The sequence below is a fragment of the Pseudomonas sp. R1-15 genome (genome assembly GCF_051132085.1).
Lineage (GTDB): Bacteria > Pseudomonadota > Gammaproteobacteria > Pseudomonadales > Pseudomonadaceae > Aquipseudomonas.
Genome location: NZ_CP071660.1, coordinates 2,533,742 through 2,591,412, shown reverse-complemented (window position 1 = coordinate 2,591,412; position 57,671 = coordinate 2,533,742). Strand labels below are relative to the sequence as shown.

The 57,671-nt window shown below is 63.1% G+C and carries 47 protein-coding genes and 1 pseudogene (2 of these 48 running past the window's edge); 14 read left to right on the top strand and 34 right to left on the bottom strand.

Annotation, left to right across the window (positions count from 1 at the left end):
* Positions 1-1,367, bottom strand: the start of a protein-coding gene (locus J3P97_RS11880) for an efflux RND transporter permease subunit (RefSeq protein WP_434674241.1). 1,696 nt of this gene lie to the left of the window's left edge; the window shows 1,367 of its 3,063 coding nt (coding positions 1-1,367); it begins with the start codon at positions 1,365-1,367; the stop codon falls past the left edge of the window.
* Positions 1,364-2,473: an efflux RND transporter periplasmic adaptor subunit gene (locus tag J3P97_RS11875; RefSeq protein WP_434674240.1), complete on the bottom strand. Its 1,110-nt coding sequence runs from the start codon at positions 2,471-2,473 to the stop codon at positions 1,364-1,366. The genes J3P97_RS11880 and J3P97_RS11875 overlap by 4 nt, the downstream gene beginning before the upstream one ends.
* Before the next feature lie 221 nt (positions 2,474-2,694).
* Here J3P97_RS11875 and J3P97_RS11870 point away from each other — a divergent pair, with 221 nt between their 5' ends.
* Positions 2,695-4,155, top strand: a complete 1,461-nt coding sequence (locus J3P97_RS11870) for an efflux transporter outer membrane subunit (RefSeq protein WP_434674239.1) — start codon at positions 2,695-2,697, stop codon at positions 4,153-4,155.
* Between the two features lie 129 nt (positions 4,156-4,284).
* On the opposite strand, the gene J3P97_RS11865 is transcribed toward J3P97_RS11870, so the two are convergent.
* Both J3P97_RS11865 and J3P97_RS11860 read right to left on the bottom strand, forming a co-directional pair.
* Complete coding sequence (locus J3P97_RS11865) at positions 4,285-4,905, bottom strand: TetR/AcrR family transcriptional regulator (RefSeq protein ID WP_434568707.1); 621 nt, start codon at positions 4,903-4,905, stop codon at positions 4,285-4,287.
* 304 nt (positions 4,906-5,209) lie between these two features.
* Positions 5,210-6,166 carry a threonine dehydratase gene (locus tag J3P97_RS11860; RefSeq protein WP_434674238.1) on the bottom strand — a complete coding sequence of 319 codons (957 nt, stop codon included), beginning with the start codon at positions 6,164-6,166 and terminating at the stop codon, positions 5,210-5,212.
* 106 nt (positions 6,167-6,272) lie between these two features.
* On the opposite strand from J3P97_RS11860, the gene J3P97_RS11855 reads away from it, so the two are divergent.
* The 6 genes from J3P97_RS11855 to J3P97_RS11830 all read left to right on the top strand — a co-directional run bounded on the left by J3P97_RS11855 (position 6,273) and on the right by J3P97_RS11830 (position 12,915).
* Positions 6,273-7,085 carry a helix-turn-helix transcriptional regulator gene (locus tag J3P97_RS11855; RefSeq protein ID WP_434674237.1) on the top strand — a complete coding sequence of 271 codons (813 nt, stop codon included), beginning with the start codon at positions 6,273-6,275 and terminating at the stop codon, positions 7,083-7,085.
* 185 nt (positions 7,086-7,270) lie between these two features.
* A complete protein-coding gene (locus J3P97_RS11850) occupies positions 7,271-8,230 on the top strand; it encodes a response regulator (RefSeq protein ID WP_434605119.1) in 960 nt (319 codons plus the stop codon).
* A 3-nt stretch (positions 8,231-8,233) separates the two neighbouring features.
* A complete protein-coding gene (locus J3P97_RS11845) occupies positions 8,234-9,190 on the top strand; it encodes a diguanylate cyclase (RefSeq protein ID WP_434604593.1) in 957 nt (318 codons plus the stop codon).
* Positions 9,191-9,561: 371 nt separating this feature from the next.
* Positions 9,562-10,572 (top strand): zinc-binding alcohol dehydrogenase family protein, encoded by a 1,011-nt coding sequence (locus J3P97_RS11840; protein WP_434674236.1) that lies wholly within the window; start codon positions 9,562-9,564, stop codon positions 10,570-10,572.
* Positions 10,573-10,589: 17 nt separating this feature from the next.
* Complete coding sequence (locus J3P97_RS11835) at positions 10,590-12,119, top strand: UxaA family hydrolase (RefSeq protein WP_434674235.1); 1,530 nt, start codon at positions 10,590-10,592, stop codon at positions 12,117-12,119.
* Between the two features lie 82 nt (positions 12,120-12,201).
* Complete coding sequence (locus J3P97_RS11830; protein WP_434674234.1) at positions 12,202-12,915, top strand: FadR/GntR family transcriptional regulator; 714 nt, start codon at positions 12,202-12,204, stop codon at positions 12,913-12,915.
* Between the two features lie 1,498 nt (positions 12,916-14,413).
* Here the strand turns inward: J3P97_RS11830 and uxuA are convergent.
* From uxuA to J3P97_RS11800, 6 genes are all read right to left on the bottom strand, one after another.
* Entirely contained in the window at positions 14,414-15,601 is a 1,188-nt protein-coding gene (uxuA, locus tag J3P97_RS11825; RefSeq protein WP_434674233.1) for a mannonate dehydratase, read from the bottom strand.
* A gap of 16 nt (positions 15,602-15,617) precedes the next feature.
* The gene (locus tag J3P97_RS11820) at positions 15,618-17,075 is read right to left on the bottom strand and encodes a mannitol dehydrogenase family protein (RefSeq protein ID WP_434674232.1); all 1,458 of its coding nucleotides are present in this window, start codon (positions 17,073-17,075) and stop codon (positions 15,618-15,620) included.
* 12 nt (positions 17,076-17,087) lie between these two features.
* Entirely contained in the window at positions 17,088-18,380 is a 1,293-nt protein-coding gene (locus J3P97_RS11815; protein WP_434568715.1) for an MFS transporter, read from the bottom strand.
* A gap of 78 nt (positions 18,381-18,458) precedes the next feature.
* Complete coding sequence (locus tag J3P97_RS11810) at positions 18,459-19,490, bottom strand: Zn-dependent oxidoreductase (protein ID WP_434674231.1); 1,032 nt, start codon at positions 19,488-19,490, stop codon at positions 18,459-18,461.
* A gap of 55 nt (positions 19,491-19,545) precedes the next feature.
* Positions 19,546-20,757: a D-mannonate dehydratase ManD gene (manD, locus tag J3P97_RS11805; RefSeq protein ID WP_434604579.1), complete on the bottom strand. Its 1,212-nt coding sequence runs from the start codon at positions 20,755-20,757 to the stop codon at positions 19,546-19,548.
* A gap of 3 nt (positions 20,758-20,760) precedes the next feature.
* Entirely contained in the window at positions 20,761-21,762 is a 1,002-nt protein-coding gene (locus tag J3P97_RS11800; protein ID WP_434674230.1) for a sugar kinase, read from the bottom strand.
* 152 nt (positions 21,763-21,914) lie between these two features.
* On the opposite strand from J3P97_RS11800, the gene kdgR reads away from it, so the two are divergent.
* Positions 21,915-22,697 carry a DNA-binding transcriptional regulator KdgR gene (gene kdgR, locus J3P97_RS11795; protein WP_434604575.1) on the top strand — a complete coding sequence of 261 codons (783 nt, stop codon included), beginning with the start codon at positions 21,915-21,917 and terminating at the stop codon, positions 22,695-22,697.
* A 329-nt stretch (positions 22,698-23,026) separates the two neighbouring features.
* Here the strand turns inward: kdgR and J3P97_RS11790 are convergent, their stop codons facing one another.
* The gene (locus tag J3P97_RS11790) at positions 23,027-23,452 is read right to left on the bottom strand and encodes a VOC family protein (RefSeq protein WP_434674229.1); all 426 of its coding nucleotides are present in this window, start codon (positions 23,450-23,452) and stop codon (positions 23,027-23,029) included.
* Between the two features lie 119 nt (positions 23,453-23,571).
* Between J3P97_RS11790 and J3P97_RS11785 the strand changes: the two genes are divergently transcribed.
* Positions 23,572-24,450 carry a LysR substrate-binding domain-containing protein gene (locus J3P97_RS11785; RefSeq protein WP_434674228.1) on the top strand — a complete coding sequence of 293 codons (879 nt, stop codon included), beginning with the start codon at positions 23,572-23,574 and terminating at the stop codon, positions 24,448-24,450.
* 15 nt (positions 24,451-24,465) lie between these two features.
* Here the strand turns inward: J3P97_RS11785 and J3P97_RS11780 are convergent, their stop codons facing one another.
* The 15 genes from J3P97_RS11780 to J3P97_RS11710 form a co-directional block, all read right to left on the bottom strand.
* Entirely contained in the window at positions 24,466-26,076 is a 1,611-nt protein-coding gene (locus J3P97_RS11780; RefSeq protein WP_434674227.1) for a gamma-glutamyltransferase family protein, read from the bottom strand.
* A 43-nt stretch (positions 26,077-26,119) separates the two neighbouring features.
* Positions 26,120-26,899 (bottom strand): amino acid ABC transporter ATP-binding protein, encoded by a 780-nt coding sequence (locus J3P97_RS11775; protein WP_434674226.1) that lies wholly within the window; start codon positions 26,897-26,899, stop codon positions 26,120-26,122.
* A gap of 2 nt (positions 26,900-26,901) precedes the next feature.
* Positions 26,902-27,678: an amino acid ABC transporter permease gene (locus J3P97_RS11770; protein ID WP_434674225.1), complete on the bottom strand. Its 777-nt coding sequence runs from the start codon at positions 27,676-27,678 to the stop codon at positions 26,902-26,904.
* Positions 27,679-27,690: 12 nt separating this feature from the next.
* Positions 27,691-28,497: an ABC transporter substrate-binding protein gene (locus tag J3P97_RS11765; protein ID WP_434674224.1), complete on the bottom strand. Its 807-nt coding sequence runs from the start codon at positions 28,495-28,497 to the stop codon at positions 27,691-27,693.
* A 76-nt stretch (positions 28,498-28,573) separates the two neighbouring features.
* A complete protein-coding gene (locus tag J3P97_RS11760; protein ID WP_434604566.1) occupies positions 28,574-29,242 on the bottom strand; it encodes a GntR family transcriptional regulator in 669 nt (222 codons plus the stop codon).
* A 220-nt stretch (positions 29,243-29,462) separates the two neighbouring features.
* The gene (locus J3P97_RS11755; RefSeq protein WP_434674223.1) at positions 29,463-30,404 is read right to left on the bottom strand and encodes a helix-turn-helix domain-containing protein; all 942 of its coding nucleotides are present in this window, start codon (positions 30,402-30,404) and stop codon (positions 29,463-29,465) included.
* 204 nt (positions 30,405-30,608) lie between these two features.
* Positions 30,609-31,373 carry a 2-keto-4-pentenoate hydratase gene (locus J3P97_RS11750; protein WP_434674222.1) on the bottom strand — a complete coding sequence of 255 codons (765 nt, stop codon included), beginning with the start codon at positions 31,371-31,373 and terminating at the stop codon, positions 30,609-30,611.
* Entirely contained in the window at positions 31,370-32,977 is a 1,608-nt protein-coding gene (locus tag J3P97_RS11745; RefSeq protein ID WP_434674221.1) for a bifunctional 3-(3-hydroxy-phenyl)propionate/3-hydroxycinnamic acid hydroxylase, read from the bottom strand. The genes J3P97_RS11750 and J3P97_RS11745 overlap by 4 nt, the downstream gene beginning before the upstream one ends.
* A gap of 14 nt (positions 32,978-32,991) precedes the next feature.
* Positions 32,992-33,843: an alpha/beta fold hydrolase gene (locus J3P97_RS11740; protein WP_434674220.1), complete on the bottom strand. Its 852-nt coding sequence runs from the start codon at positions 33,841-33,843 to the stop codon at positions 32,992-32,994.
* 26 nt (positions 33,844-33,869) lie between these two features.
* Positions 33,870-34,472 carry an amino acid synthesis family protein gene (locus tag J3P97_RS11735; protein ID WP_434674219.1) on the bottom strand — a complete coding sequence of 201 codons (603 nt, stop codon included), beginning with the start codon at positions 34,470-34,472 and terminating at the stop codon, positions 33,870-33,872.
* 14 nt (positions 34,473-34,486) lie between these two features.
* Positions 34,487-34,936 (bottom strand): VOC family protein, encoded by a 450-nt coding sequence (locus J3P97_RS11730; RefSeq protein WP_305495050.1) that lies wholly within the window; start codon positions 34,934-34,936, stop codon positions 34,487-34,489.
* Between the two features lie 11 nt (positions 34,937-34,947).
* Positions 34,948-35,988, bottom strand: coding sequence for a VPS10 domain-containing protein (locus J3P97_RS11725; RefSeq protein WP_434624136.1), 1,041 nt, complete (start codon positions 35,986-35,988; stop codon positions 34,948-34,950).
* 12 nt (positions 35,989-36,000) lie between these two features.
* Positions 36,001-36,795, bottom strand: a complete 795-nt coding sequence (locus J3P97_RS11720) for an SDR family NAD(P)-dependent oxidoreductase (RefSeq protein ID WP_434674218.1) — start codon at positions 36,793-36,795, stop codon at positions 36,001-36,003.
* A gap of 25 nt (positions 36,796-36,820) precedes the next feature.
* A complete protein-coding gene (locus tag J3P97_RS11715; RefSeq protein ID WP_434674217.1) occupies positions 36,821-38,311 on the bottom strand; it encodes an aldehyde dehydrogenase family protein in 1,491 nt (496 codons plus the stop codon).
* A 10-nt stretch (positions 38,312-38,321) separates the two neighbouring features.
* Positions 38,322-39,863, bottom strand: a complete 1,542-nt coding sequence (locus J3P97_RS11710) for an acetolactate synthase large subunit (RefSeq protein ID WP_434624142.1) — start codon at positions 39,861-39,863, stop codon at positions 38,322-38,324.
* A 274-nt stretch (positions 39,864-40,137) separates the two neighbouring features.
* On the opposite strand from J3P97_RS11710, the gene J3P97_RS11705 reads away from it, so the two are divergent.
* Positions 40,138-40,890, top strand: a complete 753-nt coding sequence (locus tag J3P97_RS11705) for an IclR family transcriptional regulator (RefSeq protein WP_434674216.1) — start codon at positions 40,138-40,140, stop codon at positions 40,888-40,890.
* 177 nt (positions 40,891-41,067) lie between these two features.
* Here J3P97_RS11705 and J3P97_RS11700 read toward each other — a convergent pair whose 3' ends face one another.
* The 4 genes from J3P97_RS11700 to J3P97_RS11685 form a co-directional block, all read right to left on the bottom strand.
* Positions 41,068-42,393 carry a hypothetical protein gene (locus J3P97_RS11700; RefSeq protein ID WP_434674215.1) on the bottom strand — a complete coding sequence of 442 codons (1,326 nt, stop codon included), beginning with the start codon at positions 42,391-42,393 and terminating at the stop codon, positions 41,068-41,070.
* Positions 42,394-42,475: 82 nt separating this feature from the next.
* A complete protein-coding gene (locus tag J3P97_RS11695; protein WP_434674214.1) occupies positions 42,476-43,825 on the bottom strand; it encodes an aminotransferase class III-fold pyridoxal phosphate-dependent enzyme in 1,350 nt (449 codons plus the stop codon).
* 11 nt (positions 43,826-43,836) lie between these two features.
* Positions 43,837-45,258: an aldehyde dehydrogenase family protein gene (locus J3P97_RS11690; RefSeq protein WP_434674213.1), complete on the bottom strand. Its 1,422-nt coding sequence runs from the start codon at positions 45,256-45,258 to the stop codon at positions 43,837-43,839.
* Between the two features lie 85 nt (positions 45,259-45,343).
* The gene (locus tag J3P97_RS11685) at positions 45,344-46,792 is read right to left on the bottom strand and encodes an APC family permease (protein WP_434674212.1); all 1,449 of its coding nucleotides are present in this window, start codon (positions 46,790-46,792) and stop codon (positions 45,344-45,346) included.
* 452 nt (positions 46,793-47,244) lie between these two features.
* Between J3P97_RS11685 and J3P97_RS11680 the strand changes: the two are divergent.
* The 4 genes and pseudogenes from J3P97_RS11680 to J3P97_RS11665 all read left to right on the top strand — a co-directional run.
* Positions 47,245-48,390 (top strand): annotated as a pseudogene (locus J3P97_RS11680) (PDC sensor domain-containing protein); the annotation flags it as partial.
* 150 nt (positions 48,391-48,540) lie between these two features.
* Positions 48,541-49,296 carry a methyl-accepting chemotaxis protein gene (locus J3P97_RS11675; RefSeq protein ID WP_434674544.1) on the top strand — a complete coding sequence of 252 codons (756 nt, stop codon included), beginning with the start codon at positions 48,541-48,543 and terminating at the stop codon, positions 49,294-49,296.
* A 94-nt stretch (positions 49,297-49,390) separates the two neighbouring features.
* Positions 49,391-50,557, top strand: a complete 1,167-nt coding sequence (locus J3P97_RS11670; RefSeq protein WP_434604539.1) for an efflux RND transporter periplasmic adaptor subunit — start codon at positions 49,391-49,393, stop codon at positions 50,555-50,557.
* 3 nt (positions 50,558-50,560) lie between these two features.
* Positions 50,561-53,656, top strand: coding sequence for a multidrug efflux RND transporter permease subunit (locus J3P97_RS11665; protein WP_434674211.1), 3,096 nt, complete (start codon positions 50,561-50,563; stop codon positions 53,654-53,656).
* 11 nt (positions 53,657-53,667) lie between these two features.
* On the opposite strand, the gene J3P97_RS11660 is transcribed toward J3P97_RS11665, so the two are convergent.
* The 4 genes from J3P97_RS11660 to J3P97_RS11645 all read right to left on the bottom strand — a co-directional run.
* Positions 53,668-54,570: a hypothetical protein gene (locus J3P97_RS11660; RefSeq protein ID WP_434568740.1), complete on the bottom strand. Its 903-nt coding sequence runs from the start codon at positions 54,568-54,570 to the stop codon at positions 53,668-53,670.
* A 186-nt stretch (positions 54,571-54,756) separates the two neighbouring features.
* Positions 54,757-55,605, bottom strand: a complete 849-nt coding sequence (locus tag J3P97_RS11655) for an ureidoglycolate lyase (protein ID WP_434674210.1) — start codon at positions 55,603-55,605, stop codon at positions 54,757-54,759.
* Positions 55,606-55,630: 25 nt separating this feature from the next.
* Positions 55,631-56,371 (bottom strand): SDR family oxidoreductase, encoded by a 741-nt coding sequence (locus J3P97_RS11650; protein ID WP_434674209.1) that lies wholly within the window; start codon positions 56,369-56,371, stop codon positions 55,631-55,633.
* Positions 56,368-57,671 carry the 3' portion of an MFS transporter gene (locus J3P97_RS11645; RefSeq protein WP_434674208.1) on the bottom strand. 79 nt of this gene lie beyond the right edge of the window, so 1,304 of the gene's 1,383 nt are visible here — the last part of the coding sequence; its start codon lies off the right edge, out of view — the gene reads right to left on this strand; the stop codon is at positions 56,368-56,370. Before J3P97_RS11645 ends, J3P97_RS11650 begins: the two co-directional genes overlap by 4 nt.

The following is a 57,671-nucleotide window of genomic DNA, read 5'->3' as shown; positions in this document are numbered from 1 at the left end:
GTCGATTGGGCGAAGCCATTGGGCATGAAGCCGATGGCGGTCACCAGGGTGCCGGAAAGCATCGGCGCGGCCGTGTGGCTCCAGGCATAGGCGGAGGCCTTGATCCGGTCGTAGCCCTCCTCCATCTTCACCACCATCATTTCAATGGCGATGATGGCGTCATCCACCAGCAGCCCGAGCGCCAGGATCAGCGACCCCAAGGTAATGCGGTCGAAGTTCTTGCCGGTGGCGGCCATGACCACGAACACCACCGCCAGGGTCAGCGGCACCGCTGCTGCGACCACCACCCCGACGCGCCAGCCCATGCTCAGGAAGCAGACAAGCATCACCACCAGCAGCGCGACGAAGAACTTGACCATGAACTCGCCGACGGCCGAGTCGATATTCACCGATTGGTCGGTGACCTTGGTCAGCGTCATGCCCAGTGGCATGCCCGCATTGATATTGCTGGTTTCCACATCCAGCGCTTTGCCCAGGTCGAGGCCGTTCCAGCCCTCGCGCATGATCACGCCCAGCAACAGCGCTTCTTCGCCGCCGTTGCGCACCAGGAATGTGGCCGGGTCTTCGTAGCCGCGCTCGACGGTCGCCACGTCCGACAGCTTCAGCGAGCGACCTTGTACCACCACCGGTGTATCGCGAATCTTCTGCAACTTGTCGAAGGCGCCGTCCAGGCGCAGGAAGACCTGCGGCCCGACGGTTTCGATCGACCCTGCTGGCGTGAGCATGTTCTGGCCGTTGAGGGCGGCAAAGATTTCCTGCGGCGAAACCCCCAGGGTCGCCAACCGATCATGGGAAAAGGACACGAAAATCCGTTCGGCCTGCTCGCCAATGATGTTGACCTTTTTTACACCCGGCACGTGCAGCAGCCGTTGGCGCAACGCCTCGGCGTCACGCACCAGCAATCGCTGCGGCTCGCCTTTGGCTTTCAGGGCGAACAGCGCAAAGGTCACGTCGGAAAACTCGTCGTTGACCATCGGCCCGATGACACCGGCCGGTAGCTTGATGGCTTCGTCGGCGAGCTTCTTGCGCGCCTGGTAGAACTCCTCCTGAACCTGGGAAGGCGGCGTGCGGTCGACCAGCGACACCATGGTGAACGCGAGCCCCGGGCGCGTATAGGTTTCCGTGCGGTCGTACCACTTCAATTCCTGCAGGCGTTTTTCCAGCGGCTCGGCGACCTGGTCCTGCATCTCCTGGGCCGTCGCCCCTGGCCAGGCGGTGATGACGGTAAGTTGCTTGACGGTGAACGGCGGATCTTCCGCGCGGCCCAGCTGGAAGAACGCCAGGACACCCGCGACAGCAATCAGGAACAACAGGAACACCGTGATCGAGCGCTCGCGAACGGCGAGCGCCGAGAGATTGAAGCTCATGGACGATTCTCCGCAACCTTCACATCGCCCGGTTGAGCCAGCCTCACCTCTTCACCCTCGCGTAGCAGATGCGCGCCCAGTGCGACGATCCGCTCGCCGACTTTCAGCTCGCCCGAGACTTGCGCAGTGTCGTCGCTCAGGCCCAGTAGCTGGAGCGGACGCCAGGAAACTTTTGCCGGTTCACCGGCGATCACCCAGACGCCGGCACCTTTGCCCGAGTCGTGCAGCGCGGCGATCGGCACTTGCAGCGCCTGCCCCGACCGGGTGCCCGGACTGATGCGCAGCATCACTGTCGAACCCAGCGGGGCATTGGCCAGCGCGCCCTCCAACACATAACGTGCCTCGAAGGTGCGTGTCACCCGATCGGCGGAATCCGACAGCCACCTGAGCTTGGCGTTAACCGTCGCGGCGGCGTTGCCATAAAGCCTCGCCTGCGCGGTTGCGCCGGGGCCGGGCCGCAGGGTCTCGGGCAACTGCACAGCGGCTTCGCGCTGGCCTGCACGCGCCAGTCGCACGACGATTTGGCCAGGGGTGACGACTTGTCCGGGCTCGGCCAGGGTCTCCATCACCACGCCATCGGCGTCGGCCAGCAGCACCGCATAACCGGAGGCATTGCGCGCTACGTCAGCCTGCGCCTGGGCGGCGCTGAGTTGCGCTTTCGCGGTGTCGGCGGCGGCCTTGATCTGGTCGTAGCCCGAGGCGGAAATAGCGCCCGCAGCGACCAGGTCGCGATACCGCGCCTCGTCATCCGCGGTCTGCCGGGCCCGGGCCCGGGCCGCGGCGACGGCCTCCTGCTGCGCGCGTGCCTGCAAGCCGAGATCGATGGGATCAAGGCGCATGAGTGGCTGGCCCCGCTTGACGGTCTGGCCAGTGTCGACCAGACGTTCGAGCACCTTGCCGGAAACCCGGAAACCCAAATCGCTCTGGACGCGGGCGGTCACCACGCCGGTGAAGGCGCGCGAGGTATCGGACGCCGCCGATACCTCGGACACCCGCACCAACGGCGCCAGCGTGCGCGGATCCTTGGTGGTGGAGGGCTCACCGCACGCCGTCAGAACGAGCGGCAACAAGCAAGCGGCAATGGTGACAGGTCGGCGCCGGAGCATAGGGTCCCTTACTTGAACGCTAGGATGGAAGGCGCATTCTCAATGCTTGTGACCATTTCTGTCAATCGTCACTACAACACCAATTGATCGGACGCCCTTCTTCTGAGCACTGTACGTTCTGGCCTAAACGACGAGATAAAAACCGCTGCGAACAAGATGATTTGACTTTAAGTGACCAATAATTAGTATGGTCACAAATAATCTCCACTCAAGGAAATACGATGCCTCCCCTGCGCCCCATTGCTCTTCTGGTGAGTGCCAGCCTCATGGCAGGTTGCGCGGTCGGCCCGGATTACCAACGTGCCGCCGCGCCGCTTTCGAGCCGGTACCTGGGCCAGCCTGCGGTCGAACAGCGCTCCACGGCCGCACCGACCCTGCTGGTCAACTGGTGGGAAGGCTTCGCTGATCCCACCCTCACCGCCTTCATCCAACAAGCCCTGGAACAGAACCTGGACCTGGCGCAGGCGTCGGCGCGCGTCACCCAGGCACGGGCCGGCCTGGGCGCGGCCAACGCCGCTTTGCTGCCCTCGGGCAACATCAGTGGCCAGGCCGCGCGTTCATACCAATCGGTCGAGACCCCGCTCGGCCAGGTGCTGGACTCGACGCCCGGCTACGACCGATACGGAAACTTCTACGAGCTCAACCTCGGTGCCGGCTGGGAGATAGATGCCTTCGGCGGCCTGCGCCGCGGGCGCGAGGCGGCGCTGGCCGAATACCAGGCGTCGGAGGCCGGTGCCGTCGCCACGCGCCTGGCCGTCGCAGCGCAGGTCGCTGACATCTACATCACCGTGCGGGGTCTACAGACCCGGCTCGACATCGCGAACCGCCAGGTCAGGACGCAGCAGGACCTGCTGGAAAAAGTCCAATTGCTCTACAGCAAAGGCCTGGCCGCCAGCTATCAGGTCCGCCAGACCGAGGGACAATTGTCAGAGGTGCAGGCCACCGTGCCGGTTTTGCAGGCCGGGTTGGACGCGGCCATGAATGCGCTGGATGTGATGCTCGGCACGCCGCCTGGCACCCATCGCCCGCAATTGGCTCAGGTGGGCGATATTCCTCTCGCCCCATCGATGGCGACGACAGGAACCCCTGCGGACCTGCTTCGACGTCGACCTGACCTCATCGTCGCCGAGCGCCGCCTGGCGGCCTCCAACGCACGCATCGGCGAGGCCGTCGCCGAGTATTATCCGAAGTTCTCCCTCAGCGCCTTGCTCGGCAGTGCCACGGCGGTGTCCGGCGGCAATCTTTTCAGCGGCGGGGCCAGCCAGTCGGCGGGTGTGCTGGGGCTGCGCTGGAGGCTCTTCGATTTCGCCCGCATCAACGCTCAGATCGAACAGGCCAAGGGCCAGGAAGCCGAAGCGCTGGCGGCTTATCGCCAGTCGGTGTTGCGCGCCACCGAGGAGGTTGAAAACGCCCTCAGCGCCCTGGTGAACCGCGAAGCCCAGGCGACGACCCTTGCTCAAGGGGAAACGTCGCTGACCCAGGCTCGCCAATCGACGTTTATCGCCTACCGGAAAGGTACCGCCAGCCTGATCGATGTGCTCAATGCCGACGAGACCCTGCTGCGCACGTCCGACACCCGAGCGCAGGCGCGAACGGAATCGGCACGGGCGGCAGTCGCGGCCTTTCGGGCGCTCGGCGGTGGCTGGCAGCCACCTGAGGAAACGCCCGTGGCAACCCGGTGACCACTCCTTGAACGGGTCACCCATTGGCAATATCAGGTAAGACTATTCATGAGGAGTTCACCACCCCCGTGGCGAGGGAGCTTGCTCCCGCTGGGCTGCGCACCAGCCCTTTTTCTGTGAACCTCTAGCTCAGGGCATAAGACTGCGCAGGATCAGGTTGGAAGTGAGCGTGGGCGCTTCCTCGACGAAATCGAGGTTGTACTGCAGCAGCAACGGATTGACGAACGGCCGCAGCGCCAGGTGAATGGCTTCGACGGTTTCGTCCAGTGGCGTCTTGCGCTCAAACTCGCCGAGCTCACGACCTTCCCGGACGATCTGCAGCACGAAGCTCTTGATCTGCTCGTTGTAGATTTGTGAACTGGGCCAGCGCTCCGAGGCCGAGAACGCAGCGATGTCGTAGAGCTTGCGCTCATTGAAGAACAGGTCCACGCCCGTCGCGATCACGGTCTTGACCAGCCGGCGAAAACGCTCCGTCGCCGACAGCCCTTCTTCCTGGATGGCTGCTTCGACGGCCGCAACGATTTTCGACAGGCAATTGGCGCAGATAGCCTCGCCGATCGCCTGCTTGGAATCGAAGAATTTATAGATGTACGCCTTGGAAAAACCGATGGCCTTGGCCAGGTCGGAAACCGTGGTCTTGCCATAACCGTACTGGCTGAAGTGTTCATTGGCGGCGGCGACAATCTGATCGCGAATATCGTGATCGACGGGGCCGCGGGCGCTGGGTGAGGTAATGGATGGCTGGTTCATGGGGGCAGCTTACGCACCCGAAAGGTCGCTGACAACTCATGACCTTTCCGGAATAGAGTCACAAAAGGCTCCCTTCGAGGCTAATGCTGTTCACTTAAGGCGATCGGGGAATCCGTGGCGAGGGAGCTTGCTCCCGCTGGGCCGCGAAGCGGCCCCAAAACCTGCCAAATACGTAGTATCAGACACACCGCATCCGCCGGTTTGCGACTGCTTCGCAGCCGAGCGGGAGCAAGCTCCCTCGCCACGGATAGATCATTTTGTTAAGTGAACAGCATTACCCTTCGAGCCGGCCATCCTTTGGCTGTCAGCCAATCACATCGGCATACACCGCCCTGTCGACATTGCCCCCGGACAGCACCACCCCGACCTTCTTCCCCTCCATCAACCCACGCTCCTGGATCAGCCCCGCCAGAGCCGCGGCGCCGGCACCTTCGGCGAGGTTATGGGTGTCGGTGTAATAGACGCGCATGGCCTCGGCAATCTCCTGGTCACTGACCGCCACGATCCGCGCCGCCGCGGCGCCGTAGATGGCCAAGGCTTCGGGAATCGGCCTGCGCACGGCAAGGCCGTCGGCGAAGGTGTTGGCCGAAGCGGTTTCGCAGATTTCTCCGGTTTCAAATGACATTTTTGCAGCCGTTGCCTCGGTAGACACCACGCCTACAACCTGGGTCTGCAAGCCCAGGGCATCGCGCGCGGCAATCACTGCGCAAATCCCCGAGCCACAGCCGATGGGTACGTAGACGGTGTCTAGGTCGGGCACAGCCTTGAACAGCTCAAGGGCATAGGTGGCGACGCCCTTGACCAGCTCGGTATGAAACGGCGGCACGAGAAACAGCTCCTGCGCTTGCGCCAGGCGTGCCGCCTCCTCCCGGGCCTCATCGAAATCGCGGCCGTATTCGATCACTTCGCCGCCGAAGCCGCGCATGGCATTGTTCTTTTCGATCGAGTTACCCTCCGGCACCACTATCAACGCCTTCAGCCCCGAGGCGCTGGCCGACAGCGCCAGGCTCTGGCCGTGGTTGCCACGGGTGGCGGTGACGATCCCCTTTGCTTGCGGGTGCTCACGCTTGAGCCAATGCATGAAGGTAATGCCGCCACGCACCTTGAAAGCCCCGGTGGGGGTATGGTTTTCGTGCTTGACCCACACCGTGCATCCCAGCCGCTGCGCCAACAAGGGCCAGGCGTACTGGGCGGTGGCGGGCATGACTTGATAGACCTGCCGAGCCGCTTGTTCAATCTCGTCGAGCGTCAGTGTGTACATGAGAATGGCCTCCTGGAATTTCGTCCAGTCTAGCCAGGGGCGCCGAGCCCCGGCTTTCAAAAAACCGACCTGACTTTTCCGGCGTCGCTTTACTACTATGAACACCATGAGCCATCGCAACCGCCCACAACCGCCGCGCAAGACTGAATCGACCCGTCGCATCGAAGCAGGGCCGTGGGCGATCGAATTGCTCCCCGGCTGCGCCTATGCAGCGCGCTACATCGCGAGCCAGTCGGCGATCGGTTTTGCGTTCGACAGCCAGCGCGGCTTGCATGCGATCGGCAGCGACCGGGTGCAGCCCTTCAATGCGCTGCCCAACGGGCTGGCGTTCGTCCCGGCCCAGTGCGACGTGTATTCACAGTCACCTCATGGCGGCGAATACCTGCGCCTGATACGCACCGATGGATTCGTGCTTGAGGGCGATCATCCCTTCAACAATCGCATCGACCCTTGGGCCATTGCGCTCGCGCAGCGCATGCGTCGCGCGCTCCTGCACGGCTCGATCGACGACGATTGGGAGGCTTGGGCCCTGGCACTGGCCGAATGCGCGGCAGCGGAAAACTCCAAGTCGGCAAGGCCCCAAGGTTCCCTCACCGACAGCCGGATGCGCTTGCTGGATGAATTCATCGACGCAGGCCTCGATCAGCCATTGGCCGTACCGGCGATGGCGCAGCTGCTGGGGCTGTCAGAGGGCTACTTCATGCGTGCGTTCAAGGCCGCGACAGGCAAGAGCCCCCATGGCTACCTCATCGACCGACGCCTCGCCAGGGCCCGGGCGCTGATACGCGATTGCTCGGCCACACTGCCGGAAATCGCCCTCGCCTGCGGTTTCAGCTCACAAGCGCACATGACAACGACGTTCAAGCAGCGCCTTGGTGTGAGTCCGGCGCAATTGCGTCAAATGACGAAGTGCATTTGACGTCCTTGACTTAATGGTCCAGTTTTCAAGGACAGCATCTCACCGGACGTTGTGCTGGATACACCCCATTCGTGAATCAGAGGACCGCTGCCGCCTATGATCGATGTACGAAGAATCTGCGCCGTTAAGTCTTGTTGGGTGCCCCTGTGTCGCTGATCCCGCTGGTTGTGTGCGACGACTCCACCATGGCGCGCAAGCAGGTGTTGCGTGCGCTGCCGCAAGATTGGCCGGTTTCAGTCACCGAGGCGGTCAACGGTCGCCAGGCGATGGATGCCATACGCCAGGGCCTTGGCCACGTGGTGCTGCTCGACCTGACCATGCCGGAGATGGATGGTTATCAAGTATTGAGTGCCTTGCGCGCCGAGGGCTTGAAAGCGCAGGTCATCGTGATTTCCGGCGACGTCCAGGACGAAGCGGTACGCCGGGTGCATGAACTGGGCGCGCTGGCGTTCCTGAAAAAACCTTTCGACGAAAACCAGTTGCGCCAGACGCTCACCGGGCTGGGTCTACTGACTCAACCCGGCCAGGCACCGCTGCAAAATCGACCGGCACCGAACGCGGCCATCAGTTTCCAGGATGCGTTCCGCGAGACGGTCAACGTTGCCATCGGCCAGGCCGCGGCGCTGATTGCCAAGGTCCTGGGCGTCTTCGTGCAATTGCCGGTGCCGAACGTGAACATCCTCGAAGTCGGGGAACTGCACATGGCGCTGAACGACGTCGGCAGCTCCCAGCAACTCACGGCCATCTGCCAAGGCTTTATCGGCAGCGGCATCGCCGGTGAAGCACTGCTGATATTCCATGACTCGGAGATCGCCGACATCGGGCAACTGATGCAGCGCGAGAGCGCCGACTATTCGGACCTGGAGATGCTGGTGGACCTTTCCAGCATCCTGATCGGTGCTTGCCTGAGCAGCATCGCCGAACAGATCGACGTGATTTTTTCCCAGGGGCATCCGCAGATCCTGGGTCAGCATGCAGCAATCGATGAATTGATCCGCGCCAACCGCGTCCACTGGAAAAAGACCCTGGCGGTGGAAATCAGCTATGGCCTGGAAGGCCAGGATATCCGCTTCGACCTGTTGCTGCTGTTCACGGAAGACTCTATCGAGCGGCTTACCCACAAACTCGCCTACCTGATGAACTGAGCCATGAGCGAATCCATCGATCTGAACGAATTCCACTGGTTGCTGGCCATCGTTCAGAGCATCGACGTCGGCGTGGTGGTACTTGATCGCGAGTACCGCGTACAGGTCTGGAACACCTTCATGGAGAACCGCTCCGGCGTGCAGCCCAAGGATGCCCAGAACCGCAACTTCTTCAGCCTGTTTCCTGAAATCGATCGCCCCTGGTTCAGCCGCAAGGTCGAGAGCGTCGCGACCCTCGGCACGCCGGCATTCACGGTCTGGGAGCAGCGCCCGTACCTGATGCGGTTCAAGAGCTACCAGCCGATCACCGGCCAGGAAGAGTTCATGTACCAGAACACCACGCTGCTGCCCCTGCGCTCGCCCGACAACCGGATCAATCACATCTGCCTGGTGATCTACGACGTCACCGACGTCGCCACCAACCGCCACCAGATCCAGGCCGCCAACGCACAACTGCAACTGCTGTCCAGCACCGATCGCCTGACCGGCTTGTACAACCGTGGTCATTGGGAAGCCAGCCTGAAAGCCGCCTACGCCCGCCATCAACGCTACGGCAATGCGCTGAGCCTGGTGATGCTCGACATCGATCACTTCAAGCGGGTCAACGACACCTACGGTCACCAGGCCGGCGACAAGGTCATCGAGCAAGTCGCCCGACTGTTGCACGAGCATGTGCGCGAATCCGACGTCGCCGGGCGTTACGGCGGCGAAGAGTTCGGCGTGGTGCTTTCGGACACCGACTCGGCCGGCGGGCAGATTTTCGCCGAGCGCCTGCGCAAGGCAGTTGAAGAGTCGCTGGTGCAGTACAACGGCCAGGACATAAGTTTCACCGTCAGCCTGGGCGTGGCCGACCTGAGCCAGCCCGCCAACGACCACGCCGAACTGATCGCCAGGGCCGACCAGGCGTTGTACACGTCGAAAAAGACCGGACGCAATCGCGTGACGGTTCACGGGCACTGAGCCACCGCCCCTTCCTCCACAGGAAATTCCTGCCCAATCAAATTGTGGGAGCGAGCCTGCTCGCGAAGGCGGCAGCACTTCAACATTATTCTGGCTGATAGATTGCTATCGCGAGCAGGCTCGCTCCCACAGGGGAATGGCGGTGGTTTCGAAGTTTGTGCCCGCCCATAACTGGTCTGTCCAATCTACTTTTTATCTGATTGGTCTTGCCAATATTTTTTCCGCCGTGTAGTTTCGAGCCAACATCAGCGGCGCAGCTCACTGCGCGCCTACAACAAGAAAGAGTGTCTCGGTTCCGGCAGCCGTGCGCTCACTCCCCTCCTACCGCGCGCAGCCATCCATCGCCTGCGCGCCAGCCAAGGAGCATCAACATGCTGACTGTCGTCTGTAACGAACCCGGTTCTCTAACCGCCATCGAACGTGAAATGCCCGTCAGGAAACCGCGAGAGGTCCTGATTCGAGTCAAGCGTGTCGGCGTCTGCGGCACCGATCTGCATATTTTCAGCGGCAACCAGCCCTTCCTCGAGTACCCGCGCGTCATGGGTCATGAGTTCTCCGGAATTGTCGAAGCCAGCGACGCCTCCAGCGACCTGGCTGTCGGTGATGTCGTCTACGTGATGCCCTATCTCTCCTGCGGCACTTGCGTTGCCTGCCGTCAAGGCAAGACCAACTGCTGCACCCGCATCCAGGTCCTGGGCGTCCATTGCGACGGCGCCTTCACTCAATACCTCAGCGTTCCCCAGGAGTTCGTGCACAAGGCCGTGGGGATTTCCCTGGACCAGGCGGCGATGATCGAATTTCTCTCCATCGGAGCCCACGCCGTACGTCGCTCGAACGTCCAGGCAGACAAACACGCCCTGGTGGTCGGCACCGGCCCGATCGGCATGGCGGCGGCGATTTTCGCGAGCCTGCGCGGGGCGAAAGTCACCGTACTGGATACCCGCCAGGATCGCCTGGCGTTCTGCAAGGAACATCTGGATATCCACGCGGCCGTGCATATCGGCGAAGGCGACAAGCAGGCCTTGGCCGAACTGACCGGGGACGATTTTTTCGACGTGGTATTCGATGCCACCGGCAACGCCCGGGCGATGGAGCGCGGATTCGAATTCATCGCCCACGGTGGCACCTACGTGATGATCTCGGTGGTGCGAGATTCGATTACTTTTTCCGATCCTGAATTCCACAAGCGCGAAGCCACGCTGATGGGCAGCCGCAACGCCACCCGGGAAGATTTCCAGTACGTCGAGCAATGTTTGCGCGAGGGCTTGATTCCCGATGCAGCCCTGAACACCCATCGGTTGCTGCTGAGCGACGTGGCCCGTTCCTTCTTCACATTGCTCGACCCCAACCAAGGAGTGGTCAAGGCAATCATCGAGTGCTAGGCAACGGAGGACACCGTATGAACCCGCCTGCTTCCACCTTGCTTGTCCTGGCGTCCGGTGACGATGTTGCCGTAGCCCGGGGCGACATTCCCGAAGGTCAAAGCCTCAACGCCGATGGCATCACGCTGACCGCCCGACAACCGATTCCATCCGGTCATAAAGTCGCCCTGCGCCCGGTGTCGGCCGGCCATCGGGTACTCAAATACGGGCAGACTATCGGCCAGGCAACCCGAGACATAGAGCCCGGCGATCACGTCCACGTGCACAACCTGGACATGTCTGCGACCAATGCCGAACACAGCGTGCAGAACGTCTATGTGCCCACATTGCCGAGCAGTCACCGCGCTACGTTCGAAGGTTATCTGCGTGACGATGGACGCGTCGGCACGCGCAACTACATTGGCGTGATTGCCAGCGTCAACTGCTCGGCGACCGTCTGCAAGCACATCGCCAAGGCCTTTTCATCCGAGCGGCTGAAAGGTTTCCCCAACGTCGACGGCGTCGTCGCAATCACCCATGGCAGTGGCTGTGGCATGGGGGCCAAGGGTGAAGGCATCGACATCCTCAAGCGCACCTTGCGTGGGTATGCCGATCACGCCAATTTCGCCGGGGTGCTGTTGATCGGCCTCGGTTGCGAGGTCAACCAACTCACCCCGCTCATGGATGAACTGGGTGATCGCCGCGCTGCACTCAGGGCCAGCCTGATCATTCAGGACGAAGGCGGCACCCGAGAAGCCGTGCAACGGGGTATTGCCGCTATTGAGACGATGCTGCCCATCGTCAACCAATGCCGGCGCACGACCGTAGCCGCCAGCCACCTGTGCGTCGGTCTGCAATGTGGCGGCTCGGATGGCTACTCAGGCATCACGGCCAACCCGGCGCTCGGCGCGGCCGTGGACCTGCTGGTGCAACAGGGCGGCACCGCGATCCTCTCGGAAACCCCGGAAATCTACGGCGCTGAACACCTGCTGACAGCCCGCGCCGCGTCCGCCGACATCGCGGCGAAACTGATGGAGCGCATCCATTGGTGGGAAACCTATGTGCAACACAACGACGGCGACATGAACAACAACCCATCACCGGGCAACAAGGCCGGAGGCATTACCACCATTCTGGAAAAATCGCTGGGCGCGGTGGCAAAAGCCGGCTCGACCGGGCTGATGGGGGTCTATCACTACGCTGAAAAAATCGATACCCGGGGCCTGGTTTTCATGGACACCCCCGGCTACGACCCGGTGTCCGCGACCGGCCAGGTGGCGGGCGGCGCCAATCTCATCTGCTTCACCACGGGTCGCGGCTCGACCTACGGCTGCAAGCCCACGCCCTCCCTGAAGATCGCCACCAACACCCGCCTGTTCCAGCACATGGAGCTGGACATGGACTTCAACGCCGGTGGCATTGTCGACGGTGTGGAGTCGGTGGCCGAGGCCGGTGAACGGTTGTTCCGGTTGATGCTGCAGACCGCCTCCGGAAGCCGCACCCGCAGCGAGGAAAACGGTCTGGGCGATAACGAATTCCTGCCCTGGCAGATCGGTGCGGTGATGTGAGTCGTTGCACTCTTTTCCACATCAATGAACACGATCAAGCGGCTATGGTAGCCTTTGCGGACCCTCAGATGGACGCCCACCCATGGTCTCACCGATCAACGCCACCGAACGCAAGCCGTACCAGAAAATCGCTGATCAACTGCGCAACTACATTGCCGAGGGGGAATTCAAGACGGGCGCAAGGCTTCCCCCCGAGCGCGATTTGACCCAGCTTCTCGGGGTTTCCAGGCCGTCCCTTCGCGAGGCGCTGATCGCCCTGGAAATCGACGGCGACATCGAGATCAAGATGGGCTCCGGCGTGTACGTACGGGCCAGGTCCGGCGATGCAAAAAAACCGAGCATGACCTTGGGCGAGAGTCCCTCGGAACTCATGCAGGCTCGTGCCTTGATCGAGGGCGAGTCGGTGATCCTGGCGTGTCTGCATGGCAAGAAAAGCGACTACCGCTACCTGCAGGAATGCATCGATGCCATGCGCGCGAGCATCGCCAGTGGTCTGCCGCCGTTGGAGGATGACCGCAGATTTCATCAGCGCCTGGCGAAAATGAGCGGCAACTCCGCCCTGGTGCGGATCATCACCGCCCTGTTCGATGAACGTCACAATCCGATTTCGGCGCACCTGAGCAAACACGCGGAGAACGCACTGACGTGGGAGGCGGCAGTCGTCGAACATGAAGCAATCCTGCACGCCGTGTCCACCAAGGACGTGCTCGGAGCACAAACCTCGATGCGCCAGCACCTGAGCCGCTCGGAAAACCGCTGGCTGCGGGCGCTCGAACCTGAAGCCCCCGCCGACTAGGCCACACATTCAATCTCTGAACAAAGAACTATTGGTCCGGGGACATGGTGGAACCTGTGGCGAGGGGATTTATCCCCGCTGGGGTGCGCAGCGCCCCCAATCCGATTGAACGCGATTTGCCTGATGCACCGAGGTGTCTGTTTCAGGGCTGCTGCGCAGCCCAGCGGGGATAAATCCCCTCGCCACAAAAGCCCCGGCGTCCTGACGCTTGCCTCGATTGATGCTGGTACCCGCTTTTGTGGCGAGGGAGCTTGCTCCCGCTGGGGTGCGCAGCGCCCCCAATCCGGTTGAACGCGATTTGCCTGATGCACCGAGGTGCCTGTTTCAGGGCTGCTGCGCAGCCCAAACCGGTTGAATGCGATTTGCCTGATGCACCGACGTGTCTGTTTCAGGGCTGCTGCGCAGCCCAGCGGGAGCAAGCTCCCTCGCCACGGGTTCGTGTAGGCAGTTGGGTATGGTATGCACCGACGCGTCTGCACTCCTGCCTCGTTTCCCTACCGGTACCCGCTTTTGTGGCGAGGGAGCTTGCTCCCGCTGGGGTGCGCAGCGCCCCCAAACCGGTCGAACGCGATTTTCCTGATGCACCGACGTGTCTGTTTCAGGGCTGCTGCGCAGCCCAGCGGGAGCAAGCTCCCTCGCCACGGGTTCGTGTAGGCAGTTGGGTATGGTATGCACCGACGCGTCTGCACTCCTGCCTCGTTTCCCTACCGGTACCCGCTTTTGTGGCGAGGGAGCTTGCTCCCGCTGGGGTGCGCAGCGCCCCCCAAACCGGTTGAATGCGATTTGCCTGATGCACCGACGTGTCTGTTTCAGGGCTGCTGCGCAGCCCAGCGGGAGCAAGCTCCCTCGCCACGGGTTCGTGTGGGCAGTTGGGTATGATATGCACCGACGCGTCTGCACTCCTGCCTCGTTTCCCTACCGGTACCGCTTTTGTGGCGAGGGAGCTTGCTCCCGCTGGGGTGCGCAGCGCCCCCAATCCGGTTGAATACGATTTGCCTGATGCACCGAGGCGCCTGGTTTCAGGGCTGCTGCGCAGCCCAGCGGGAGCAAGCTCCCTCGCCACGGGTTCGTGTGGGCAGTTGGGTATGATATGCACCGACGCGTCTGCACTCCTGCCTCGTTTCCCTACCGGTACCGCTTTTGTGGCGAGGGAGCTTGCTCCCGCTGGGGTGCGCAGCGCCCCCCAAACCGGTTGAATGCGATTTGCCTGATGCACCGACGTGTCTGTTTCAGGGCTGCTGCGCAGCCCAGCGGGAGCAAGCTCCCTCGCCACGGGTTCGTGTAGGCAGTTGGGTATGGTATGCACCGACGCGTCTGCACTCCTGCCTCGTTTCCCTACCGGTACCGCTTTTGTGGCGAGGGAGCTTGCTCCCGCTGGGGTGCGCAGCGACCCCAAACCGGTCGAACGCGATTTGCCTGATGCACCGAGGTGTCTGTTTCAGGGCTGCTGCGCAGCCCAGCGGGAGCAAGCTCCCTCGCCACGGGGTGTTGCTTGGGTTTAGTGTGCTGTTTGGTCCAGTTGTCGGCGCACGGCCAGTTCCACGCCGCGGATTTCTGCCAGGCCCTTGAGGCGGCCGATCAGGGAGTAGCCGGGATTGCTCTTGCGATGCTGGTCGTCGAGCAACTGATGCCCATGATCTGGACGCAGCGGCAAGCGCGGGCCGCCTTCGCGCTCGCGCCGGCGCTCTTCGGCCACCAGGGCGCTGATGACCCCGACCATATCGACGTCTCCAGCCAGGTGATGGGCTTCATGAAAGCTGCGTGGATCGGCTTCCCGACGGGTCGAACGCAGGTGAGTGAAGTAGATGAACGGCGCAAAGTGCCTGGCCATCGCCACCAGGTCGTTGTCCTCGCGCACGCCGTAGGAGCCGGTACAGAATGTCAGGCCATTGGCCGGGCTTGGCGCGGCGTCCAGCAACCATTGAGCGTCTTCGGCGGTAGAAAGGATGCGCGGCAGCCCAAGCAATGCCCGGGGCGGGTCGTCCGGGTGGATCGCCATGCGCACGCCCACCTCCTCCGCAACCGGAATGACCGCGCGCAAAAAATACCCCAGGTGCTCACGCAACCTGGCCTCGTCGATGTCGGCGTAGGTACGCAGCAACTCGCGGAATTTGTCCAGGCTGTAGTGTTCTTCGGCGCCGGGCAATCCCGCGATCAGGGTATCGACCAAAGCTTCGCGCCCGGCCGGCGACAGTTGTTCGAAATAGCCCTTGGCCTGCTGGATATCCTCGGCGCTGTACTCGTCCTGCGCTCCCGGCCGCTGGAGGATGAACAGGTCGAAGGCGGCGAACGCAGTCTGGTCGAAGCGCAAGGCCCAACCGCCATCCGCCAGTTCATACGTCAGGTCGGTGCGGGTCCAGTCCAGCACCGGCATGAAGTTGTAGCAGACGATATCGATGCCGCAGCTCGCCAGGTTACGCACGCTTTGCTGGTAGTTGGCGATGTACTCGTCACGACGTCCGCAGCCGCGCTTGATGTCTTCGTGCACCGGAATGCTTTCCACCACAGACCAGGTCAAGCCGGCGGCTTCGATCAGCGCCTTGCGCGCCGCGATGGCGTCCACCGGCCAGACCTGGCCATTGGGAATCTCGTGCAACGCGGTGACGATGCCGGTCGCACCGGTCTGGCGAACGTCCGCCAGGGAAATCGGATCTTTGGGGCCAAACCAACGCCATGTCTGTTCCATGTTCTTCTCCTTGTTATCAGTTGGGTACGGCAAAGGTGTGCAACAGGCTGTCGACGCCATCGCGGCTCAAGGCGGCGTAAGCACGGTGCACGGCGTCGCGAAACGCGGCGCGAGCCGACAGCGCCGGCGGGAAGACTTCTCCAAGGTCGAGAAAAGCATCGACCCGCGATGCGCCGTCGAAGCGTCCCGCAACGTCGGCAAAGGTTGCGCTCAGCGGGTCGTCGACCACATGCGCCGGTCGACCGGGCAACGGCTGCGTGCAGTAATGAATCCAGGCGGCAATTCCCAGCGCGGTGCAGTCGATGCCGCGCCCTTGGTCGAGCAATTGCTCTGCGCCGAGCAACCAGCGCTGCGGCAATTTTTGCGAACCGTCCATGGCAATCTGGCGCAAGCGGTGTTGCAGGCTGTCGTTGGCGAAGCGCGCCAGCAGGTCGCGACCGTAAACCAACAGGTCGATCCCTGCCGGCATGTCCAGCGTGGGCGCGGCTTCCTCGGTCATGTAGCGCTCGATGAAATGCGCCAGCCTTACATCGCTGACGGCCTCGAAGACTGACTCATGCCCGGCCAGCAGCCCCACATAGGCCAGCAACGAATGGCTGCCGTTGAGCATGCGCAATTTCATGGTTTCGAACGGGCGCACATCGTCGACCATCTGCACGCCTTCGGCTTCCCAGTCCGGTCGGCCAAGGGGAAAGTGGTCCTCGATCACCCACTGGCTGAAGCTTTCACAGACCACGGCGGCGCGGTCGTGGCAGTCCAATTGTTGCGCCAGCCGGGCGAAGGACTCCTCGTCCATCGCCGGCACGATGCGGTCGACCATGGAGCTGGGAAAGGCCACCTGTTGCTCGATCCACTGCGCCAGCGCCTGATCCTGCAACGCGGCCAATGCGCTTACCGCCTGGCGGGTGCGCTGGCCGTTGTCGGGCATGTTGTCACAGCACAATACGGTAAACGCCGGGACGCCCGCGGCGCGACGACGACGCAGGGCTTCCAGGACCATGCCGGGCGCCGAACGCGGCGCCTGCGGATGAGCGATGTCATGAGCAATTATCGGATCCTCACGGCGCAACTGCCCTGAAGAAGGGCTCAGGCAGTAGCCTTTTTCAGTGACGGTGAGCGTGACGATCCGCGTCTGCGGCGCGGCCATGCGTTGCAACAACTGCTCCAGTTCCTGACCGCCCTCGCCCGCATACAAGGCCTCGCGCAACACCCCGATTTCCCGCAGCGTCACCTGCTCGCGGTCACGATACTCCGCCACATGGTAACGACCGTCCTGCTCGCGCAATTGCTCGACCAAGGCTTGATTGGAGCGCAGGTTGGCGCTGCACAAGCCCCAGTCGCTGTCGCCGTGGCGATTGAGATTGCGTTGCAGGTACACCGCCTGATGCGCCCGGTGAAAGGCCCCCAGGCCCAGGTGCACGATGCCGATCTCGCGGGCCTGGCCGGTGGCGGGAACGCGTTGGTTGAGCGACATGGCTATCCTCCTTCAGGGATGGTCGAGGGCTGGACGCGGCTGGACGCCTGCATCGGCCTGCGGCGCGACACCTGCTACCGCCAGCGGCTTGACGTAACGCGCCACGCACAGCGCACCGATGATAGTCAGCAGGCCCGCCAGCAGGAACGCGCTGGTGAACGAGCCGGTGAACTGGACGATGAACCCGGTCAGGGTCGGCCCGATGATGCCCGAGGTGTTGGCCAGGAAATGCATGAAGCCACTGACGCCGCCGACACGCGCCGCAGGCACCGTATCCTGGATGATCGCCCAATAGATCGCGCCGGTGAGGTAGAGGAAAAACACCGCCAGCGCCACCAGGATCACGGCCGGATATAGCGTCTTCACCACCCCGGCGACGCCGATGCAACCGGCGCAGGCCAATAGGCAAGTCACCAGCACGACTTTGCGCGAGAACATGATCCGCCCGGTCTTCTTGAACACGAAGTCGGAAATGAACCCACCCAATGCCAGACCCAGGAACCCCAGCAGCCAGGGGATGACCGTGGCGATGCTCATGTCCTTGACGTTCAGGCCGTGGGCCATGGTGAGATAACTGGGGAACCAGGTCAGGAAGAAGAACAGCGTGTAGTTATAGGAAAAGAACGCCAGGGAGGTGAACAGCACCGTCGGCTGCTTGAGGTAGAACCGCAGCGGGAATACCGGTTGCGACGCCAGCTCGCTCTGCCCCTCCGCCCGCAGGATATCCTCGGCGCCCTCGCCCTCGGGCTTTTCCTTGACGAACTTGTACCAGATTGCCGCCCAGATCAGGCCGACCAGCATGATGATGATGAACGACACCTTCCAGCCGTAGGTGACCGCAATGAAGCCCACCACCGGACCGGAAATCGCCCCGCCCAGCGGCGTGCCGGACATCGAGGCGCCGAGGGCTCGCGCCCGGCGCTTGGGGGTGTACCAGTTGTTCACCATCTTGCTGGTAGTGACGCTCAGCGGACCTTCGCCCATGCCGAACAGGATCCGGATGAGCACCAGCGACGCGAAGCCCACCGTCAGCACCGTGAGGCCGCTGAATAACGACCACAGGACCATGGCCAGCAGCAACGTGGTCTTCGCGCCATAACGGTCGGCGGCCCAGCCACCGATGAAGTTGAAGGCGGCATAACCGACGAAAAAGCTGCTGAAGATCATGCCCATCTCACCCGTACTCAGACCGTAGTCCTTCTGGATGAACGGCGCCGCCACAGACAATGCCGACCGGTCGAGGTAATTGATCACCCCGGCCAGGAACAGCATGATGATGATTAAGCTACGTCCTTGACCAAACATGGTGGAACCTCCCGCTTGTTGTGTTTATTCGGTGAGGGTGCCCATGACAGGCACGATGGAACCGGTGATGCAGACGGCTCAGTGAAGGGCGCTCGTCAGCTCCACCAGGACTTTTCGGGTTTGCTCGGGGTGCTTCTCGATCAGGTCGATGGCGCCGGGCATTTCATCGAAGCTGACGCGATGGCTGATCAGGTCCTGGACCTGCAATTTGCCGCTGGCGATCAGTTCGATCACCTGGGGGAACTTGCGGTTGTTGAGCCTGGAACCGACCAGGGTCAATTCCTTCTTGATCATTTCCAACTGCACCAGATCGCTGGGCGTGGCATTGAAGCCGAGCAATCCGATGCGCCCGGCCGGCGAGGCCAGGCGCACCATCTGCGGCATCAGCGCCGGAATGCAGGCAGCATCGACGATCAACGGCACACCCTCGCCCTGGGTGTGCTCACGCATCAGCGCTTCGACATCGACTTGCTGGCCGTTGAGGGTCCGACTGGCGCCCAGCGCACGCGCTGTCTCCAGGCGGTTGTCAATGACATCGGTCACGGTGATGTCGGTCATTCCCAGCGCCCGGGCCATTTGCACCAGGGTCAGGCCGATCACGCCGGCGCCGTAGATCAACACGCTGTCACCCGGCTGCGGCTGCATCCGATCGAGCACGTTCAGGGCAATGGAATAAGGCTCCACCAGGGCGCCGTGGCTGAGGGACATCAAATCGGGCAAGCGGTGAGCGTTCTCGGCCGGGACGCAGACCTGCTCGCTGAAGCCGCCGTCACGGTGCACGCCGATCACTTGCAGCCGCGTGCAGACGTTCGGCCGCCCAATGCGGCAGGGATAACAGGTGCCGCAACTGATCACCGGATCGATGCAAACCCGGTCGCCTGTCTGGAGGTGCTCGACACCTTCACCGACCTGCCGGATCACGCCGGAGAATTCATGGCCGGTGACCCTGGGGAAACGCACGAATGCGTTCTGCCCGTGAATGATGTGCATGTCCGAGCCACAGATGCCGGCATACGCCACATCGACCAGCACCTCGCCACGAGCGACCTCGGGGCGGTCGACCTGGGCCAGGCCGAACTCGAAGGGTGCTCTTACCTGGAACGCTTTCATCGGAAGACTCCTGGCGGGACATTCGTCCCGTTTCCTTGAATGGGTTGAAACCGTTTCACCAATGCCACAGCGTGCCGTCTTCAAGACGGTTGACCGGCAAGCTGGCGCGTTTGTAGGGGTATTGGCGGGCAAGCTCTTCATCGATATCGACGCCATGCCCTGGCGTTTCGCCCGGGGTGAAATGGCCGTCCTCGAAGCGATACGCATGAGGGAAGACCTCATCGATGCGGTCTTCGTGAGGCATGTGTTCCTGAATGCCGAAGTTCGGCACCCACGTATCGAAATGCAGGGCCGCGCCCATGCACACCGGTGACAGGTCGGTGGCCCCGTGAAAACCGGTACGCACCTGGAACAGCGCGGCGAAATCGGCAATTCGCCGCACGTGGGTAATGCCGCCGGCATGCACCAGCGTCGTGCGGATGTAGTCGATCAACTGTTCCTGGATCAGCTCGCGGCAGTCATGGATCGAGTTGAACACCTCGCCCACCGCCAGCGGCGTGGTGGTGTGCTGGCGGATCAGGCGGAAGCTCTGCTGGTTTTCCGCCGGCGTGCAGTCTTCCAGCCAGAACAGGTTGTACGGTTCCACGGCCTTGCCCAGGCGCCCGGCCTCGATGGGCGTCAGGCGATGATGCACGTCGTGGAGAATGTGCAGGTCATCGCCAAAACGCTCGCGCACGGCGGCGAACAGCTTGGGTACATAGTTGAGGTATTTGGCGGTGTCCCAGACGTGTTCCGCGGGGAGGTCGCTGTCGGCCGGCTCATAACGCTCGCCACTGCGTTTGGCGACCCCGTACGTCGTGGCAATGCCCGGGACTCCGCATTGCACCCGCACGGCCTTGTAGCCCAGCTCGACGTGACGGGCGACTTCGTCCAGGCAGCCTTCGATGTCCTTGCCGGTGGCGTGCCCGTAGACCATCACCCGCTCACGGCTCTTACCGCCGAGCAATTGGTACAGCGGCATGTTCGCGGCCTTGGCCTTGATGTCCCAGAGCGCCACGTCGACGGCGGCGATGGCCGTCATGGTCACCGGCCCCCGACGCCAGTAAGCGCCGCGATAGAGGTACTGCCAGATGTCCTCGATGCGATGGGCATCACGGCCGATCAACGCGGGAAGAACGTGCTCTTCCAGGTAGGCGACGACGGCCAGTTCGCGGCCATTGAGCGTTGCGTCGCCAATGCCGTAGATGCCTTCCTCGGTGACAATCTTCAACGTGACCAGGTTGCGCCCCGGGCAGGTAACGATGACACGCGCTTCAACGATTTTCATAAGTCAGACCTGTTCGACAAAAGGAAATGAGGACGTGCCCATGCTCGGCATGGCCGCCTGCGGAATCAGCGCGCCCCGGTACTGGACGACCTCGGCAGCCAGGCGATGGCCCCAGCGGGCGGCCTGCTGCGGATCACCACCGCGCAGATGGCAGGCCAGGTACGCAGCGTTGAACGAATCACCGGCAGCGGTGGTGTCGACGACCTGCGCGACGGCCTGCGCGGGCACTTCGAAACGCCCCGCGGGACACTGGATCAGGCAACTGGCCGCGCCACGCTTGAGGGCGACTTCGCGGACTCCCGCCTCGGCGTAGGCACTGAACAAGGCATCAGGGTCGTGGTAGCCGAACAGGCTCGCGTCGTCTTCCCAAGTCACCAGCGCCAGGTCGCTCAGGTGCAGCAGATCGCGATAGGCCTGCCGAGCCGTTTCAGGGTCGGGCCAAAGGTGGGGACGGTAGTTGTTGTCGAAGACAATGCGCGTGCCCGCCCGGCGAACCCGATGCAAGGCATGGATCAGGCGCTCGCGCCCCTCCGGCAGGAGGATCGCCAGGGTGATGCCGCTCAGGTAGACATAGTCGTAATCGGCCAGCGCAGCGAGCATGGCCTCGGCCTCGGCGCCTTCGAACATGCGCCGCGCCGCGGCTTCCCCGCGCCAGTAGAGGAACCGCCGCTCGCCGTGTGGATCGGTCTGGATGAAGTACAACCCCGGCAGCGCATCCTCGATCACCCGGACATGCTCATCGCCAATGCCTTCGTCCAGCCAGGACTGGCGCATGGCCGCGCTGAATGCGTCGTTGCCCACCGCGGTCATGTAGTCCACGGCGACGGCGCCACGTGGATTCAATCGGGCCAGGTAGACCGCGGTGTTAAGCGTATCGCCACCGAAGGTCTGCGTGATCTCGGCATCCGGCCCGCCGCGCACCTCGATCATGCACTCACCCACCAGCGCGACCTTCAGCGGTCGGGGGAAGCGGGTGTCCGGGCCATGGTTGAGTGTCAAATCCATCACTACGCGCCTTTCTTGTTTTTAAAACGGCGTTTCATTTTTATCTCAAGGCCCGAGTCTAGTCAGATTTCCGGCCTCGTCAAGCAAAAATGAAACAGCGTTTTGTTCTGCTTGCGTATATCCTTGGGTTTTACTTTCACGTTGGAGCCTTCATGGACAACAGCGTCATTCCCAACAACGATCTGGTGTCGGCGGTTGGCCGGACCATGGCCGTGCTCGAAGCCCTGGCCGAGCATCCGGAAGAAAGCGGCGTGTCGGAAATCGCCACCAAACTGGACATGTCCAAAGCCACGGTTTATCGCTTCCTGCAGTCACTCAAGGCTCGCGGGTATGTGGTGCAGGATGCCGAAGACCGTTATCGCCTCAGCGTCCGGCTGTTCGAACTGGGCGCCCAGGCCCTGCCCCATCTGGACATCGTTCGCGAAGCGGAGCCGGGGATGCGCCGGATCAACGAGCTGACCGGCGAGACCGTGCACCTGGGGATCCTTGACGAAGGCAGCATCGTCTACGTGCACAAGATCGACTCCAAGTACAACCTGCGCATGTATTCGCGCATCGGCCGGCGGGCGCCGTTGTACTGCACCGGGATCGGCAAGGTGCTGATGGCGTGGCTGGAAGAGGAAGAGCTGCTCGCGCACCTCGCGCAGGAAAGCTTCGAGCGTCGTACGGCCAATACCTTGACCAGTGTCGAGGCGTATCTGCAGGAGTTGGAGATTGTTCGCCAGCAGGGCTATGCCGAGGATCACGAAGAATTCGAAGACAACATGCGCTGCCTGGCGGCACCGATCCGCGACCGGTTCGGCCATGTGATCGGCGGGATGAGCGTTTCATTCCCGTGCTTTCGCTTCCGGGAAGAGTTGAAGCAGGACTACGTCAAGCAACTGATGCAGGCGACGCAGCAGATTTCGAGCCAGTTGGGTTGGCATGGGCGCTGATCGCCGTCGAACCCGTGGCGAGGGAGCTTGCTCCCGCTCGGCTGCGAAGCAGTCGTGAACCGGCAGGTGCGGTGTGCCTGATGCTCCCCATGCGGCAGGTTTTGGGGCCGCTTCGCGACCCAGCGGGAGCAAGCTCCCTCGCCACAGATCCACCGTTGTTCTTAAGTGAACCGCATACCTGTGGGAGCGAGCCTGCTCGCGAAGGCGTCGGCACATCCGATATCACTGCAAACTGATCCACCGCTTTCGCGAGCAGGCTCGCTCCCACAGGGATAGTGAGTGTTCAGCCTTGCATTCAGCTTGCTTCCACAGTCTTTAACGCCCAGCCATTATTTCGCGAACAACTGGCTCATGTCCTTGAACGCCTTGAACTCCAGCGCATTGCCGCATGGATCGAACAGGAACATCGTCGCCTGCTCGCCGACCTGGCCCTTGAAGCGCACGTAGGGTTCGATCACGAATTCGGTACCAAACGACTTCAATCGCTCGGCCAGTGCTTCCCATTCCGCCCAGCCCAACACGACGCCGAAGTGCGGCACCGGCACATCGTGCCCATCCACGGCATTGCTGTGCGCGTTTTCCTGGGAAGCGGTCTTCGGATGCTCGTGGATCACCAACTGGTGCCCATAGAAGTTGAAATCGACCCACTGCTCGCTTGAACGACCCTCCTCCAACCCAAAGACTTGTCCATAAAAAGTGCGGGCTGCCGCCAGGTCATACACCGGAATCGCAAGGTGGAAAGGTGAGAGGCTCATCTGGACTCCAAGGACGTTATCTATCGGGATACGCAACGGCGCGTGCAGCCCATCCTAGGCGCGCACGCACAACAAAAAAATCAATATAAATTTCTTAGAAACACAACTAATGTTGATCAATGATCAAAGAACTCAAGACCCTCATCGCCGTGGCGCGCGAAGGCACCTTTGCCGCCGCCGGGCACAGGATCGGCCTCACCCAGGCGGCGATCAGCGCGCAGATCCAGCGTCTGGAAGCCGAACTGGGCTTCGAGCTGTTCGACCGCAAGGGACGCTCGGCCCACCTCAACAAGCGGGGCCAGCAGATACTCCTGCAAGCCCAGGAGCTGATTCGCCTTTACGAGAATCTCGGCTCCACGACGCCCGGGCTTCCTCCCAGCGTACTCGTGAACATCGGCGCGATCGCCTCCGTCCAGCGCTCCTACCTGCCGGACGCCCTCGCCAGGTTCCACCAGCAATGTCCGCAATGTCGCACGCGTGTGGTGCCGGGCCTGTCGGTCGAGCTGATCAACCTGGTGGACGCCGGCGAAATCGATCTGGCGGTGATGATCCGCCCGCCGTTCTCGCTGCAAAGCGACCTGCGCTGGACGACCCTGGCGCTTGAGCCCTACCGGTTGATCGTCCCCCGTGGAATGCTTGGCGAGGACTGGTCGACGCTGCTGTCCAGCCAACCTTTCATCCGCTATGACCGGTCGTCCTTCGGTGGCAGGCAGGTCGACCGTTTCCTGCGGCAGATGCACTTCACCTTGCGCGAAGTGTGCGAGCTGGATGAACTGGACTCGATCATCAAACTGGTGGAAAAAGGCGTCGGTGTCGCCCTGGTGCCGCAGACATCGGCCCATCAGCCATGGCCGAAAGGTGTGCGGGCGCTCGACTTGGGCCAGCACACCTTTCACCGCGATATCGGCCTCATCCATCGATCGCGACAGAGCCTTGCCGACCCCGTCGCGACGTTAGCCGAACTGATTCAAGAGCAGGCCGGCGGTGGGGTTGGATAACGCCCTCTGCAGCGGCTACCAGACCGCGATATGCGAATCCGCCCGCGGTTCGGTCCCGCCACACAAGACGCCAGTGACCGGATCGCGCAGGATGATCTGGCCGCGCCCGTAATCGGTCAGGTCGCTGGCGACCTGAACCTCGTGGCCGCGGCGTGCCAGGGCATTGATCAGGTCCCGTGAAGCGCCCTGCTCGATGCCGACCTTCATCTCGCCCAGCCACTGCCAGCGCGGCGCATCCAGGGCCGCTTGCGGGTTCAGGCCGAAATCCACCAGGTTCATGACCATTTGCACATGTCCCTGGGGTTGCATGTAGCCGCCCATTACGCCGAAGGGGCCGAGGGGCTGGCCATCGCGGGTGAGGAATCCGGGAATGATGGTGTGGAAGGTCTTCTTGCCGGGGGCCAGGCAGTTCGCGTGAGTCGGATCGAGGCTGAACTCCTGGCCGCGATTCTGCAGGGCGATTCCGCTGTCGGGCAGCACCACGCCGGAGCCGAACCCGTGGTAGTTGCTCTGGATGAACGAGACCATATTGCCCTCGCCGTCTGCGGTCGCCAGGTACACCGTGCCGCTGGCGTGGGGATCGCCGGGCTTCGGCGGTTGGGCCTGCTCGCCGATCTGTCCGCGACGGCGGGCGCTGTAGTCATCACTGAGCAAATCGGCCACCGCCACGCGCATGTGCAGGGGGTCGGTGATGTGATGCAGGCCGTCGCTGTAGGCGAGCTTCATCGCCTCTAACTGGCGATGCCAGGTCTGTTGGCTGTCACGGTGATCGAAGTCGAAGCCTTCAAGTATTTTCAACGCCATCAAGGCCACCAGGCCCTGCCCGCTCGGCGGGATCTCCCAGACATCGACGCCACGGTAATTGACATGGATGGGGTCGACCCACTGGGCGCGATAATCCCTCAGGTCCGAGGCACGCAGGTAGCCGCCGCTGGCTCGGGAATGGGCATCCAGGCGCTCGGCCAATGCGCCGCGATAGAGGCTTTCGCAGCACGTGTCGGCCAATTCCTGGAGCGTGTGGGCCTGGGCCGGGTTGCGGAAAATCTCCCCGGCCCGTGGCGCGCGACCTTCGATGAGAAAGGTATCGAACCAGGCCTCCAGGACCGGATCGCGATGAGGCGTGAGCTCGCTCACCGCGACCTGCCATTGATGGGCAACCACCGGCGACACTACAAAACCGTCCCGCGCCAGGCTGATCGCCGGTTGCAGCAACTCGGCGAAAGGCAGCTTGCCGAAGCGCCGAGACAGCTCGGCCCAAGCCGACGGGCAACCGGGAACGGTGACGGGAGTCCAGCCATACACCGGCATCTGTTCATGGCCGGCCGCCCTGACCGCCTCGATGCTCAAGGCCGCCGGTGCATGGCCGTTGCCGTTGAGCCCATGCAACTGACCTTTGCACCAGACCAACGCGAAGGCGTCACCGCCGATACCGCAGCCGGTGGGCTCCACCACCGTCAGCGCCGCCGCCGTGGCGATGGCGGCGTCGATGGCGTTGCCACCTTTTTGCATGACCTCGATGCCGGCCTGGGCCGCCAGGGGCTGGGACGCGGCGACCATGCCGCGACGGGCAAAAACGCTCTGGCGCTGCGACGGATAGGGGTATTCGTGGGCAGAAAATTTCAACATGGCAAAGGCTCTTCAATACGGGGAATTCATGGCCGGGGAAAGGTCACAGCACGCGACTGAGAAAGGCCCGGGTGCGCGGGTGGATGGGGTGACAGAAAATCTGCTCCGGCGGCCCTTGCTCGATGAGCTCGCCCTGATCGAGCACCACCACGCGGTCCGCCACTTCGCGGGCAAAGCCCATCTCGTGGGTCACCACGACCATGGTCATGCCCTCCTCGGCCAACTCCTTCATCACCTGCAGGACCTCGCCAACGGTTTCCGGGTCGAGGGCGCTGGTCGGTTCGTCGAACAGCATGGCCTGGGGTTTCATCGCCAGCGCGCGGGCAATCGCCACCCGCTGCTGCTGGCCGCCGGAAAGCATCGACGGGTAGTGATCAGCCTTGTCCGCCAGGCCGACCCGCTCCAGCAAGCCGCGAGCCTGTTCCAGCGCAGCGGCGCGAGGCACGCCGAGCACCTGGATCGGCGCCTCGATGATGTTTTCCATCGCGGTCATGTGGGGGAACAGGTTGAAGCGCTGGAACACCATGCCAATGTCCCGCCGCTGTCGGGCGATGTTGCGCTCCGACTCACGCACCAGGCTGCCGTCGGCCCGCTCGCGGTAACCCATGGCCTGGCCATTGACGCGAATGCGTCCGCCCTGGATGTCTTCCAGCAGATTGATGCAACGGATGAAGGTGGTCTTGCCGGAGCCTGACGCGCCGATCAGCACCACCACTTCACCGCGCCGCACCTGCAGCGAGATGCCCTTGAGAATCTGCAACTCACCGAAGGACTTGTGCACGTCCAGCGCCTCGATGATCAGCTCTTCACTCTTGTGCGCCATGGTCAACGTGCCCTCAGCAGGTTCAAGGTGCTGCGACCAAACATCCGCAGCGACGCCGGCGGCGGTGACGACGGCCGGTCCGACTGGCCGAAACGGCCCTCCAGCCAGCGCTGGAAAAAGCCCCACAGGGTGGTCAGCAGCAGGAAATAGATCGCCACCACCAGGTACAACTCGAACACCCGGAACGTCGCCGACGTGACCATCTGGGTACTGAGCAGCAGTTCCTGCACGCCGATCACGCTGACCAGCGTGGTGTTCTTGAGCATCACGTTGAACTCGTTGCCCAGCGGCGGAACGATGACCCGGAACGCCTGGGGCAAGACAATGCGACGCATCAGCTTGGCGAAGGTCATGCCTAGGGAACGTCCGGCCTCGTATTGGCCCTTGTCCACCGCACCGATGCCGGCGCGAATGATCTCGGCCATGTAGGCGCCCTCGTTGAGGCCCAGGGCGATGATCGCCGCCTGGATATTGCCGGGCACCACCAGGCCGAACAGTTCGATGTCTTCGAAGCGGAAAATCCCGCCGGCAGCCAGCGCGGTGTAGAGAAAGACGATCTGCACCAGCAGCGGCGTACCGCGCATCAGCCACACGTAGAAGCGCACCGGCAGGTGCAGCAACGGGTTCTTCGACAACCGCAGCAGCGCGGCCGCCAGCCCCAGGACACAGCCGAGCAGCATCGCCAGCACGCTGATCAGGCAGGTCAGCCACAGCCCGGTGAGGTACACCTCACTGGGCTGCAACAGGTACTGCCAGAACACATCCCAATTGAAATTCATCGACGGTTCACCTCAATCAAGCGTGTCACTGGCGACATGCCATTTGCCGAGCAGTTGGCTGTAGCTGCCGTCGCTGCGCATGTCGCTGACGACTTGCTGCACGGCGGCGGTCAGTTGCGGATCGTCCTTGCGAATACCCAGGCCGGTGAGAATCCGGCTGAAGGCCGGCACGCCTTCCTCGAACAGGTCGGGGGCCATGGTGGCGTAGTAACTGGCGGTTTCCACGGTGGTGCCGTAGGCGTCGACCTGGCTGATGCGCAGGGCCTGGAAGGCATCGGTGTCGGAGTTGTAGACCACCAGCTTCATCGGCGGCTTGCCGGCCTTGGCCAGGGTTTCGTTCTCGGCGTCGAGCAGGGTCTTGATGGTCGAACCGTTGAGTACCGCGACCTTGTGGCCGGAGAGACTCTGCAGCGTCTTGAGACCCTTGGGGTTGCCCTTGGGCACCACCACCGCCTGGCTGGAATACATGTAGTTGACGATGTCGATCACCTCGCGGCGCTCAGGCTTGTCGAACAGCTGGTCGACGATCATGTCGCACTGCCGGGCCAGCAGCGCCGGGAGCAGTCCCGAGAAGGGAATGACCCGCCATTCGACCTTCTTGTCGCCCAGGCGCTTGGCGATTTCCAGCCCCAGGTCCACGGTCAGTCCCTTGGGTTTCTGCGCCGCATCGAAGGACACCAGCGGTGGCGAATCCATGCCCGAGCAGTAGACGAGTTTATCGGCCTTGAGCAGACGCTCCGGGACAACGGGCGCAGCCGCCGCCCATTGCGCGAAGAAACCCAAGGATAAAGCGGCGACCAACAGGCGAGGCTTATGCATGACCAGACACTCCAGTTCAGTAAATGACGGCAGTACTCAAAGTCAAAACACGGGGCAGGCTTAAAGCCTGCTCTCGTTATTTTTTCGATTGCAGAAACTCGATCAATTCAGGAACGGTGCCCTCGATGTGCGCACGCACCACCGCCTCGGCCTTTGCGGCATCGCCCGCACGCAGGGCATCGAGGATCAGCGTGTGCTCCTGGCGCGCACTCAGGGGCTTTTCCACGTGCTGCAGCCACAGGCGCATCGGCGCTTCGATCAGCGAATAAAGCGCGCTGATCTGCTTCAACAAGCGCGGCCGACCGCTGAGGCTGCATAGATATTCATGGAACGCGCGATGGCGGCTGACCCACTCGGCGCTCTCTTCGCGGTAATCGTCCATCTCGTCCAGCAGGCGTTCCAGGGCGGCCAGTTGACGCTCGCCGATTTTCGCCGTGGCAACGCGGACCGCCAGGCCTTCGAGGGCGCTGCGCATTTCAAAGACTTCGTGCAGTTCGTCAATGTCCAGGCCACTGACCACCGCGCCGCGATTGGGCCGCAGGGTCACCAGGCCCTGGGCATCCAGACGCCTGAAAGCCTCGCGCACCGGCATGCGGCTCATGCCGATCTCGTTGGCGATGTCCTCGGCGATCAGCCGGTCGCCTTTGCGCAGGCGCCCGCCGCAAATGGCCTCCAGCAAAAAATTGTAGGCTTCCTCCTCGGCAGTGATGGGCGGACGTTCAGCGTAGGTCGGGGCAAACTGCATGGCAGCACCTTCTGCATTTTTGTATCCAATTATCCATGGATTCACAAAAGCAGAATGCGTGCCAACCGCACCGCTGGCTGTGCAAGGGATTGATTTTGAGGAAGTTGTCGAGGAAAACGGCGGGCGCGCTACAGGCTGGGTCGCACCGGGTGTGCTACCAAACAGCTCAGCGGCGCCTTTTATGGGTGCAGGGGGGATGGTTTGGTAACACCGCAGCCCATCAAGCCGGTGCCCGGGGTGTGTCCGAAGGCGACTCACCAAACAGTGCCCGGTAATGGGTGGCGAAGTGGCTCAGGTGGAAAAAACCCATCGCCACGGCGATCTCGCTGACATTCAGCGCGGTCGCACGGGTGCTGATCAAACGGCGACGCACCGCATTGAGTCGCAGGTTGCGCAAGTACTCCACCGGACGCATCCCGGTGACCGCCTGGAAGCTGTTCTGCAAGGTCCTGCGGCTCACGCGCAATTGTTCGCACAGGTCCAGGATGCTCAATGGTGCTTCGGCGCTGGCCATGACCAATTCCTGGCAGCGCTTGACCAGGTAGGCATTGACGGCAACGTTGCCGCGACGCCCACGCACCTCGTCCGAGGCATGGCTGAACAGATCGAGGAAAGCATTGAGCAGGACGTCTTCGAGGATTTTTTCCACGGTGGGATTGGCGGCGCCCGCTTGTTCCAAAAGGTGACGAAACAGCGGTTGGATCTGCTGCTGGACCCTCGACAACACCGCTTCATCCACGCTGATTTGCGAAACGCTTTTCAGGCGTTTGAGCTGTTCGTCCGCCAGCTCATAAGCTGCCAGCTTGGCAAAACGCACCGTGTCGACATTGGCCGCGAAGAAATGCATGCCTTCCGGGGCGTGCAAGATGAAGTCTTCGCCGTCGCGCAACAGCACGACGCTGTGGGCGCCGACTTGGTGCCCTTGGACCACCGGCGCATTGCCCAGCGACAGGGCAATGCACAAGCGCCCTTTCGGCGCGCTACCGCGCTGCACCACGCGTTTGTCCAGCACCTCCTGGAATATCTGGAAGCGCTCGGCGCACACCTGCCGCAGCTCGCTGGAAAGGCAGCCACGGCCGAGTTGGTCATAGACCTGATGCCAGCCGAGGATCGAACCGGCGTGTTGTTGAGGATCATTGAAGGTACGAACTTCGGCGAACATGATCGTTGTTCCTCGGTGGCCCTGCGCTCATTGCCCGATGCTGATATGCAAGGAAATCGATAAACCCCGTGGCGAGGGAGCTTGCTCCCGCTTGACCGGGCTGGCGCTCCAGGGCGAAGCGCTCACAAAAAGGGGTCTGCTTCGCAGCCCAGCGGGAGCAAGCTCCCTCGCCACGGGCTCATCGCGTCCTTGAGAGAATTGTTCTTATCGGTGGAAAACCAAAGCCAGTTCCGTGCCAAGCATGTGCAAGCGATATTCGCCGGGCCTGATGTCCAACGGCGCCAACAACGACCCGGAAAGCACCACCTGCCCCGCCTCAACGCATTGCCCATCGGCCAGTAATCGCCTGACCAGCCAACACAAATTCGACACCGGCGTGTCCTCGCGCGCCAGCACGTTTCCTTCTCCGCATGCCACCCCGTCGCATTCCAGCCGGTAGTTCACGTGGGGCAATTGATCAGGACTGAACCCCACCCGTGGCCCCACGCAGTACAGCCCCGCGGCGGCATTGTCGGCCAGGAACGCGCCGACACCAAAGCGCCAGCCCTGCCAGCGGCAATCGGCGATCTCGAACGCTGGCGCGACCTCCGACACGGCGGCGAGGATGTCCTCGTCGCTGTGAAAACCAGGCTCCAGCGCGCGCCCGAGGACAAACGCCAATTCGATTTCCAGCTTCGGCTGGATCAGCCGTGCAAGCGCCACCGCACTGCCGGGCTCCACGGCCATGGCATCGGTCAAGCCGCCCAATACCGGCTCATCGAGCCCGAAGCGTTCCTGCGCCGCACGGCCAGCGAAAGCGACTTTCCACCCGCTCAACTGCTCACCGGCGGCCTGGCGTCGGCGCAACGCCTCGCGCTGCAAGGCGTAGCCCTTCGGTAGATCGAAAGCCTGTGATTCCAATGAAGGCAAGGCATGTACCGCCTGCGCGGCATCGTGAAGCCGGACCAACACATCATCTTCACGCCTCATGACAGTTGCTCCGCCAGTTTGCGCAACACGCCTTCGAGCCGCTCGGGCGTGGTGATCGCCGCGACAAACCGATCCGGCCGCACCACCACGATGCAATCGCGCACCCTGGCAAACCATTCGCCCAGACGGTTATCAACGTCTTCAATGCATATGGCGCCTTCGGCCGCCAAGGGCTGATTGCGCCCCACGCCACTGCGCGAACGATTGATCTGGATGAAGCGCGTCTCCCAGCGCGCCCACCAGGCCGCGGTTTCTTCGCCCAGGTGCGCGGCCGGATTGACCCGATAACCGAGCACCGCGTAGGAATGCCCCAGCACCTCATCCAGCTGTCGACGCTGCCCTTGGGCATCTTCGATTGAAGGCTGGATGAACAATTGCCCGACCAGATCATCCTCGTGCAGCTCCGCGCGCTCGTGGTAGACCAGGCCTTTGGTGATGGTCGCCTTGGGTTTGAACTTGAACTCCAGCAAGTGCGAGCGAAGGTTGTCGACGCTGTTCACCGCCTGGAACAACCAGTCCCGCACGCCGGCCATCAGTGGATTGGTCAGGCCGAGGACCGCGCCCATGTTATCGGCCAGCGCGATGAGGTCCGTCGCGTGACCGCGGCGCTCCTGGTCGTAACTGGCGAGTATCGCCGGTGATGCCCGGCCCTGGAGGATCGCCGCCAGTTTCCAGGCCACGTTGACCACGTCACGCAGGCCCGAGTTGAGTCCCTGCCCGGCCCAGGGCGGAGAAATGTGCGCCGCATCGCCCACCAACGCCACGCGGCCGGCGACAAACCGCGCCGCCACCCGCGAGTTGTGGGTGTAGGCGCGGATCCGGATGATCTCCAACTGATCGACCGCATCGCCGATATGACCACGGATCAACTGTCGGATCGTTGTTTCTTCGCACATGCGGGCCTCGTCCTCGTCTTCCAGCAGCATGAACTCCCAACGTCGTTGCTGGTACGGCAAATAGATGCACACGAAGGGCCGCTGGGGATCGGCATGCAGAGCTGTGTACGGCGCATCCAGGGTGTCGTTGGCCGTGTCGACCACCACCCATTTGCGCGGATGGGTCAGCCCCAGCAGCTCGATACCGAGTTTCTTGCGCACGCTGGAGCGGCCGCCGTCGGCACCGATCACGTACTGTGCGCTCAACTGATACAGCTCACCCTGGGCGTCGCGCACCTGCAAGGTCACGCCCGCTTCATCCTGCTCCAGGTCGAGCATTTCATGGCCTTGACGCAGCTCGACGCCCGCGTGCTTGCCCAACTGCTCACGCAAGGTGCCTTCAAGCAATTGCTGCATGAAGATGTTGCGCATCGGCCAGCCATAGTGGGCCGTGCTCGGCTTGACCTCTGCAAAGCACACACCGCGTGCGTTGTAGTAACGCAGGGGCACGTTGCAGATCATGTCCCGCGCCGCCAGTTCCGCAATGCCGATGCCTTGCAGCACGCGCAGCGCCTCATCGTCCATGCCCACCGCCCGGGGATACGGCAGGATGCCCTCGGCCAATTCGAGGACGATGCAGTCGATGCCGTACAGCCCCATGTAATGCGCCGCCGTGATCCCGTTCGGGCCGCCGCCCACGATGACAACCTGGGTTTTGTCCTGCTTCATCGCTATCCACCGCTTTATTGTTGTAGTTGCAAGAGTTGATCACGCAGGTAATCCGCGACGACCCGGTTGAACACGTCGCCCTGATCGTCATGGACATAATGGCTGGCGTCGGCGATTTCCGCTGTCTGCACCCGCGGATTGGCCTCGCGCATCGCCTCCAGGGTTGCCAACGGAAGAAAATCCGAACGTGCGCCGCGGATGAACAGCGTCGGGCAGTCCAGCGCCCGCACCGCGGGCCACAGATCAGTCGGGGTGATGCTCAGGCGCGCCTCGGCAATGCCCTTCTGATCATGGCGCCATTCGATGCCCGTCGGCGTCTGCTTCATGGAAAAGCGCAATCGGGACGCCAGCGCATCGGCCGACAGACCCGGTCGCGACTGCCGCCAGAATTGCGCGGCGCTGTCCCAGTCGGGAAACACCAGCGGCGTCTGGCTCATCTCGCGGCGGATACGTTCGGCGCCCTCGCCACGGGTCGACGAACCGGGGCCGATGTCCTCGATTACCAGCGCGTGCAGTCGCCCGGGATTGAGCCGGGCGTATTCCAGCGCATTGGTGCCGCCGAGGGAATGGCCCACCAGGACAAAACGCTCCAGGCCCAGATGAGCCACCCAATCTTCCAGGTCGCTCACATAACTCTCGGTGCGATAGCTGGACGCCTCGGCCCAGTCACTCTCGCCACGGCCGCGCTGATCCAGCGCATGGCAGGCATACTGCTCGCCCAGCGCAGCGGCCAGCGGCGCCCAGGTCTGGGCGTAGGAGCGCAGCCCATGGAGCAGCAGCAGCGGAATTGCTGACGGGTTGCCCCAGCGCACATAACGCAGGCGCATCCCCGTCCGATTGGTGAAGAACTGGCTGTTAGCCGACATACGTTTGCTCCCGCGATCAGCGCGCTTCAGTACAGGCCGTCGTTGCCCTTGACGTCCGCTGCCCGGAGGCCGCCCAGACGCGCATGCAGGCGTCCGCGCGTGGCGAAGGCCCAGATGATGATCAACTCGTCCGCGGAAGGACCGTCACCGAACGAAAGCGAAATGCTGTCGTAGTGCGAACGCACATACAGCGCATCCTTGTGGGCCAGCGGCACATCAATGGTCGTACCCGGCCCACCGCGCTTGCCGGTGGAAGGCACCCAGGATTTGCCGCCGCCCAACGCCACACGAATCGGGTCCGCCGCCGGGTTGGTCAGTAGCGCATTGCCGTGTTCGTACTCACCTTGGCTGCCCACCAGGCAAGCCTTGCCGTAGCTGATGATGTGCCGCTCGCCCGCCAGTGCCTGGATGCGCCGGCCGAATTCCTCGCCCAACAACGGTGACGGTTCGATCAGCTCGGCCAGGCTCTCGCTGAAGCGTCCGGCATAAGGATTGGCGATCACCGCGCCGATGGCATATTTGAACAACGGCTCGCCATCGGCGAGCTGGCCGGTTTCGTTGGCCAGGGTTTCCTCGACGAAGCTGTACCATTTGCGGATGTGGTAGCTGGAGAAATTCGCGGTTTTCATAACGGAAGCCTCTTTCAAAGTGGGTCGAGATCGAAGTGCCGGCTGGGCGCGCCAGCGGCCTTGAAGCGGGCCTTGCCGCGCTCGTCGTCGTGTTCGGACTCGAGGAAAAATTCCATGCGATTGCCATCGGGGTCGTTGAAATACACGCCGTTGCCGATCTCGTGATCGGTGATTTTCACCACCTCGACGCCCTTGTTCAGCAACATGCCGTAGAGCTGGCGCAGGGTGGTCATGTCACCCGCGATCTCCAATCCGTAGTGCTGCAATCCCAGGCCGCCCTGATGGGCCCCCGGTGCTGCGCGGATCAAGGCGATGTCGTGGTGCTTGGCACCGAAGGCCATCATGATCCAGCTTTCACCGCGGGCACTTTCATGCATGCCCAACACGTCGGCGTACCAGCGCGCCGACACTTCAGGGTCACTCACGAACAGCGACAGATGAGTACGAACGACCTCGACTTTCATCGCGCGATACCTCAGTTTTTCTTGACGATGGATTGATGCCCGGACTTGATCTGCGCCACGGCGGGCGTCCAGAGCACATCAGCGATTTCGCTGAATTCACGCCACTGCTTCTGCCAGCCATCACCGCCGTTCTCGGAGGTGAACAGGTGTCCGTACTTGGTGCCGGCGACGATCTGGCGAGGATCAGCCGGGTTGAAGGCAATCGCCCAGACACACGAGTTGGGTTGTTGCGACAGCGGCAACACTTCCCAGCTCAAGGCCGCGTCCCGGGAAACCAGCACCTTGCTTGTGGTGCCTGGCGTGCCGTCGGAGATGCTCAGGTACAGGGTATCTTCGCTGCCCAGCGGCGCGTTCATGGCGCGCACGTAATACAGGCCGAAGGTTTCCCGGGCGACGATGCCGGTCCAGGTCTGCCCCTCGTCGAGGCTGCGGTAGACGGCATTGACACAGACCACCACGATGACTTTTTGCCCATGGTTGGGCAGGACCAGGATGTTGTGCACATCCGAGTTGTAGTCCCACAACAAGCGGTCATCGACGCGGGTCCAGCTGTCGCCGCCATCGCGGCTATGGAACAGCCCGCCCTCTTCCAGGCCGAACCAGAGCTGGTTGCGATCCGTCGGGTCGTAGGCGAAGGCCAGCAAGCGTGGACGACTGACGCCGTCGCAGAACTCCGGGATTTCCACCGGGGCACGATCCCAGCTCTGGCCACCGTCGAGGGTGCGCCACAGCACCGCTCGGGAAGGCGCGCCGGTGCCGACGAAAATGCGTTGTGCGTCCTGCGGATCCACCGCGACCTTCCAGACGGTCTGGCCATTGAACGGCGAATCCACCCGCTGCCAATAACCACCGGCATCCCGGCTGATGCACAGGCCGACGTCGGTGCCGGCGTAGATCACTTCGGGAGTGCCTGGGTGGAAACTCAGGGACCGGGTGATTGCATCGAATTCCAGGTCCTGGCCCAGGCCCAGGCGATGCCAGGTGCGGCCATCGTCGGCGCTGCGGATGACCGCCTGCCCTACGGTGGCGACTAAAAGCGTTCCGTTACTCATCACTGCTGCTCCTCAAATGAAGATGCCACGGGTCAGGCCGCCATCGATGCCGATTGATTCGCCGGTCACCGCGCCGGCCTTGGGGGACGCGAGGAAACCGATCAGCCAGCCCATTTCAATCGGCGCCAGGGTGCGCCGGATCGGCGTCGCGTCGATGTAGCCCTGCTCCACCTGCTCGGGCGTCTTGCCCTGCTTGACCCCTTCGCGCTCGTACAGCTCCTGGATGTGCGGGGTGTCGACCACGCCGGGGTGAATCAGGTTGACCGTGATGCCGGATGGGCCCAACTGATCGGAAAGGGTCTTGGTCATGTGGGCGATGGCCAGGTTGCGCATGCCCGAGAGCACCTTGCTGCCGCGCCCGGTCAGGCCACCGATGTTGATGATGCGACCGAAGCCGCCGGCCTTCATGTGCGGGGTCACGGCCTTGGCGCAACGGAAATAGCCGATCACCTTGGTGTTCAGGTCCGAGAGCAATTCGTCGTCGCCGGCATGCTCGATGTCGTTGCGCACCACGCCGGACGGGGCCGCGGCGCCGTTGACCAGGATGTCGATCCGGCCGAAGTGCTTGTGGGCGGCCTGGACCATGTCGGACACGGCCGACATCTGGTTGGTGTCACAGAACAGCGGCAGCACGTGGTTGCCGGTTTCGGCGGTGATCTCCTCGGCGGCTTGCTGGAGATACTCCATGCGCCGCGCGCAGATCACCACCTTGCAGCCCTCCTGGGACAGAAAACGCGCGACTTCCTTGCCGATACCCATCCCACCGCCGGTGACGATTGCCACGCGGCCTTGCAATTCCAGATCCATAGCAGTTCCTCTTGTGATTATTCGCTCAGGCCAGATCGACAAAGACACTTTTGGTTTCGGTGTACGCATCGATCACGTTCTTGCTCATTTCCCGCCCCCAACCGGATTGCTTGTAGCCGCCGAAGGGCGACGCCGGGTCGACGACGTTCCAGCAGTTGATCCACACCGACCCGGCCTTCAGCTGCGCGGCCACGCGATGGGCGGAACGCAGGTCACGGGTCCAGAGGCCGGCCGCCAGCCCGTACGGCGAGTCGTTGGCGCGCAACACCAGCTCGTCGATTTCGGTCCAGCTCATGACGGTCAGCACCGGGCCGAAGATTTCTTCCCGGGCGACGCAGGCGCGCTCGGCACGGTCGAGAAACACGCTGGGGCGGATAAAGTGGCCGCGTTCAAGATGGGCCGGCCGGTCGCCACCGCAGATCAGTTCGGCCCCCTCCTCCTGGCCCCGTTGCAGGTAGCCACGGACCGTGCCCAATTGCCGGGCCGAGACCAGCGGGCCCATGCTGCTGGCCGGATCCAGGCCTGGCCCGAGGACATGCGCGGCCGCGTGGCGCTGGAGTTCTTCAAGCACTTGGTCGAGGACGCTGGCGTGTACGTAGAGACGCGAGCCGGCGGTGCAGACCTGGCCCTGGTTGTAGAAGATGCCGTCGGCGGCACCCTTGGCGGCGCGGACGATATCGGCGTCCGGCAAGATGATGTTCGGCGACTTTCCACCCAGCTCCAGGGAGACCTTTTTCATGTTGCCGGTGGCCGCCTGGGCGATCAGCCGGCCGACCTGGGTCGAGCCGGTGAAGGCGATCTTGTCGACGTCCGGATGCCCGGCCAGCGGTGCGCCAGTCTGGGCACCGAGGCCGGTGAGCAGGTTGACGACGCCGGCCGGGAATCCGGCGGCCTCGATCAACTGCACCAGGCGAATCGCAACCAGGGGCGTCTGCTCGGCGGGCTTGAGCACCGCGACACAACCGGTCGCCAATACCGGGCCGAGCTTCCACACGCACATGGTCAGGGGGAAGTTCCACGGCACGATCAATGCGCAGACGCCCACCGGTTCGCGCAGGGTGTAGTTGAGCATCGGTGCGCCGCTGGCGGGCGACACTGGCAGCGTGCTGCCTTCGATCTTGGTCGGCCAGCCGGCGAAGTAGCGAATGATGTTGGCCGCGCTCGCCGCTTCTCCACGGGCCGTGGCAATCGGCTTGCCGTTTTCCAGGGTGATCAGTTGCGCCAGCTCTTCGCGATGCTGATCGAGCAGCTCCGCCAGACGAAACAGCAACAGGCCGCGCTGGGCCGGCGACTGCTGTGCCCAGCTGCCGGTGAAGGCTGCGCGGGCGGCAGCGACGGCGGCGTCGACGTCCCGCTCAGCGCCTTCGGCCACTTCGGCCAGGGTCTGTTCGGTGGCCGGGTTTTCCACGGCGAACTGGAGGCCGCCGGCGGCGTCCTGCCAGGTGCCGCCAATGAACAGGCGCCCCGGCTGCGACAGGAACTGCTCGACGGCAGGTAACAATTGGATCTGGCTCATATCCGCTCCTTCACAGCGCCATTTCGATCAGGCACGGGCCGCCGTCGGCCTTGGCGTTTGCCAGGGCGCGCTGCAACTCGCCATTGGTATGCACCGTGCTGGCCGGCATGCCGTAGCCTCTGGCCAGGGCTTTCCAGTCGATGCGTGGACGGTCCAGCACCGTCAGGCTCAAGGCCTCGGGGCCCAGCTCGGTCATACCGAAGCGGCGCAGTTCGTTCTGCAGGATCGCGTAGCGATGGTTGGCCGCGATCAGGATCACCACCGGCAATTGTTCGCGGGCGATGCTCCATAACGTCTGGATGGTGTACTGGGCGCTGCCGTCCGATTGCAGGCAGAACACCTTGTTGCCCCGCTCGGCCATGGCGGCGCCGAATCCCACCGGAATCCCCTGGCCGATGGCGCCGCCGGTATTGGTCAATACGCGATGCCGCGCGGCATGGGCCGAGGCGGTGAAAAACGGATAACCGCACGTGCCGCCTTCGACGGAAACGATACTGTCGTCCGGCAGCGACGCGGCCAGCACCTGCCCGACCGACTGAGGCGTCAGTTCAGCCTCGGCGGCGGGCAGCTCGATCCCGATCGGCGTAGGTATATGCGCCGGCGCCTCAAGCGCATCGGCCAGTGCGGTGAGCGCTCCGGCAACGTCGTCGCCCACCTCGGCCAGGCACAACAGCCGCTCACGCTCCGCCAGCCGCGACGCAATGCCTTCGTAGCCAAAGTAACTGATGGGCTCCGGGACGCCGGCGCAGACCACGGCGTCGTATTGGTCGAGGATTTCGATGGCCACTTCGGGAAAGTAAGGCAGGCGATCCAGGTCCGGCAGGCCACCGCCGCGATAGCTCAAGCGCGGGAAGGTTTCGGCGAACATCCGCACGCCGGCCAACCGGGCCAGGCGCCCCGCCGCTTCCAGGCCGGCAACCGAGAGGCCCTGGTCGCCAACGATGAACACCAGCCGCCGACCGTCACGCAGCGCCCGCGCTACTGCCTCGACCCGATCACCGGCAAAGCGCCGGACCGGCGCCTGCAAAGAGCTGAAGGCTTTTTCCCGCTGCACCGGGCTGGCTTGCAGATCCATCGGCAGTATCAGGCTGGCGATCTGGCCCTTGGCTTGCCAGGCGGCGCGCACCGCTTCCTGGAAATCTTCGCCGATGCCCGCTGCCGTGCGCGAGGTGCGCACCCAGCCGGACACGCTCCCGGCCAACGCCTGGATATCACTCGCCAGCGGCGGATCGTAATTGACGTGCCATGAAGCGTGGTCGCCGATGACGTTGACGATCGGCGTGTTGGCGCGACGGGCGTTGTGCAGGTTGGCGATGCCATTGGCAAAGCCCGGCCCGAGGTGGGTCAGGGTCATCGCCGGCTTGCCGGCGATCCGGCCGTAACCGTCGGCGGCGCCGGTGCATACCCCTTCGAATAACGACAACACCGGCTTGAGGGCTGGCGCGCTGGCCATGGCCGCCACCAGGGGAATCTCGGTCGTCCCGGGGTTGGCAAAGCAGTACTCGATACCGCTTGCCACCGCCGCCTTCACTATCAGTTGCGCACCATTCATTTCCAGCCCTCTTCATCGAGCGTTTGCAGTGGCTGAGATTTATCACACATGAAAATCGACAAAACAAGTTATTTTTTAACATTAAACTCGTATTTTGAGATTTGCGTGATTTTATCGAGCTTAAACGTTTGCCTCGAGGCTTGTATTTCTCAGGTATTGGGTTACCTTGGCAGCGCACGCATGGACGACCGCGCAGGCTTTTCATCAGCGACGCGCCTACCTATAGTGCTCACCCAAACGGCCACCTACGCGCCACTCCCCTTTTAGGAGCGAAATGAGCAGCCTGAGCAAAATGCTGAGCGTCCTGGACCTCTTCGGCCCGGATCGACTGAAGATCGACCCCGACACCATCGCCGAACGCATGGGCCTGTCGCGGGCGACCGTGTACCGCTACGTCAAGGACTTGTGTGATGCGGGCCTGTTGACCCGGGTGGATGCCGGCAGCTACGGCCTGGGGCCGCGCATCATCGAGCTTGACTGGATGATGCGTCAGTACGACCCGATCCTCGTCGCCGGGCGCGAGCTGATGCACGAGCTGTCGGAACAGACCGGCCTTGCCGTGTTCGCCAGCGTTTTTTATGACGGTCACATCATCAATACCTACATCGCCGACCCGAATGACACCTACCAGTTCTCATTCGGCCGCGGCCACCCGCTGCCGTTTTTTCGCGGTGCCCAATCCAAGGTATTGATTGCTTTCCAGAAAGGTCGACGGCTGCAGCGGCTGTTCGACGAGCACCTGGCCAACGACCCGGCGAACACCTACGACTGGGCGGGTTTTTCCAAGGCGACAAAAAAGATCCGCAAGGACGGCTATTGCCTGACGCACGATGAGCTCAACCAAGGGCTGACCGGTATCGCGGCGCCGATCATCAATCCCGGGCTCGATGAGGTGGTGGGCAGCCTTTCGGCCGTCGGCAGCACCCACAGTTTCAAGCTGCTGCGCCAGGAAACCGTGGTTGAAATGGTCATGGAGACTACTCGGCGGATTGCCGAGCGGATGCAACATCCGCCTGCTGTGGGCTAGAAAGGGATCTTGCGCCATACCGACCACTTAAAAAAACACCCAACCTGTGGCGAGGGAGCTTGCTCCCGCTGGACCGGTCCGACGCTTCGGGCGTAGCAGGCCCAAAAAAGAGGGGCCGCTGCGCGACCCAGCGGGAGCAAGCTCCCTCGCCACAGGGTTTAGCGAATAGCCCCTGCCTCAGAACGGCACTGCCACCGTCACCTGGCTGTACACGTTGGTGCCGTTACCGCTCACTTGATTGCCCCCTGTCGTTGCATCCCGGTCCGGCTTGTAAAGGCCGATCAGCGGCGTGACGATCAAATGCTCGTTCACCGCCCACTCGGCGTACAGGTCCAGCTCCCGGGCATCCAGGTTCAGGGCGTTGTCCTTACGCACCGTGTTGAAGTCGAAGTACAACGCACCGAGGGTCAGGTTCTCCAATGGCCTGGCGGTCAGGCCGAGATGGTGGATGCCGGTATTGCTGTTGAACGGGCCGGCATAGTTCCCCGCGACTTCGCCCTGGAACCAGGTGCCGTAACCGGTGCTCTGGCCGGTGAACAGCGAGTCCCATTTCTGCGAATAACGGGTGTAGCGGTAGGTCAGCTTCGGCGTCCAGGCGATATCGGCAAAGGTGTAGCCGGCCTCGGCGTACCAGGCGCTCTGCGGGCCGGCGTCCTTGTCTTGCCAGGCGTATTCGAAGGCCAGGCTGGCGTTCTCGATGCCGGCATCGCCCTCGCCGCGAACACTGTAGACGTTCATGCCCTTGCGCTGGCGCTGGAAATCACTGGCCCAGCGGTCGTTCACGTCCATGCCATGCACCCAGGTCAGCCCCAACGTACCGGCCTGGGTGGTGTAGTCCAGCGTGCCGGCGGCCAGTTCGGTTTCGGCCTGGGCGCGGTTGTCGGACTTGAGCCACAGCACGCTGCCATGCAGCCCATCCTGCCCGCCCAGGCGCAACACGGCGGTTTGGTCGAACGCATGCCGGGCGGCCAGGTAGTAGGCGCCACCGCGGTTCAAACGTCCGTCCGCCGGGCCTTTGCCCAGGTTGGGCCCGTCATCGTTGATCAGGAATCCCCGGCCCAGCTTGACCACCTGGCGGCCGCCGGAGATATCGATACCGTCCCGTCCCAGCACCGGGAACAGATCGGCTGAGCGCCAGCCCAGGTAAGCGTCTTCGATCTTCGTCGTGCGCTCGCTGCCCAGCGTATTGCCGGCCGCGTCGCCATCGCCCCAGGTGGCCGAACTGACCAGACTGAACGCGCCGTAGGCGGTGCCATGGCCGGCAAGACCCTGGTCGCCGCTTAATCCGTACTTGATGAAGCCCTCACGCCAGGTAGAACCGCCGGACCTGCCGTCGTAATTCTTGCGGCTGTTGAAATGGCCGAACACCGCCAGCATGTCGGCGTTGAGGTGCGTGTCGTCATCGGCATACAGCTCATAGGCCTGGACCTGGCTCGCGGCGCAGAGCGCCAGCGTGCAGGCAAGACCGCTGCCGAAAAATTCCATACGCGCTAGGGACCGCATGGCTGAGCTCCTTGTGGTGCGCCTTTGCAGGCTGCTTTTTTATTTGGGGAGCCGGCGCAGCACGCTACGCCGGTGGACCGGGTCAGCGGCAGTTGGCGAGCGCGTCATCCAGCGCGTCGACCATCAAGCCGGCCTCATCGGAGGTGAGGGTCAGCGGCGGTGAGAGGACGATCTTGTTGCCGATCGGGCGCACTAGCACGCCGGCGCGGCGCGCATGCTCGGCGATGCGCGAGGCCAGCCCGGTGGCCGGGTCCAGCGGTTCACGGGTGGCCTTGTCCGCCACCAGGTCGAGAGCGATCATCAAGCCCTTGCCGCGCGCTTCGCCGACCACCGCGTGACGTTCAGCCAGCGGTTGCAGTTGCTCCAGCAACTGGGCGCCGACCTTGCCGGCGTTGCGCGGCAAATCTTCGGCCTCGACGATGTCCAGCACCGCCAAAGCCGCGGCGCAAGCGGTCGGGTGTCCGCTGTAGGTGTAGCCATGCATGATCACGCTGCTGAAACCCGGCCCGTTCTCGATCGCCTCGACGATACGCCGATTGAACACGGTAGCGCCCATGGGCACGTAGCCGGCCGTGATGCCCTTGGCCAGGCACAGTACGTCTGGCGCGACGCCCCAGCCACGACTGCCGAGCATGCAGCCGGTGCGGCCGAAACCGGTCACCACTTCATCGGCGATCAGCAGGATGCCGTGGCGATCGCACACCTCGCGCAGGCTCTTCCAGTAGTTGGCCGGCGGGACGATCACGCCGCCGGCGCCCTGCACTGGCTCGGCGATCAGCGCGGCGATGGTCTGCGCACCGAGCAAGGCGATCTGGTCCTCCAACTGACGAATGCAGTGGGCGGTGAGCTCCTGCGGGTCGCGGCAGTCCCAGGGGTTGCGGTACAGCCAGGGCGTGTCGAGCAAATGGCAACCGGCCAATAGCGGCCCGTGGTTGTAGTGATAGACGCCATTGCCACCCACCGAGGTGCCGCCCATGTGCACGCCGTGGTAACCGTTGCGCAACGACAGGAAGCGCGTCCGTCCGGGTTCGCCGCTGGCGATCCAGTATTGGCGGGCCATTTTCAACGCGGTCTCGACTGCGTCGGAACCGCCGGAACTGAACAGCACCCGCTCCATGTTTTCCTCGGCAAACATCGACGTCAGCCGCTCGGCGAGATCGAACACCCGAGGATGCGCGATGCCGTCGAAGGTCTGGTAATACGCCAGTTCATCCATCTGCGCGGCAATGGCCGCCTTCACCGAAGCACGGTTATGGCCGACGTTCACGTTCCACAAGCCGCCGACACCGTCGAGCATGCGATGGCCTTCGATGTCGGTGATGTAGTTGCCGTCGCCCCGGGCAATGACCAACGTCTTCGAGCGGTTCGCGGGGGCCGATGAACTCATCGGATGCCAGAATTTCTTTTGCGCTGTCTTGTAGTGCTCGTACATGGTTGCAGTCCTCACTGTGTTTCACGCTTGCGTACGTACAGCAGTTGCTGGCCGGTGAATTCCAGCAACCCTTCAAGGCCGAACTCGACGCCGAACCCGGACATCTTGCTGCCGCCAAACGGCGTATTCGGCTGGATCTGCGCGTGGCAGTTGACCCAGGCCACGCCGCTTTCGAGGCGACTGGCCAGTGCTTGGGCTTGCTCGATATCGCTGCCCCAAACCGAGCCACCCAAGCCCATGTCGCCGGCATTGGCGCGGCGCAGGACATCCTCGACGTCCTGATAGGCGATCAATGGCAACACCGGGCCAAACTGTTCCTCGTCCACCAGGCGATGGCCATCGGTGACGTCGGCGACCAGGGTTGGCGGGTAAAAGAAGCCCGGCCGGTCCAGTCGCGCACCGCCACACAGCACCCGCGCGCCATGGCCACGGGCGTCGGCTACCAGCGCCTCCACCAGCGCCAATTGTTCAGCGTTCTGCACCGGGCCGAAGGTCACCTCGGGCTCCAGGCCATCGCCCACTACCTGGCGCGCCGCAATGCCCGTCAACGCATCGGCAAAGGCCTCGTATTGGGATTGATGGACGTACAGACGCTTGAGGGCGGCGCAGGTCTGGCCCATGTTGAGGAAGGCCGCCTGGAAAATATCCTCGGCCACCGCCTCGACCGGCGTGCCGGGCAGCACGATCGCAGCATCGTTGCCGCCCAGCTCCAGGGTCAGGCGCTTGAGGTTGGCGGCGGCGCCGCGCATCACACTCTGGCCGGTGGCGGTCGAGCCGGTGAAGACAATCTTCTGAATGCCGGCGTGAGAGGTAATCGCGCGGCCAAAGCCTTGTTCACCGGTCACCACATTGATCACGCCATGAGGCACATGACCGGCGATGATTTCCACCAGGCGCAGGGTGCTCAAGGGTGTCAGGCTTGAAGGCTTGCTGATCACGCAGTTGCCGGCCCGCAACGCCGGCATGATGTGCCAGACGGCGATCATGAACGGCCAGTTCCACGGTGTGATCGAGGCCACCACGCCCAAGGGTTTGCGATGCAGCTCGATGCGCTGGGTCGGGGTCTCCTCCACCAGGTCGACGGGAATCTGCTGCTCGGCGGCATAGCGGGTCCAGGCCGCAGCGCCCATGACTTCGGAAAACGCCAGCGCCAGCGGCTTGCCCTGCTCCAGGACGATGAGCCGGGCCAATGCGTCGGCCTCCTGCTCGATATCATCGGCGATATCCAGCAAACGTCGGCGGCGGTCTTCGTGGCTGCTGTGTCGCCATTCGACAAAGGCCGACTGCGCCGCTTCGACAGCAAGGTCCAACTGGGCCAGGGAACCGGCTGGGCAACGGGCGAACGCGGTACCGGTGGCCGGATTGAGCACATCGAAGTGGCCATTTTCACCGTTGACCGGGAGCCCATTGATGAGCATTTGATAATCGTGCATGGAACCTTCCTTTCACGCACTGCCGAACCGTGCGGAACGGCAGCGAACGGGTTATCTGGGTGATTGGCGTTGCCGGGTTGGCGCCCTAGAGCTTGTGGCTACCCAGTGCGCTGTATCGCTCGGGCGCGACCTTGCGCAGTCGGGCGGCGAGGAACACGCCGACGATCAGCGCGACCGGAATTACGGCGCACAGGCCGTAGGACAAGAGCTGGCTGGCGCCGGTCAGCACATCGAAATGCAGCACGGCAAGGACTAGCACCGCGAGTAACGCCAGGCATGAAAAGCCGGGAAGGATCCGACCGCGCCACAGCCCGAGTTTCAGTTCCGGGTGTTTGCGGAAATAGACCAGCACCGCAGCCGAAGTGAGCGCCATGAGCAGGATGACGCAGAGGGTGGCCAGGTTGGAGAACCAGGCGAACAGTTGCAGGATCGGGTCGGCGTCCAGCGCGGCGAAAATCAGCACCACCACCGCGGCAATCAGGCTTTGCAGGACCGAGCCCATGTGTGGGCTCTGGTGTACGCGATGGGTCGTCCCCAACCGGCTATGCAGCAGCCCGTCCCGGCCGATGGCGTAGAAGTAACGCGCCGCGGCATTGTGGAACGCCAGCAGCCCGGCGTAGATGCTGACCATGAACAGCACGCGTATGACCTGGGTCAGCTGCGGGCCGACAAAATGATCGGACAGGCCGTAGATGAACGTGGTCGGATCCTGCAGCGCCTGCAGGGTCGGGACGATCTTGTCGGCCCCGACGCCGATGACCATGGCCCAGACCGACAGCGCATAAAAACCACCGATCAACAGCACCGACGCATAGGTGGCAATGGGAATCGTGCGCTGCGGGTTCCTCGCCTCCTCCCCGTAGATGGTCGTGGCCTCGAAGCCGATGAATGCGGCAAAACAGAACAACAGGCCGATCGAAGGCGTGCCGCTGAATACGTGGCTGCGGTCAAACGAATCGAGGTTGATGCCACTGTCGCCACCGGACTTGAGCATGGCGAAGTCCAGCGTCAGGATCGCCAGGTATTCGGCGATGACCACTACCGACAACACACGGGCCGACAGGTCGATCTTGCGATAGCCGAGAATCGCAACGCTCGCCATCGCCAGCAGCGAATAAGCCCACCACGGCAATTCCAGGCCGAACATGCTGGCCATCGTGCCACTGACCACACCGCCGAACATCCCGTACAGGCCGACCTGGAGAATGTTGTAGGCAAACATCGCCAACACGCCTGCCGCCCCGCCCGCCAACCCACCGAGGCCACGGGAGGTAAAGGCGTAGAAGCCGCCCGCATTGGTCATGTGCCGGGACATGGCGGTGTATCCCGCCGAAAAGGCCAACAATACCAACAACGCCAGAAGCAGCAGCGCGGGCGTACCGGCGCCGTTGCCGAGCATGATGCCGATGGGAAAGCCACCGGCGATCACGCTCAGGGGGCTCGCCGCCGAAATCACAAAGAAGATGATGAAGCCGACACCCAGGGCGCCGCGCTTCAACTCCGTCGAGCTATTGATCGGGAAAGATACGCTCATTGTTCTTGACCTTATTGTATGAGGCAGTGTTGCGGGATCGGGACGGCCAACGGCGCCGTTCGCCAAAAGCTTATTGTTCTGGTTGTACGCTGGAACCGATGCTATGCCCTCGCCAGAACCCTGCGCTATCCCAAAACGGCAGCATCCGAAGCGATGCCCCAAAGTGGCTCAGCCCCTGTGGCGAGGGAGCTTGCTCCCGCTGGACCGGTCCGGCGCTTCGGGCGCAGCAGGCCGAAAACTGGGGGCCGCTTTGCGACCCAGCGGGAGCAAGCTCCCTCGCCACAGGGATTCGGCGTGTTCATGAGTGATGCGTATTGGCTCAATGACGACGCGCAGACGCTGCCGATTCGGGATAACCGGGCGACGTTTCCTGCCGCAAGATAGTCTGGCCCGCCGTTCGAACGCTGTTGGGCCCAAAACAATAAAAATCCCCAAGCGCAGGAAACCTCAGCATGTTCTTCGCTCGTCTCTCTATCCAATGGCGGATCACGCTGTTGAGCGGTCTGTGCCTGCTCGCCGTGGTCGGGGCATTGACCGCTGCCTCGCTGTATCAGAACCAGCAAGGCGCGACGCTGCTGAAGCAGCAAAGCAGCCAGCTGCTAGGACAATCGGCCTTGGAAGGCCTGCGGGCACAGGCCCTGGCACACGGTCAGCGGGTGGAGCGTTTTTTCAGCGAAACAGCGATTTATGGCGAAGGTTTTGCCCAACAAGTGCTTCAGCTGCGCACCCAGGCATTGCACGGGCGACTGACCCCAGGGCAACTGCGCCAGGACCTGATCGCCGCAACCCGCCAGGCCCTTGCGAAGCGCGAAAAAATCCTCGGTTTCTACGTGGTGCTGCTTCCCGACGCGCTGGTCGGTTCAGACGCCGGTTTCGCCGGGCAGCGCGACCTCGCCGGCAATGAAAACGGCCGCTTTGCCCTGTACTGGTCACAAAGCCAACCCGGCCATCTGGTGCAAGAAGTGCTCAGCGAAGCCCAGATCAGCGCCAACACCGCGCCACCGGGCAGCGAGCCGGAAAACGCCTGGTACATCTGCCCGCAGACCCAGGGGCGCACATGCGTGACAGAGCCCTACGCGATCGAAGTCGAAGGCCGCAAGACCCTGATGAGCAGCATTTCCATACCGCTGCTGGACGAGGGCAAAGTCATCGGTATCGTCGGCATGGACATCAGCCTGGATACCCTTCAGCAACTCGCCGCCAGCCTTGCCGATGACTTGTACCCCGGCCACAGCGAGATCAGTATTCTCTCCCCCTCCGGGCAGATTGCCGGCCACAGCGGCGCCGTGGCGGGCGCTTCGGTCGATGTGCAGCAAACGGTGCAAACCGCTCCGGCCAACAGTCCCTGGCAATTGCAGATACGCGTGCCGGAAGCACTGGTGCAGGCGCCCGCCTTGCACATGCAGGCACAACTGGACGACAAGCAGCGCCAGTCCAACGGGTTCAACCTCAGCCTCGGGTTGCTCTGCGCCGGGCTGGGCCTGTTGCTTGTCTGGCTCAGCGCATATGGCGTGACCCGGCCACTGCTGAGGGTGGCGCATATGCTTGATGCGATTGTCGAAGGCGACGGTGACCTCACCCAGCGGCTGCCCAACACCCGGCACGATGAACTGGGCCGACTGGCCGACGGCTTCAATCGTTTTCTCGACAAACTGCAACCGATCATCCGGGATATCCAGCAAGCCTCCCTCGACACCCGTGAGACGGCCAACACCTCGGCGCGGGTTGCCCGCGAAGTCAGCACGGGCATGCAGCAGCAATACCGCGAGGTAGAACTGGCGGCGACGGCTTTGCACGAAATGAGCGCCAGCGCCCAGGAGGTTGCCCGCCATTCCCACCAGGCCGCCGATGCCGCAACGGTAGCCGAGAATGCCAGTCGATCAGGGCAGGAAATGTTCGCCAATGCCGTCAACAGCATCGATGCCCTGGACCAGCGCCTGGAGGCAACGCTTGGGCAGGTCAGAGTACTGGCGGACAACAGCCAGCAGATCAACCAGGTGCTCGACGTCATCTGCGCCATCGCCCAGCAAACCAACCTGCTGGCCTTGAACGCCGCTATCGAAGCGGCCCGCGCCGGCGAACAGGGGCGCGGCTTTGCGGTGGTGGCTGACGAAGTCCGGCATCTGGCGAGCAACACGCAGAACTCGGTCGAGCAGATACGCACGGTGATCGAAGCGTTGCAGCAACTGAGCCAGGAGGTGGTGCACAGCACCCAGTCGAGCCGCGAGCTGGCCAGGGGCAGTGTGGTCCAGGTCGAGCAGACCCACGGGGCACTGCAACGTATCACCCGGGCCGTGGAAGTGATTGAACAGATGAACCAGCAGATCGCCAGCGCAGCCCTGGAACAAAGCTCGGTCGTGGAAGGCATCAGCCATCGGGTGAGCGGCATTCGTGGCATCAGCGAAACCTTGAGCGGCCAGATGCACGAAGCCTCCGAGGCTAGCCACTCGCTGCATGCCATGGCCAACCATCAACAGCGGTTGGTGGAACACTTTCGGATCTAGCGCGGTTACACAATTTCACAGAGCGCCTACAAAGCTTCACCCCTGACCTTGGCTCCGGTCCCTACCATGGGCGGTTCAATATTGGGGAAGCACCATGTCCAAGATTCCTTTCGTCACACTAGGCCTGTTGGTCGGGGCATTGCTGAGCGGCTGTGACAGCGCCTCGACCCCGGAAGAATCCGCGCCGCTGGCAAGCGTGCGTATCGAGACCGTCCAGGCCGGGCCACTGTCGATCAGCAACGAACTGAGTGGCCGTATCGCCGCGCCACGGGTGGCCGAGGTCCGTGCCCGGGTAGCCGGCGTGGTCTTGCAGCGAGTGTTTCGAGAAGGCCGCGACGTCAAGCAGGGCGACGTGTTGTTTCGCATCGACCCGGCGCCGTTCAAGGCCGACCTGGACAGCGCCGAGGCGGCGTTGCGCAAGGCCGAGGCCAATGCGTTCCAGGCCCGGTTGCAGGCGCAGCGTTATGCCCAGTTGATCGATGACCAAGCGATCAGCGGCCAGGAATATGACAATGCCCGGGCCGCCGTGCGCCAGACCGCAGCCGACGTCGCCGCCAACAAGGCGGCCGTTGAACGGGCGAAGCTGAACCTGGGCTACGCCACGGTGACCGCACCGATTTCCGGGCGCATCGGCCGGGCCCTGGTGACGGAAGGCGCGCTGGTGGGGCAGAACGAAAGCACGCCACTGGCGCTGATCCAGCAGTTGGACCCGATCCACGCCGACCTCACCCAATCGACCCGCGAACTCAATGAGCTGCGTCGCGCGTTCCGTGCGGGGCAGTTGCAAGCCGTCGGCCAGGGCCAGGCCAAGGCCACCTTGATCCAGGACGACGGCAGCCCTTATCCGCTGCCAGGCAAGTTGCTGTTCACCGACCTCAGCGTCGACCCGAGCACCGGCCAGATCACCCTGCGCAGCGAGTTTCCCAACCCCGACCTCGATCTGCTGCCCGGCAGCTTCATTCGCGTGCGCCTGGAACAGGCGGTCAACCGCCAGGGAATCACCGTGCCGCAACGGGCGATCCTGCGCGACAGCGCCGGCGTCGCGCAGGTGCTGCTGTTGGACGCCGAGCAGAAGATCAGTCAGCAACCGGTGCAACTGGGCGCGGCGCAGAACGATCGCTGGATCGTCACGCAAGGCTTGAAGCCGGGCGATCGCATCGTCGTCGAAGGCCTGCAGCATGCCCGCCCCGGTGAACAGGTCCGGGTCGACGACGCCCCTCTCCCCCTCGCCCAGGTTCCCGGGCCACAGGCAGGACACTAAGCCATGCCGCATTTTTTCATTGACCGTCCGGTATTCGCCTGGGTCGTCGCGCTGTTCATCCTGCTGGCCGGGATCCTGGCCATTCCGCAACTGCCGGTGGCGCAGTACCCGGTCGTGGCTCCGCCGCAAATCGAGATCTACGCCGTGTACCCGGGCGCTTCGGCGCAGACGGTAGACGAAAGCGTGGTCAGCCTGATCGAGGAGGAACTCAACGGCGCCGACAATCTGTTGTATTTCGAATCCCAGAGCAGTCTCGGCAGCGCGACGATCACCGCGACCTTTCAACCGGGGACGAACCCGGAACTGGCCCAGGTCGACGTGCAGAACCGCCTCAAGGCCGTGGAGTCGCGCCTGCCGCAGGCGGTTACCCAGCAGGGCCTGCAGGTGGACAAGGTTTCCGCCGGCTTCCTGCTGCTGATCACCCTCACCTCCAGCGACGGCAAGCTCGACGACGTGGCGCTCAGCGATTACCTGGCGCGCAACGTGATGAACGAGATCAAGCGCCTCGACGGTGTCGGCAAGGCCCAGCTGTACGGTGCCGAGCGAGCCATGCGGATCTGGATCGACCCGCAGAAGTTGCTGGGCTTCAACCTGACCCCGGCCGACGTCAACGCTGCCATCGTGGCGCAGAACGCCCAAGTCTCGGCCGGCAGCCTCGGCGACCTGCCGAGCCGCAGCACCCAGGAAATCACCGCGACCATCGTCGTCAAGGGCCAGCTCTCGACCCCGCAGGAATTTGCCGACATCGTGCTCAAGGCCAACCCCGACGGCTCCACGGTGCGCATCGCCGATGTCGCGCGGGTGGAAATCGGCAGCCAGGAATATCAGTTCTCCACGCGCCTGAACGGCAAACCTTCCACCGCCGTGGCCGTGCAGCTGTCGCCGGGCGCCAACGCGCTGAACACCGCCACCCTGGTGCGCGCGAAGATGGACGAGCTGTCGCGCTACTTTCCGGCCGGCGTGGAGTACAAGATTCCCTACGACACGTCGCCGTTCGTCAAGGTCTCGATCACCAAGGTGATCTATACCCTCGGCGAGGCGATGTTGCTGGTGTTCGCGGTGATGTTCCTGTTCCTGCAGAACATCCGCTACACGCTGATCCCCACCCTCGTCGTGCCGGTGGCGCTGATGGGCACCTTCGCGACCATGCTCGCGCTGGGGTTCTCGATCAACGTACTGACCATGTTCGGCATGGTGCTGGCCATCGGCATCCTGGTGGACGATGCCATCGTGGTGGTGGAAAACGTCGAGCGCATCATGGCCGAGGAAGGCCTGTCGCCCAAGGAAGCGACGCGCAAGGCCATGGGCCAGATCACCGGGGCGATCATCGGCATCACTCTGGTGCTGGTGGCGGTGTTCATTCCGATGGCGTTCATGCAGGGTTCGGTGGGCGTGATCTACCAGCAGTTCTCGCTGTCGATGGCGACGTCGATCCTGTTCTCGGCCTTTCTCGCGCTGACCTTGACCCCGGCGCTTTGCGCGACCTTGCTCAAACCGATCACCCAAGGCGATCACCACGCAAAACGCGGTTTTTTTGGCTGGTTCAACCGTGGCTTCGACCGGTTCGGCAACCGTTACCAGGGTTGGGTCGCCTACGCGATGAAACGCAGCGGCCGCTACCTGTTGATCTATGGCGTGCTGCTGGTGGGCATGGGCCTGCTGTTCAGTCGCCTGCCCTCCTCGTTCCTGCCGGTGGAAGACCAGGGCTACACCATCACCGACATCCAGCTGCCGCCGGGCGCCAGCAAGAATCGTACGGTACAGGTGGTGGAACAGATCGAGGCGCACAATGCCGGCGAGCCTGGGGTCGGCGACAGCACGGTCATCCTCGGCTTCAGCTTCTCTGGCAGCGGGCAGAATGCGGCCCTGGCATTTACCACGCTGAAAGACTGGTCGCAGCGCGGTGGCGACGATTCGGCGGCGTCCATCGCCGATCGCGCCAACCAGGCCTTCGGTGGAATCAAGGACGCCATGGTGTTTTCCGTGCTGCCACCGCCGGTGGACGGTCTCGGCACCTCCAGCGGTTTCGAGTTCCGCTTGCAGGACCGCGGCGGCCTCGGCCACGCCACGCTGATGCAGGCCCGCAGCGATCTGCTCGCCGCCGCGGATAAAAGCCCGGTGCTGATGAATGTGCGTGAAAGCGCCCTGGCGGAAGCGCCGCAGGTGCAACTGGAAGTGGATCGGAAACAGGCGAATGCCTTGGGCATCTCCTTTGCCGACGTCGGCAGCGTGTTGTCCACGGCGGTGGGCTCAGCCTACATCAATGACTTCCCGAACCAGGGCCGCATGCAGCGGGTGGTGGTCCAGGCCGAGGGTGACCAGCGCAGCCAGGTCGAGGACCTGCTGAAGATTCACGTACGCAACAGCAGCGGGAAGATGGTGCCGTTGTCGGCGTTTGTCCAGGCGCGCTGGACCCAGGGGCCGGCACAGTTGACTCGCTACAACGGCTATCCGGCGGTGAGTATTTCCGGAGAACCGGCGCCGGGCTACAGCACCGGGCAAGCCATGGCCGAGATCGAACGGCTGGTGGCCCAGGGGCCCAAGGGCATGGGCCAGGAATGGACCGGCCTGTCCTTGCAGGAGCGCTTGTCCGGCAGCCAGGCACCGATCCTGCTGGGCCTGTCGCTGTTGGTGGTGTTCCTGTGCCTGGCGGCGCTGTACGAGAGCTGGTCGATCCCGACCTCGGTGTTGCTGGTGGTACCGCTGGGCGTGCTCGGCGCCGTAATGGCTGTTTCGTTGCGTGGCATGCCCAACGATGTGTTCTTCAAGATCGGCCTGATCACCATCATCGGCCTGTCAGCGAAGAACGCCATCCTGATCATCGAATTCGCCAAAAGCCTCTACGACGATGGCCATGACCTGCTCGACGCCACGCTCCAGGCCGCGCGCCTGCGCCTGCGGCCAATCATCATGACCTCGCTGGCGTTCATCCTCGGCGTGGTCCCGTTGGCGATCGCCACCGGGGCCAGCTCGGCGAGCCAGCAGGCGATTGGTACCGGCGTGATCGGCGGGATGATCAGCGCCACGCTGGCGGTGGTGTTTGTCCCGGTGTTTTTCGTGGTGGTGATGAAGCGGGTCGCGCGCAGCAAAACGCGTTGAGGCTGGCGACGCTAATTGCCCTGTGGCACAGCCTGGCTCTCGACGCTGGCCAGGGCTTTGTCCGCCAGGCGTCGTACCCAACCGGCATCATCAGCATTGACCACCGCATAACGGTCCGGCGGGAAAAACATCCAGTGATGGGCAATCTGCGCGAGTCGCTTGATCTCATCGGCGGACATCCAGTAAGACGTCTGCGTCATTGGCAAAGGCGCACCGTCGAAACGCCGGCCAAGCGCCAACTGGGTGCCGGGAGCGAAGGCAATCGCCAATTGCTGCCGGGGTTGCATCTGCTTCTCCGGCGCGGGCATCTGCCCTACCCGTCGGTAGCAGAAGTCGCCGGGAAATTCCTCCTTGAGCACCAGCCAATGGCCGGCCGTGGTCATCGCCAGGATCCACTGCGACACGCCGGAGCTTTGCACCCGCACCAGCTTGTCGTTTTTCCATAACATCAGGCTGCTGCAATCGGGATCAAAGTCGTTGGCCCACAGACTGATGGCCGAGATCAGCGTATGACGCTCAAGCTCGACCAGCCCTTGATCGGGCATCGATTGCCAGTAGTGCTTGGTCGGGTCGCGCGAATCGCGCAGGTAATTGGACAGTATCCACGCCGCCACGAAAAGCAGCGTCGCCAGCGCCAGCCAGCCCAAGGAGTCGCCGACGATCCGATCAACGTCCAGGTCCGGGGCGAACAACTTCTGGACCAGGCCCAGGCCCGCCAGGAACACCACGCCCGGCAGCACCGGGCCCATGCTCAATGGCGGCAGCAGTACGACCAACCAACTGAAGTCATGCATGGACGCACGGTCCCGCGCCCAGGCCAGCTCCTGCGCAAGCATCGGTGCCTGCTCTCGCGGACCGATGGCTGGGTCGGGGGTCTGGAAGCGGAAGAACTGCGTGTGGGAGTCGTCGCGCATGGAGGGCGTCATTTCTCTTGAAACGGTGGCGCATCTTCGGCGATTTTTACTGGCACGAACAGTCTCTCCAGAGTTCCCATTCCTGTGTGGCCGGACCCGCGTCTTCGCGAGCAGGCTCGCTCCCACAGGGAGGCGGAGATTCTGTGGGAGCGAGCCTGCTCGCGAAGACGGCGGTAAAGCCAGTGATCAGTCCGCCTGCACCGTCACCTGACGCTGTTCACCCAAACCTTGAATGCCCAGGCGCATGGTCTGGCCCGGGCGCAGGAACACCGGGTTGGGCTTGATGCCCAGGCCGACACCCGGTGGCGTCCCGGTCGAGATCACGTCGCCGGGCTGCAGGCTCATGCACCGGCTCAGGTAGGCAATCAGTTGCGGCACGCTGAAGATCAGCGTCCGGGTATTGCCGTTCTGATAACGATGCCCGTCGACTTCCAGCCACAGATCAAGCGCGTGGGGATCGGCGATTTCGTCCTTCGTCACCAGCCAGGGTCCAAGCGGGCCGAAGGTGTCGAAGCCTTTGCCCTTGTCCCAGGTGCCGCCGCGTTCCAGTTGCCATTCGCGTTCCGACACATCGTTGATGACGCAATAACCGGCGACATGCTCCATGGCGTTCGCTTCGTCGATGTAGCGCCCGCCCTTGCCAATGACCACGCCGAGTTCGACTTCCCAATCGGTCTTGAGCGAGCCACGGGGAATCTGGACATCGTCGTTCGGTCCGCAGATGGCGCTGGTCCATTTGTTGAAGATGATCGGTTCCTTCGGCACCTCCATGTTCGATTCGGCGGCATGGTCGGCGTAGTTCAGGCCGATGCAGATGAACTTGCCGACCTGCCCGACGCACGCGCCGATCCGCGGCTGGCCGCCCACGACCGGCAGGCTGCGCGGGTCGATGGCGGCGAGTCTTGCCAGGCTTTCAGGAGCCAGGGCTTGCCCGGCGATGTCTGGCACGTGGCCCGACAGATCACGGATCTGATCGTCATCATCCAGCAGCCCGGGCTTTTCCGAACCTTTTTCGCCGTAACGCAACAGTTTCATGAAGTGCTCCTGCTCAAGTGAAAATTCAGAGGCTCATGCCACCGTCAATGACGTGTACCGTCCCGGTGGTGTAGGCAGATGCGTCGCTGCCCAGGTACAGCGCCAATTGCGCGACCTCCTCGGTGTTGCCGATGCGGCCCATGGGCTGGCGGTCGAGAAACTGCCGGTAGACCTGTTCCTCCTCGACCCCCTGCTGCGCCGCCTGGTCGGCAATGCGCTGGCGCAGCGAAGGCGAGTCGACGGTGCCGGGGCATATCGCATTGCAACGGATACCCTGGCTGACGAAGTCGATGGCGACGGACTTGGTCAGCCCGACTACCGCCGCCTTGCTGGCAGCATAGGCGAAACGATTGGGCACGCCCTTGATACTGGACGCCACCGACGACATGTTAATGATCGACCCGCCGCCACGCGCCAACATACCCGGCAGAAACGCGCGGATCATGCGGTACATGGCGCTGACATTGAGGTCCATCGAGCGCGCCCAGGCGGCTTCGTCGCAATCGAGAATGGTGCCGCTGTGCACGTAGCCGGCGCAGTTGAAAAGCACGTCCAGCTCGCCAATCCGCTCGCGGGCAGCGTCGATGGCGCTGGCCGAGGTGACATCCAGGAGCATCGGTGTGACCCCCTCGATGCCCGTCAGCGCGCGAATATCGATGTCACTGGCGAACACCTCGGCGCCGGCCTGGGCGAAGGCCACGGCGCTGGCCAGGCCGATGCCCTGTCCCGCCGCCGTCACCAGCACCCGCTTGCCTCGCAGGTTCATGCAGTCTCCAGTTGCGCGGCGGTGGGCGCGGTCTTGGGCGTCCTGCCGAGCATCGAGGCGGGGATGGCCAGGATCAACCCGCCGCTGACCAACAGGCACAGCGCCAGGACGTACGTACCGTTGTTGATATTACCCGTCAGGGTTTCCGCCACGGCCGTGATCATCGAACCGGTGAAGCCCGACAGGTTGCCGATCGCGTTGATCATGCCGATCCCGGCTGCGGCGGCAACGCCCGACAGCACAGTGCCCGGCAGGGTCCAGAAAATTGGCATCAGGCTGAGGATCCCCGAGGCGGAGACGCTGAGGAACAGCACCGACAACACCAGGTTATCGGCAAAAAACGCGCTGAGGATCAGCCCGGCGCCACCAATGAATGCCGGGATGGCTGCGTGCAGGCGCCGTTCGCCGGTGCGGTTGGAGTGCCGTGCGTTGAGCAGCATCGCCACGATTGCCACCGAGTAGGGAATGGCCGTGAGCAAGCCGATGTGCAGGCTGTTGGTGATGCCGGTGCTCTTGATGATCGACGGCATCCAGAAGGCCAGGCCGTAGAAACCGGTGTTGAAGGTCAGCAGGATCAGCACCAGCAACCAGACGCGAGGGTTGAAGAACACTTCGCTCAAGCGCGAAGCCTTGCCCTGGTTGTCGGTTTGCAGGTTGGCCTTGAGCAAGGCCTTTTCCGCTGCCGACAGCCACTTGGCCTTGTCGATGTTATCGGCCAGGCAGATGATCACCACGAAGGCCATGATGATCGACGGAATGCCCTCGATGATCAGCATCCACTGCCAGCCGGACATGCCTTGCACGCCTTGCATGCTGTTCATCAGCCACCCGGACAGGATCCCGCCCAGTGTCAGGCTGACCGGCAACGCCAGCAGGAACCCGGACATCACCCGGCTCTGCCGGTGGGTCGGGAACCAGTAGTTGAGGTAGAGGATCACGCCGGGGAAAAAGCCTGCTTCACAGATACCTAGCAGGAAACGCAGCACATAAAACATCGTGCTCGATTCGATGTGGAAGAACGCCGCCAGCGGCACGGTGTAGGCCACGGCCATGGAGATCACCGCCCAACTGAGCATGATCCGGGCGATCCAGAACCGCGCGCCCAGACGATGCAGTAACAGGTTGCTGGGGACCTCGAACAGGAAATAGCCCCAGAAAAACATGCTGGCGCCCAAGGCGTACACGGTGTTGCTGAACTGCAACTCGGCGAGCATATCGAGCTTGGCGAAGCCGATATTGACCCGATCGAGGTATGCCGCCATGTAGCACAACAGCAGCACTGGCAGGATCCGCCAGATCA

Coding starts and splice junctions, on each gene's coding strand:
- J3P97_RS11695 (WP_434674214.1), bottom strand. CDS start 43,825: ATGTACGAGCACTACAAGACAGCGCAAAAGAAATTCTGGCATCCGATG.
- J3P97_RS11865 (WP_434568707.1), bottom strand. CDS start 4,905: ATGAACCAGCCATCCATTACCTCACCCAGCGCCCGCGGCCCCGTCGAT.
- J3P97_RS11760 (WP_434604566.1), bottom strand. CDS start 29,242: ATGCAGTTTGCCCCGACCTACGCTGAACGTCCGCCCATCACTGCCGAG.
- J3P97_RS11665 (WP_434674211.1), top strand. CDS start 50,561: ATGCCGCATTTTTTCATTGACCGTCCGGTATTCGCCTGGGTCGTCGCG.
- J3P97_RS11855 (WP_434674237.1), top strand. CDS start 6,273: ATGAGCCATCGCAACCGCCCACAACCGCCGCGCAAGACTGAATCGACC.
- J3P97_RS11835 (WP_434674235.1), top strand. CDS start 10,590: ATGAACCCGCCTGCTTCCACCTTGCTTGTCCTGGCGTCCGGTGACGAT.
- J3P97_RS11725 (WP_434624136.1), bottom strand. CDS start 35,988: ATGAGTAACGGAACGCTTTTAGTCGCCACCGTAGGGCAGGCGGTCATC.
- kdgR (WP_434604575.1), top strand. CDS start 21,915: ATGGACAACAGCGTCATTCCCAACAACGATCTGGTGTCGGCGGTTGGC.
- J3P97_RS11755 (WP_434674223.1), bottom strand. CDS start 30,404: ATGTTCGCCGAAGTTCGTACCTTCAATGATCCTCAACAACACGCCGGT.
- J3P97_RS11675 (WP_434674544.1), top strand. CDS start 48,541: ATGCAGCAGCAATACCGCGAGGTAGAACTGGCGGCGACGGCTTTGCAC.
- J3P97_RS11705 (WP_434674216.1), top strand. CDS start 40,138: ATGAGCAGCCTGAGCAAAATGCTGAGCGTCCTGGACCTCTTCGGCCCG.
- J3P97_RS11845 (WP_434604593.1), top strand. CDS start 8,234: ATGAGCGAATCCATCGATCTGAACGAATTCCACTGGTTGCTGGCCATC.
- J3P97_RS11780 (WP_434674227.1), bottom strand. CDS start 26,076: ATGTTGAAATTTTCTGCCCACGAATACCCCTATCCGTCGCAGCGCCAG.
- J3P97_RS11655 (WP_434674210.1), bottom strand. CDS start 55,605: ATGAAACTGTTGCGTTACGGCGAAAAAGGTTCGGAAAAGCCCGGGCTG.
- manD (WP_434604579.1), bottom strand. CDS start 20,757: ATGAAAATCGTTGAAGCGCGTGTCATCGTTACCTGCCCGGGGCGCAAC.
- J3P97_RS11770 (WP_434674225.1), bottom strand. CDS start 27,678: ATGAATTTCAATTGGGATGTGTTCTGGCAGTACCTGTTGCAGCCCAGT.
- J3P97_RS11830 (WP_434674234.1), top strand. CDS start 12,202: ATGGTCTCACCGATCAACGCCACCGAACGCAAGCCGTACCAGAAAATC.
- J3P97_RS11800 (WP_434674230.1), bottom strand. CDS start 21,762: ATGGATTTGACACTCAACCATGGCCCGGACACCCGCTTCCCCCGACCG.
- J3P97_RS11815 (WP_434568715.1), bottom strand. CDS start 18,380: ATGTTTGGTCAAGGACGTAGCTTAATCATCATCATGCTGTTCCTGGCC.
- J3P97_RS11840 (WP_434674236.1), top strand. CDS start 9,562: ATGCTGACTGTCGTCTGTAACGAACCCGGTTCTCTAACCGCCATCGAA.
- J3P97_RS11875 (WP_434674240.1), bottom strand. CDS start 2,473: ATGCTCCGGCGCCGACCTGTCACCATTGCCGCTTGCTTGTTGCCGCTC.
- J3P97_RS11750 (WP_434674222.1), bottom strand. CDS start 31,373: ATGAGGCGTGAAGATGATGTGTTGGTCCGGCTTCACGATGCCGCGCAG.
- J3P97_RS11690 (WP_434674213.1), bottom strand. CDS start 45,258: ATGCACGATTATCAAATGCTCATCAATGGGCTCCCGGTCAACGGTGAA.
- J3P97_RS11685 (WP_434674212.1), bottom strand. CDS start 46,792: ATGAGCGTATCTTTCCCGATCAATAGCTCGACGGAGTTGAAGCGCGGC.
- J3P97_RS11850 (WP_434605119.1), top strand. CDS start 7,271: ATGGCGCGCAAGCAGGTGTTGCGTGCGCTGCCGCAAGATTGGCCGGTT.
- J3P97_RS11740 (WP_434674220.1), bottom strand. CDS start 33,843: ATGTCGGCTAACAGCCAGTTCTTCACCAATCGGACGGGGATGCGCCTG.
- J3P97_RS11775 (WP_434674226.1), bottom strand. CDS start 26,899: ATGGCGCACAAGAGTGAAGAGCTGATCATCGAGGCGCTGGACGTGCAC.
- J3P97_RS11650 (WP_434674209.1), bottom strand. CDS start 56,371: ATGAACCTGCGAGGCAAGCGGGTGCTGGTGACGGCGGCGGGACAGGGC.
- J3P97_RS11860 (WP_434674238.1), bottom strand. CDS start 6,166: ATGTACACACTGACGCTCGACGAGATTGAACAAGCGGCTCGGCAGGTC.
- J3P97_RS11820 (WP_434674232.1), bottom strand. CDS start 17,075: ATGTCGCTCAACCAACGCGTTCCCGCCACCGGCCAGGCCCGCGAGATC.
- J3P97_RS11700 (WP_434674215.1), bottom strand. CDS start 42,393: ATGCGGTCCCTAGCGCGTATGGAATTTTTCGGCAGCGGTCTTGCCTGC.
- J3P97_RS11745 (WP_434674221.1), bottom strand. CDS start 32,977: ATGAAGCAGGACAAAACCCAGGTTGTCATCGTGGGCGGCGGCCCGAAC.
- J3P97_RS11765 (WP_434674224.1), bottom strand. CDS start 28,497: ATGCATAAGCCTCGCCTGTTGGTCGCCGCTTTATCCTTGGGTTTCTTC.
- J3P97_RS11735 (WP_434674219.1), bottom strand. CDS start 34,472: ATGAAAACCGCGAATTTCTCCAGCTACCACATCCGCAAATGGTACAGC.
- J3P97_RS11710 (WP_434624142.1), bottom strand. CDS start 39,863: ATGAATGGTGCGCAACTGATAGTGAAGGCGGCGGTGGCAAGCGGTATC.
- J3P97_RS11730 (WP_305495050.1), bottom strand. CDS start 34,936: ATGAAAGTCGAGGTCGTTCGTACTCATCTGTCGCTGTTCGTGAGTGAC.
- J3P97_RS11810 (WP_434674231.1), bottom strand. CDS start 19,490: ATGAAAGCGTTCCAGGTAAGAGCACCCTTCGAGTTCGGCCTGGCCCAG.
- J3P97_RS11790 (WP_434674229.1), bottom strand. CDS start 23,452: ATGAGCCTCTCACCTTTCCACCTTGCGATTCCGGTGTATGACCTGGCG.
- J3P97_RS11720 (WP_434674218.1), bottom strand. CDS start 36,795: ATGGATCTGGAATTGCAAGGCCGCGTGGCAATCGTCACCGGCGGTGGG.
- J3P97_RS11670 (WP_434604539.1), top strand. CDS start 49,391: ATGTCCAAGATTCCTTTCGTCACACTAGGCCTGTTGGTCGGGGCATTG.
- uxuA (WP_434674233.1), bottom strand. CDS start 15,601: ATGGAACAGACATGGCGTTGGTTTGGCCCCAAAGATCCGATTTCCCTG.
- J3P97_RS11870 (WP_434674239.1), top strand. CDS start 2,695: ATGCCTCCCCTGCGCCCCATTGCTCTTCTGGTGAGTGCCAGCCTCATG.
- J3P97_RS11715 (WP_434674217.1), bottom strand. CDS start 38,311: ATGAGCCAGATCCAATTGTTACCTGCCGTCGAGCAGTTCCTGTCGCAG.
- J3P97_RS11660 (WP_434568740.1), bottom strand. CDS start 54,570: ATGCGCGACGACTCCCACACGCAGTTCTTCCGCTTCCAGACCCCCGAC.
- J3P97_RS11785 (WP_434674228.1), top strand. CDS start 23,572: ATGATCAAAGAACTCAAGACCCTCATCGCCGTGGCGCGCGAAGGCACC.